Origin of the sequence: Caballeronia sp. ATUFL_M2_KS44 (assembly GCF_023630965.1) — a bacterium.
Lineage (GTDB): Bacteria > Pseudomonadota > Gammaproteobacteria > Burkholderiales > Burkholderiaceae > Caballeronia > Caballeronia concitans.
In genome coordinates, this window is sequence record NZ_JALQEA010000047.1 from 56,424 (window position 1) to 100,045 (window position 43,622).

Genomic DNA, 43,622 nt, shown 5'->3' on the forward strand with positions numbered 1-43,622 from the left:
GAGCAGTGCGCAGTCGATGTCGTATTCGGCCATCGCTTCCATGACCGCCGCGCTTTCATTCACGCCGAGGCCGACCGCTTTCACACCGCGCGATTGCTTCAGTTCGTCGAGCGCGCGAAAGCCGCCTTCATCGGTCAACTGGCGCCAGTAATGCGCGTTCTTTTCGCCGTGCGTGAAGCGGCCGATGTCGTGGATCAGCACGATATCGATGTCGATCATGCCGAGCCGCTGCTGGCTGTCCTCGAAAGAACGGAGGATGCCGTCGTACGTGTAGTCGTAGATCGCCTGAAAGGGCAGCGGATTTGCCCAGCCTTCGCTGCCGTCATCGGGCGTCGTGCGCGGCACGAAGCGTCGACCGACTTTGGTCGAAAGCACGAAGTCGCCGCGCGGATAACGCCGCAACGCATCGCCCAGACGATGTTCGGCCTTCGTGTGGCCGTAGTGCGGCGCGGTATCGAAGAAGCGCATGCCCGCGCGCCACGCGGCATCGACGGTCGCGCGCGCTTCGTCTTCAGTCAGCTCGTGATAGAGCCCGCCGAGCGGCGCGGTGCCGAGCGCCAGCGCCGTCACTTCGAGGGATGTGCGTCCGATCTTGCGTCGACGTAAAACGACCTCCTGCGATCCTGCGCTCATGTGCAAACCCCGGTCGATTGATGCGGTGGCTGTCGGCGAAACCGATGCGGTGACGTCTACTGCGGCGTGACTATCGTGGCAAAGCGTGCGCCATCGTTGGCGCGCGCTACGAGGGAAACCATCGATGCAACGGTTCATCAATGAACGTATTATTCATATTCGCACAAACTGAAGTCAAGAATTGTGGCGGACGCTGTCGTCGGTGATTTCCCTAAAAGCCGTCGGCCGGCGACGTCGCACGTATTCCTCGAACTCCGCGCCTTCATGAATCGACGCACGCTCACCGCCGTTGACGCAGACGACAACGACGCCGAACGCTACCGCGCGCCCGCGCTCGACAAAGGGCTCGACATTCTCGAACTGCTGTCGGAGCAGAAGTCCCCGCTCACGCGCGCCGAAATCACGAAGCGGCTCGGGCGCAATGCGAGCGAGATGTATCGGATGCTGGAGCGGCTCGTCGCGCGGCAGTACGTCGTGCGCTCGCCGGAAGGCGACCGATATTCGCTGAGCCTGAAGCTGTATGCGCTCGCGCACCGGCATCCGCCGACCGATCGGCTAATCGCGGAGGCGCTGCCTGTGATGCAGCGTTTCGCCGATGCCGCCGAGCAATCCGTGCATCTCGCCGTCTACGATCGCGGCAATCTGCTCGTCATCGCGCAAGTGGACGGACCGGGGACGTGGGGCATTTCGGTGCGGCTCGGGTCGCGCGTCGGCTTGATCGACACGGGATCGGGCCGCATCATGCTCGCGTTCCAGACCGACGAGCAGCGCGAACACATGCTCGCGGAGCACACGAAAGTGAAAGGCGAACTCGCGGTCGATCATGCGGTGCTCGAAGCCGAGCATCGGCGCATCCGCGAACTCGGCTACTGGAAGAAGGACAGCCAGCAAACCTTCGGCGTCGTGGATGTCGCGTTTCCGTTGCTCGGGCCGGCCGGCCAGGCCATTGCGGCGCTGACCTGTCCTTATATGCGACGCATCGACGATTACGTGGCGCCTTCCGTGGACGACGTGGCCGCTCTGCTCAAAGATGCCGCCGCTGCACTCTCGATGACGCGCGACTGATCGGCGGACGCGTCGCGTTAGAATGGCGGCCCTCTCAAAAAGGCGGCCTGCGCGATGGCGGGCCGCCGCTACATCTCACGCATTACTCATGGCGAAACTTCTTTCCGATTCCGAATTCCAGCGTTTTTCCGAACTTCAGCAAAAGCAGGCGAGCTTCACGATCACACCCGACGAAGCCGACGAATTGCGCGATATCGTCGCGCGTGCGCAGAAGAAGCGCGACGACCGCGCGGCCGCCATGCAGGCGATCGAAGCGCACATCGCGCAATTCGACATCAGTCCCGACGAGCTTTTTTCGCCCGAGCAGATCGGCGACGCAGCGCGCACCTACGGACTGATTCCCGCTGCGAAGAAGGAGCGCACGCTGCCGCCGCAACTGACGCACAACGGCAAGCCGTACCAGTGGACGTCGCGCGCGCTGCCCGACGAAATCCGCGAGCCGCTGTTCGAGGCGTTCACGGCGGGACAGTCGGTGAAGGCGTTCATCGCGACGCCGAAGGACGCCTCGCGCTGCGCGCTGACCATCGCCCGGCTGGAACGGGAAACGGGAAGTTCGTATGCCGAAGCATTGCTGGAAGAACTGTCGCTGTCGCGCGCACAAGTCGACGACGCGCTCGCCAAGTTGGCCGCCTAACTGCCCGCGTTTTCCGGCGGCTGTGTCGGCGCACCGCACAGCCGCATCCTGAATCCGACGACGCCGGGATCTTCCGTCTTCGTCAATTCGAAGCCGGCCTTGCGCGCCAGTGCGATCATGCCGGCGTTCTCGCGCAACGCCTCGCCGATCATCCATCGCGTTCCGCGTTTTCGTTCGTAATCGATGAGCCGCGAGAGCAGCAGCCATCCCAGTCCTTGCCCCTTCATGTCCGACCGCGCGGCGAGCGCGAATTCGGCAGTCTCGTTGTCCGGATCGGCAATCGCGCGGGCGACTCCGAGCGTCTCGTGCGTTTCGTCGTCCTTCTCGCGCGTGACGATCAGCGCCATTTCGCGGTCGTAGTCGATCTGCGTCATCCGCGCGAGTTGCGAATGATCGAAGCTGCGCACCGCGCCGAAAAAGCGCAAACGCAAATCTTCGGCGGTATTCGCAGCGACGAATGCGCGATGCGCGTCCTCGTCTTCCGGGCGTATCGGCCGGACCGTGATGCGCATGCCGCGCCAGTCGAGTGTCTCTTCCATCGATCGCGGATACGGGACGATCGCGAGCGGCTTGCGATGCGCGCCGAGCGTGAGTTGCGGTTCGTGAACGGCGACGGCATCGCGCGTCACGCGAATCGTCAGCCGCAGCGCGACGATTTCCTCGATATAGCAAACGAGTTGCGATAACGCCGTCAGCGCATTCAGCAACATCTCCGCCGGCAGTTCTCGCGCGCGCGGCGAGCGCGCAATCAGGTCCCGCGCGAGCACGGGATTCAGCGGCGGCAGCGCGAATTCATGAAGCGCATCGGCGAGGCCCAGCGCGCCCGCCGTCTTGAATTCGACCACGGGGCCGAAGACGCGGTGATTCAGAAGACGGGTGTCGACCTGAATGGCATCACTGGAAAGCGAGTCGATCGGTCCCGGTTTCACGGTAAGACCGAAGCGCGATAACACGCGAGCCGCGCGCTCGCCGTTCAGTTCGCCGATGCCGTTTTCTAGCGCGATGCGAATCTCGCTCTGCGCATCGTCGATGTCTTTCGGCACATCGGCGGGAAGACCGTCGGGCGTCTGCATCAGCAACTCGCGTCCCTGGCGGAAATCTACCAGCCGCGCGAAGCCGCGCGCGAGGCGATGCGGCGTCGTGTGGACGGGAATGCCGTTGGCGTGTAACTCGTCGCGGGTGGCCGCATCGACGCAGCCGAAGAAGCACGCGAGCAACCCTCGGTACGCATGCCGCCGCTCGGCAATCAGCGTCCGCGCGACGTCGGCGACGGGCGCGCTGTGCGTCGGCGCATGAACGATGAACACGGTCCCGGTCTCGCGATGCGGCGCGAGCGCTTCCAGCGCGACGCCGAAATCCGCGGGCGATGCGTCATCGCCAAGCAGCAGCGGATTTCCCGCTTCCGCGCGAGGCAGCGCGGCGGCGATCGCGTCGCGCACATCGACGGGCCACGGCGCGAGACCATCGCCGGCGGCACTGAACGCGTCCATCGTCAGGGCACCGACGCCACGGTCGCTCGTGACGACCGTCGCGACATCGCCCGTCGCCACGCGGCCGATGCCGAGCGTTTCGATCTCGTCGAGCAGATCGTCGAGGGAATCGACGCGAACGAGCCCCGCACGGCGGAAAGCGGCGCCGTAAAGGCGGTCGAATGGATCGTCACGGCCCGTGCGCAAGACGAGGACGGGCTTGTTTCTCGCAGCCGCACGCGCTGCGGACATAAACTTGCGCGCGGACGTGATCTCTTCGACCGCAAGCAGAATCGCTCGCGTGGATGCATCGCTCGCCAGGTAGTCGAGGATATCGCCCGAGTCGACATCGGCTTCATCGCCCAGCGCGGCGATTCGCGAAAAACCGAGCCCTCGCGCCCTCGCCCAGCCGAGCACACCGTTGGTCAATGCGTTGGAACCCGAGACCCACGCAACGCGTCCTGACTTGACGTTGCATGCGGGAGCGCCGAGGCATGCGCCAATTGACGGCGACACGACACCCAAGCTTGCCGGGCCGACGACGCGCAACAGGAACGGCCGCGCAGCAGCGAGCGTTCGCGCAGTCCACTCGTCGCTATCGCTGGACGCGGAACGCTTATGCCGGTAATGGCCTTCGCGGGAACGCGATTCGCCCACGATCACCACTGCTTTTGTCCCGCGCCGGCCCAGTTGTTCGACGAGCGATGGCCACGTTTGAGGCCGCGTGCATATCACGGCAACGGCAGGCGCGTCGGGCAACTGACTGATATCGGGGAAGACCGGGTCCGCGCCAAGGAACTCGTATCTCGGGTTCACCGGCCACACGGGGCCGACGAAGCCCGCACAAAGCATGCGTGTCCAGACCATTTCACCGATGGTCCCTGGCCGGGACGATGCGCCGATCACTGCGATCGATTTCGGGGCGAACAGGATGTCGAGGTTGCGTACGGTCATCGGCAGCGCTTCACGAAGTTATGCGTCACCGACAAGGATAGGCGATGTTCCCGCGCGGGCGGATGCGGTGGAGTCGCAGTCATGTGGATTGAGCTACATGGCGGGGACTTTATGCGCATAAAGGTGGCCGCAACGGCGGGTGCGAAGCGACGCAAGCTCACCCGACTTTATGCGCATAAAGCCACTGCTGTCCCTCTGCCGAATGGCTAACGCGCTAAGGTTTCTACAAGAACGACTAGATATATTTTCGTCGCAATGTAGAATTCAAACGCAATCAATTTCGGAGTCTACTGTGGCGGCGGAAATCATAGCGATCACGCAGCAGAAAGGCGGTGTGGGCAAGAGCACCATTGCCATGCATCTTGGCGCGGCCCTTCACGAAAAAAAGAAGCGCGTGCTCGTGGTCGACGCGGATGGCCAAAATACGCTGATTCATTGGTCCAGCGCGGCATCCGACGACAACAACGGTATCCCGTTTCCCGTCGTCAACCTCTCCGAGGCGGGCGGACAAATTCATCGGGAGATCAAGAAGTTCGTCAACGACTATGACGTCATCGTCGTCGATTGCCCGCCGTCCATCACCGAAAAGGTGTCAGGCGTCGTGCTGTTGGCGGCGAGCATCGCGGTGATTCCGACGTCGTCGTCGCCGGCCGATTATTGGTCGAGCGTCGGATTAGTGAAACTCGTGCAGCAGGCTCAAGTCATGAATGAAGACTTGCGCGCCGTCTTCCTGCTCAACAAGACGGAAGAGAAGCGAATGCTGACGCGCGAACTCAAAGTCGCGCTCGAAGAACTCGGCTTTCCGCTGCTCAAGACCCAGATCCCGACACGGGAATGCTACAAGCAGGCGATGGCTCTCGGCCAAACCGTCCTGCAGATGAGCGATCGGGGCGCACGACTGGCTGCGGCAGAGATACGCGCGTGTGCCGACGAAATCCTCGCCATGCTCCCGTGACTTTATGCGCATAAAGGACCCTGAATGAAACCGTCGCAGTTTGCCAAGGGCTTCAAAGCCCGCCCCGATACGACCAGTAGTGAGAAGCGGACCGCGCTGGATCGATTGAATGCGATCGATGGCATCGTCGATATACAGCAGGCTTCCCAGACTGCCGCGAACGGTCGCTCGAGCGCGTTCGCCGCAGATGAGCAGGCCGAAGCGGTTTCGGGATCGGAGTCCGAGGAATATCGCGCATGGCGCCGGGCGAACCGATATACCGCAGGACAGGTCATCGAATTACCGTTGAAGGCCATCAAGCCGAGTCCGTTCAATCCGCGCCATTTCTATCTGAAGGCATCGATTGCCGAGTTGGCGGTCAACCTCGCGAAGCAAGGTCAGCAGCAGGCGATCCACGTCATTCCTGATTACGAGAATCCGGGTACGTTCTTCGTCAGCGACGGCGGCCGCCGTGTGCGCGCATTGAAGGAGGCGAACAAGGAGACGGTCAAGGCTGTGGTGGTCGATCTGCCGGTGGGCATCGAAAGCTACAAGCTGGGCTACGACCTCAACGTTCAGCGCGACTCGCAGACGGTGTTCGACAATGCCGTCGTCTGGCGGCGCTTTCTCGATGAACAGCACTTCCAGAGCCAGCGCGAACTCGCGGATCACCTGGGACTCGATGAATCGACGATCGCGGTCGCTTTGTCTATTGCCAAGTTGCCCGAGAACGTCATGCAGGAGATGGTCGCGCGACCCGATCGGTTCGGCTCGAACATGGCTTATCAAATCTCGCGATACCACACGGCGCGCGGAAGCGATGCCACGCTGCGCCTCATCAACAAAATCACTTCGGACGATCTAAGCACGCGCCAAGTCGCGGACATCGTGAAAGGACGTGCGAGCGCGCAGGAAGCACCGAAACCGGCCGGACGCCAGCGTTATGCGCAGCGCCTGGAGATCAAGTTGGATGGCGTCTCCGTCGGCGATCTCAAGTCTTACGGGGAAGATCGGCTCGAACTGCGGTTGCGTGGACTATCGCGGGAAAGACGCGATGAACTACTGCATCAAATAGAAGCGATGCTTCAGCCGGACGGCTCGAAAAGTTGATTGCCGGAAGCGTGCGGTCGGCGTTAGGCCGCACGCGACTGGCTTAGCGTGAAGGACAGCAAATCGCCATCGGTCGGCTCGCCCCAGGTCTTGCGAGCGAGCCAGTCGAAAAAGGACGTTTCCGCCAATTTCGAATCGAGGCCGCGCTTGCGCCAGTCATCGCGCATGTGAGCGCCCAACTCCGGCAGCACGGTTTCCTCGAAGCTCTGCCGCGCCAGCTCCCGTTCTTCCTCACCTTGCTCGTCGTACAGTGCACGAGCCTCCTTCCGACGATACGCCGAGAATTCGCTCAACAAGCGCGCCTTGAGATCGTCGGCACCCGACGCACCGGCCGATCCGACGCGCGCCGGCGCGCCGTTCGCAGCGGTCGGCAATGCCTCGACGGGCGGAGCGTAACCTTTTTTCAGCGCGTCCTTGAAGAGCGCGGCGGCGCTGCGCACGGGCGGGAGTGTGGTGCTGCGCATCCGCTGCTCCGTCATTTGAAGCGCGGCGCGGATGCGGTTTTCCTCGCTGTCCGCGTAAAGCGTCTGGGCTTCCTTGAGCGGAATGCCTATTTTCACCATTCGGTCGACGAGTGTGCTGTCGAAGACGTTCGGATGCTCGTCGAGCGCAAGCATCGGCTGCTTGCGTTCAGTCACGCGGAACTGGATCTCGGCGACGCGTCGGCCCTCCCGATGCTCCACCAACTCGACGAAGATATTCGTCACCGCGTTGACTTCGGCGATCGCGGGACGCAGGTAATCGCGCTTGAAGTATTTGTACTCGCGCTTGGCTTCGTCGCCGGCTTCCGTATCGGGCGTCCCGGACAGAATCGGCCGCCACCACTCCCACGTCTCGCGCATCGTCAGATGGCTGGGGTTCGTCAGATAACGCACGCAGATTTCGTACAGCGCCAGACCGGCGCTGCTCCGCAACTGGCTTTGAAACTGGAGGCTCAGGCGCGCATACTGCACCGGGTCCAGCAGCTTCTTCTTGATCTTCGGCGCGAAAGAGAATTCGACCCAAACGCGGCGCGTCGTCGGATCTTCGAGGATTTCGGCGTCCGCGATCAGCGTCGAAATGCCCCATTTGCGTCCCGGCTTCTGACTCGATGTGCCGGTGCTCCACTCGACCTGGACGGACACCATCCGTCGCAAATGCTCTTTGACGAGAGCCGTATCGTTGGAATCGAACGCCGAGTTGGCCACGATGTCCGACAGCAGCGCGCGGTAAGTGTCGCCCGACTCATCAGCTTGTTGTGCAACCGCAAGCAAAACGTTGAAAAGCTTGCGAGTTAGCAACGTGATCTTGCCGCTCTTGGGCTGAATGGCAATGGCTTCGACAGCTTTGCGCAATTCGGCCGAGCTAGGGCTGACTACGTCGGTTTTCTTGGCGCGCTTGGTAGCCATGCGTCTAGGGGGAACGAGATTGCGAGAAGCATACCGGGTGTGGTGAAGCGCGTAAACCGCCCGGTATTCACCATTGCACGGTGACGGGCGCGAGTAGAGCGCCGCTCACTGCAGTGCGCTCCTGTAAAGTCTCACCACTCACCGTAACAGCCTGTCTTATGGCGCCAAAGCCCATGCGGGTTAACGGTTTGCCGCGTTTACCGCGCTCGATTCTTGGGCGGGATCATCCTCCCGAAAAGCCTCACCAAGAAAAAATTTCTGAGAGGTTTCTCGTGTGGTGCAGCGGATACATCGTCTTCATAGGACTTTATGGCCGCGCTACGACAGCCGTTCGGCCCACCATCGGGCCTTGTCTCAAAGGTCAATGTCCTAATCATGACCGTGCCCCCTGTAAAACCTCACCCATGGATCAGGACGCCATCTTCGAGGAACCGGGCCGCGGCCTTGAGACAGCTTATTCTCGCAGCGCGAGACTCCTGTAAACCCTCACCTTTGCCTTTCGCGCTGCTGCATATGGATGTCCCGAAGAGACTCACCGCGGCGCTCCCGAAAAGCCTCACCTTCTCCCGACTATCCTGCAAAACGACCCGAAAACAATGGCTTAGCGGTTTGCATCTCGGCGCGGGACCATCAAACGTGCTCCCGAAAAACCTCACCGATGGACCCAAGCAGCGACGAACGTCCTCCCGAACAAGCTCACCTTCACTGCGCTCGTGGACCAAAAGACTCCCGATACCCAGGCTAAATGGCTACCCTAGCGTTGCTTTCAACGCGGCATCGACGTCCGGGACAGTCGGCTCTCGGAAAGACTCACCATTGGCCTGATCACGGCGGCTTTCCGGCCCTTGTTGCCTAATACACGCTCCCGAAACCTCTCACCTATCACCACTGATGCAGCTCGCGAGGTACACGAACGACGAGAGTGCAGGGCAACGTCAACCGAACGGCTCCCGAATAATCTCACCGCAACGCCGAAAAGCCCCGTAGATAAGCGCTATACGTCGTCGGTCTCCTGAAAAATCTCACCGCAGCGCTGCTACTTCACCTGAAAAGGCTCACCGTTGGGAAAAAATGACCCATATGAGGCATGAATTTAGGTCCGATCGACAGTCCCGAACAGTCTCACCTTTGGCTTTCGACGCCATTCATTCGAACTCAAGCGCTACAAGGGCGGCTGCGATTGCGCGTTCCTGCGTTGGCTCACCTCGCTAGCTCCGCGTCGCCCCGAATCCGCTCACCATGTCTCCCGGTTCTTCTCACGCAACGTCCCGAAGGCCGTCACCACACAATCCCGTACCGCCTCACCATCGTTCCCGAAGCGTCTCACCTGATCGCCCGGAGAGCCTTACTGCGCAAGGCTTTCGCGGGGCGTTAACTGTTTTCAACATGGTTCAAAGGTGTTTACTTTTATTACTCTCAAGCCAGTCCGCGAGTATTTGCTACCAAAATAAGAAGCCAGCAAACCGAACTGCAGGGAAGCCGGCTTGCTCGCAAGGCCGTGAAACAGCGGTCAAGAGCCTAAGAATCTAAAAACCCAATCTAAAACAAGTACTTAATCGCTGTTTCTTAACGCGTTCCACGAAAATCAGCTATAACAGCCAATCAGGGACGTTCTAGAGCGCGGGTTTCGCGCTTATGATGCGTCTCGCCTGCACACAGGTGCCGTTTCGTTTTCGTCGTAACGTAAAGCGTTATGATTGATACAAACCACGCTGTTTCGATACTATGGATCCACAACTCCGCGACACCCTGCGTCAAGAACTAGAGACGATGCGAGCCACAGGCGCGCGCCGGCAAGACTTGTCTTACCACGCCTGCAAGCGCCTCTTTTTTGATTTGGGCATCCGCCCTTCGGTCACGACTGTCCGCGAGCTGACGCAAACAGGCAGCGCGAGCGACATTCCGCGCGACATCGAATTTTTCTGGGAGACAGTCCGCTCGACGCTGCGCGTGCGCGTCGAGGCCGGCGCAATCCCCGAAGCGTTACAGCAGCGGGCGGGCGAGCTGCTCGCCGAACTCTTCGCTGAAGCGCGTCAACACGCCGACGCCGCACTCGGGGCCGATCGGGCGCGGGTCGACGCGAGCATCCAGACGGCACAAGCGGCCACTCGCGATGCCGAAGTCCGCTGCCAGGCCATCGAGCAAGCGCATCGCCGTGCCGAGGCCCGCGCAGAAGCGGCCGTCGCGCAGGTTGCATCGCTGGAGGCAGAGCTTCGGACGTTGCAGTCGCGCCAGGCCGATGCGCAAAGCGACTTGCGCGACCTCATCTCGCGGCTCGAGGGGGAAAATAGAGAGCTTTCGGAGCGGCTGACGCGCGAGCAGGCAAATGCGGCGCGGCTTCGCGACCGTATCGACGCATTGCAGAGCGAACTGCGTCACAACACGGAGCATTACGCTCAGCAAATCAAGGACGCGGTGAAGGATGCGGAGCGTCGCGTCAAGCCGATGCTTGTCGAACTCGATGCGCTACGCGGCATGGCGGCGACGTATCAGGCGCACGCTCGCGAGGTCGGACAGAAAGAATTCGATTTTATTCAACAACTTAGCGCAGCCAGAAGTCGCGCCGATCGGCTCGAATCGCAGGTGCGCGAGCAGTCCGACGAGATCGATGCACTCACGCGCGAACGCGATGCGCGCCGGGTCCGCGAAGGCATGAGCGCGGAGGTCGGCGGCCTGATTGCATCGCTTGTGGCGGAAGGGCGCCTTACCGCGAGCGAGATCGCCGCGCTCGGCACGCAAGTCGACGCTTACGTCGCCGCGCCGCTGGACTGCCCGGCATGTGAAAGTGCCGAGCCCGAACTGCAGCGGCACGAGGACGAATACGAACTGTCGTGTCCGAATTGCGAACGAAGTTCGGGCGCGGCGACATCCAAGCTGGCAGCAGTTCAGGCGTTTCTGAAAACGACGGGCGCGCAGGCCTGATCGACGCCGAAAAAGTCGCTTTTTCGCGCCGTACCGCGAAAGGTGAGTGTTTTCAGGAGCCGGCGTCGCCCGCGCCGGCGCGTGCCTGCGCGATATCGCGCTCCCGTATTTGCTCACCCATCCACTCCTGCCATGCTCGATGCAGGCGATGAACGGAGATCGACTGCTGAAAGCCCAGCCATTGACCGACGCGATCCGGGTCCGTGCCGTCGTCGAACAACTCCGCGGCGTAGGTGTTGCGAAGCGTCTGCGGACTCGCCCGTGCGACCCGCGATGCGGCCATGCCCGACGCCGCGACGACAGCGTCGATGGCGCGCAGCATCGTCGCCTTGTGCATCGGACGTCCGGACGGCGCGGCGGGGAATAACAGTTCGCCCGCGAGGCCGACCGCCTTTCGTTCCGCGATCCAGCCGTCGAGCAATTCGACCGCGAACGGCGCAAGCCGCGCCTGGCGAACCATCAGCGGGTTCGATGCATCCACCGTGACATACGGCGCACCGGCCGCGTAACAATCGACGGTGAGTTGCGCCGCCTCGCCGGTTTTCACCCCTGCCCCAAGGAACGCCGCGACGAGCGCGCGGTCGCGCCGCTCGCGCCAGCGCTGACCGGTCGGCAACGCGCCGAGCGGCGAAAACAAATGCGCGATGAGCAACGCGCGCTCATCGTGCGTCAGAAATCCGGTCGGCTCATTGTCGCGGGCCTTGCGCCAAGCGGCATCGCCGTCTTGTGCGATGAAGCGCGCCGGATTCGTCGCCGCCGATTCCACCTCGCGCACGTGATCCAGTACGCGTTCGATCAATCGCAGATACCGCATGCGCTGTGGCCGCCGGATATCGAGCTGGGAGACGAACTGCTCGATCACCGGGCGCTGCACCGTATGCAGCGTCGTGCGCTTCGCGGCCAGCCATTCGAGAAAGTTTCCCCATTGCGCGCGATACACATCGGCCGACGATGCCCGAAACTGCTGCTGCGCGAGCCAGGCGTCGAAGGCGGCGCGCGGATCGGCTTGCCAGTCGGCACGGTGTTGGTCGAAGAGATCGGAAGTGTTCGGCATGGTGTTCGTTAGCGTCTGATTTCGCCGTTTTGCGTTCGGGAAAGAGTCAGGCTTCATGCGGCCCGCGTCAAGAGCACAGGAGCGGTCAAATGTGTTGAAGTGTTCGGACGACTGTCTTGCCGTGTACGCGGTCAGTTCTCTACTGTCTTGAGCGAAGACGATGATCGGCCTCGGCGGAACTGAGACGGTAAGTAATGGATGGACGGCCCGCGACGCATGCGACCGCGAGAGGAACGGCGTACGAAGGGACGCACGGCTCGGGCAGCGCGCGGCGCGCGCTGACGCCGACATGGCTGCGGGCGTCGCGCCCCGACATTGCTGAGAGCGCAACTCGGCGTTACTGAAGCCAATGTCGGCTTCGACACATCAGCGGGCGGCGATCGAAAGCGGCGGCCGGCCTAGTCGTGCGGCGCGTTCGTAGGCATCGACCGCGAACGCAAACACGGCCGGTAATGCGTCGGACGAAGCGATATCGACGACGTCATCGGTTTCCGGGAAACGGAAATTGTCAGGTCGCGCGAAGAGTTCACGCAGCGCGGCCTCGTGGCGGCCAGCGAAACCCAGGTCTGCGACGGCTTCGGCTTCGATCGCGTGCAACAGACGCCAGGTCAGCGGGACGCCTTTCTCGATGTATCGCCCTGCGATTTGCCGAGTGATTCGTTCGAGATCACGAACCGCGCGCTCAAATTGCTTCTTGCTGAGATGCTCGCCATTCGACTCCATGTTCACCCCTTCTCGCGGTCTCTGAATACTGTATAAATATACAGTATCGACTCCGATGAAAATAGCGTCGTCCTGTTCAACCTCGCTGTATGTGCGATTCCGCCTACGCGCGATTCAGACATCCGCCGCTACGCGTAGGCAGTCGGAAAGCGCATTCTGAAGCCATGCTTTAAGTGACACCCCGCGCTCACCGCGCGAGAAATCTCGACGAAGCACTGCGCGAAATTCGAGCGCGAAACCTTAAGGAGATCAAGCATGAACAAGGACCAAGTTGAAGGCGTCGGCAAGCAGGTCAAGGGGAAGATCAACGAAGTGGTCGGCAATGCCACCAACGATCCGGCGCAGGAAGCCAAGGGCGACATGCAACAAGCCGCTGGCAAGATTCAGAAGGGCGCTGGCGATGTTCGCGAAGACGTGAAGGACAGCGTTAAGAAGAACCCGTAACGGGTCAGCGACGCCGCGTACATGCGGCTCTTGAAACGGGACGCCATGGGCGTCCCGTTTTTACTTGGCGGCAGCGGCGGCGCCAACTTGATGCGCATAAAGTTCCGGGCGGTGCCCAGGCTCCCGAAGCCTTTCAGCCGTGAATGACCACGAGCAGCGCCTTGGCTTCAGACCGGCCGGCGTTGCGAATGGCATGGTTTTCATCGGCGGCGTAGCGCGCGGTCTCGCCGGCCTTGAGCCGCCGAGTGGCGCCGGACGCGTCGAGTTCGATGATCCCGTTCAGTACCGTTAGGTGCTCTTTCGTACCCGGTTCGTGCGCATTCGATCGCAGCGCCGACCCTGCCTGTAACGTCAGTTCATACCATTCGAATTTGCCCGCAAGCTCAATCGGCCCCCAGACGCGCAATTGATATCCGCCGTTGTCGCCGCTTAGCGTCGGAATTTCATGCGGCCCGGCAACGCGAATCGCCTCGACCGGCCTCTGCTGCGCAAACAATTGATCGAGGCTGATGCCGAGCGCGTTCGTCAGCCTCCATGCGACCGCTATCGTCGGATTCGCCTTATCGCGCTCGATTTCCGACAGCATCGACTTCGAAACGCCGGCAGCGCGCGACAAGTCGTCGAGCGTCAGCTTTCTCTCGTTGCGCAGCTTCTGAATCTGCTCGCCGACGCGTGGCGGCACCGATGCCGAAAACGGTGATTCCCCTGTCGCTTGTTCCGGGCGCACGCTTGCCATGACTCCCTCAATCCCTTACAGTGTTCGACATATTGGAATGTGGTTCGAAATATCGAACGCATCCACTGCGATGCATGGACTATAACAGGGCTAGAGACCACTTGGCTGGCCGCTTATATGAAAAGGACAGTGCCGATGAACGACCGATACCTGGCCCATTTGCGCGCGACGATCGACGAGATCCGTGCGGCCGGCTTTTACAAGACGGAGCGGGTGATTGCGAGTCCGCAATCGTCGGCCATCCGGCTTGCGAGCGGCGCGGGCGTCCTCAACTTCTGCGCGAACAATTATCTCGGCCTCGCCGATGATCCGCGTCTTATCGAGGCGGCGAAGGCGGGACTCGACGCGGACGGCTTCGGCATGGCGTCGGTGCGTTTCATCTGCGGAACGCAGACCGTGCACAAGTCGCTGGAAAGAGCGATTGCGCAATTCCTTCAGACTGACGACGCGATTCTCTATTCGAGTTGCTTCGATGCAAACGGCGGCTTATTCGAAACACTTTTGACCGAAGAGGACGCCATCATCAGCGACGAGCTGAACCACGCGAGCATCATCGACGGGGTTCGTCTCTCCAAGGCGCGACGTCTGCGCTACAAGAACAACGATCTGGCCGATCTCGAGGCGCGGCTGAAGGACGCCGACGCCGCAGGTGCGCGGTTCAAGCTGATCGCGACGGATGGCGTGTTTTCGATGGACGGCATCATCGCCGATCTCGCCGGCATCTGCGATCTAGCCAACCGTTATGACGCGCTGGTGATGGTCGACGACTCGCACGCCGTCGGATTCATCGGCGAGAACGGACGCGGCACGCCGGAGCATTGCGGCGTGCTGGATCGCGTCGACATCATCACCGGCACACTCGGGAAGGCGCTGGGCGGCGCTTCGGGCGGATACATCGCCGCTAACAAGGAGATTGTCGAACTCTTGCGCCAGCGCAGCCGGCCTTATCTTTTTTCGAATACGCTTGCGCCGAGCATCGCGAGCGCATCGCTAAAAGTGCTTGAGCTTCTTGCCAGCGAGGAAGGCGCCGCCTTGCGGAATCGCGTCCGTGAAAACGGCGCACACTTCCGCGACGCGATGACCTCGCTCGGCTTCGACCTCGTTCCCGGCGAACACCCGATCATTCCGGTCATGCTCGGCGACGCGCAACTTGCGTCGAGAATGGCCGACGCCCTGCTCGACGAAGGCGTGTACGTGATCGGCTTCTCTTATCCGGTCGTGCCAAAGGGACGCGCGCGCATCCGCACTCAGATGAGCGCCGCACACACGCAGGAACAGATCGACCGCGCCGTGGATGCGTTTGCGCGCGTTGGCCGGTCGCTCGGCGTGATCCGGTGAGGCACCTCAGGACTGCGCCGGCTTTATGCGCATAAAGCCGGCCCCGCACCACGAACAGCCCAGCGATAACCCTCAGGATCACATGCAATGAAAGCCCTCGCAAAACTTGAACGCGCCCCCGGTCTCACGTTGACCGATGTAAAGCGTCCGGAAGTCGGCCACAACGACGTTCTCATCCGCATTCGCAAGACCGCGATTTGCGGCACGGACATCCATATCTGGAAATGGGACGATTGGGCCCAAAAGACGATCCCGGTCCCGATGCATGTCGGCCACGAGTATGTCGGTGAGATTGTCGAGATGGGACAGGAAGTGCGCGGCTTCGCGATTGGCGATCGCGTGTCCGGCGAAGGACACATCACGTGCGGGTTCTGCCGTAACTGTCGCGCCGGTCGGCGGCATCTGTGTCGCAACACCGTTGGTGTCGGCGTCAATCGCGAAGGCGCGTTCGCCGAATACCTCGTGATACCCGCGTTCAACGCGTTCAAGATTCCGCCCGACATCTCCGACGACCTCGCCGCCATCTTCGATCCGTTCGGCAACGCGACTCACACCGCGCTGTCGTTCAACCTCGTCGGCGAAGACGTGTTGATTACCGGCGCGGGGCCGATCGGTGTGATGGCGGCGGCCATTGCGCGGCACGTCGGCGCGCGCAACGTCGTGATTACGGACGTCAACGATTATCGGCTCGACCTCGCGCTCAAGATGGGCGCGACGCGCGCAGTCAACGTCACGCAGGAAAACCTGCGCGACGTCATGCATGAACTCGGCATGACAGAGGGCTTCGACGTCGGCCTCGAAATGTCGGGCGTGCCGAGCGCGTTCACGTCGATGCTCGAGTCGATGAACCACGGCGGCAAGGTCGCGCTGCTCGGCATTCCTCCCGCGCAGACCGCGATCGACTGGAATCAGGTCATCTTCAAAGGGCTCGAGATCAAAGGCATTTACGGCCGTGAAATGTTCGAGACCTGGTACAAGATGGTGGCGATGCTACAGAGTGGACTCGATTTGTCGCCGATCCTGACGCATACCTTTCCCGTCGACGATTATCAGCGTGCGTTTGACACGATGCTCTCCGGCAACAGCGGCAAGGTCGTGCTCGACTGGACGGGCGCCTAGTTCGCAAGCTCGGCGTGCGGGCTCGTGGGGACCGATGCGGACAGCGTGCGGCCCACGCGCTGACGACACGCGACGCCCTCATTCCCGCGGTTTCGCGAATTCCGCCTGAATCGCGACATGCACGTCGTCGCCGACGGCCGGGTACCACGTCGTCAAGCCGAACTGCGCGCGGCTGAAGTGGCCATCGGCGGAAAAGCCCAACGTCTCCTGCTTCGTAAGGGGATTCACCGCGTGGCCGTTGAAAGTGACGTCCAGCGTGACCGGACGCGTGCTGCCTCGAATCGTCAGGTCGCCGCTGAGCCTGCCCCGGTCGTCGCCCGTGCGCTCGAAGCCCGTGCTCACGAATTCAATGCTCGGATTGCGCGCGACGTCGAACATATCCGGTCCCTTTAGCATCCGGTCAAGCAGCGGCACGTTTGTGTCGACGCTCGACGCGTCGATCGTCGCGCGCACCGCGCTCCCTTCCATGCCGCGAGCACTCCAGTCGAGTTGCGCCGTCACTTTGTCGAAGCGGATGACGAAGCGCGAATAGTGGAAATGATCGACGTCGAAGCTGACATTCCAGTGATGCGGATCGAGCGTGTAGCGCCCCGCCGGCGCGCTCGACTCGCTCGCGGACACGCGATGCGTTACCACTTGCAGCGGCGTGCATCCCGACAACGCGACACTTAGCAGCGCCGCCGACGCGAGCAAATTCACGGCCAACTTTGGAAACAAGTTCTTCGATTTCATCGCGCTAAACCTCGGATGCAAGATGCGAATTCGCCAAGTTTCGCCGAGAAATCGACGACGAGCAGTAACGATAGTCACGTTCGTTTCGCGAGCTCACACGAAAATGACGCGATCGGTTAGAGTTCGCCTCGACCTTCATCTCAAAAAAGGCGCCATGCCATGCGGGCGATGGCGGACACACTTATGCGCTTTGGGCCGTCTCGTAGTCCATCGAATCGCCTTCGGGCCGTCATGGCCGCGTCAATCACGTTTGCTGTGCTGTCGTGGACGCCATCCGCCGATGCCGCGCTTTGCTCGGACGGACTCTGGGTCGATGCGATGATCGGCTCGCACCATGTGCATCCCGACAAGCACTTCGAGCAGTTCAATCCCGGCATCGGCGTGGAATGCTGGGTTGCGCCGCAGTGGGCCCTGACCGCAGGCTATTTTCGCAATTCGCTTTCGAAGCCGTCCTTCTACGGCGGTGGCGTGTGGGCGCCCGAATTCCTGCATTGGGGATTTATCCGCCTAGCCGCGATGGGCGGACTCATTTCCGGTTACGACTACGGTCGATGGGGCATCGGGCACGATCATATGGTCGGGCCAGTGGCGGCGCCGCTCGTGATGATGTCGTATAAGCGGATCGGGGCAAACATCATTCTGATCCCGCCGATACCTTCGAGTGACCTTCCATTCACCATCGGGTTTCAGATCAAAGTCGGGTTCTAGCAGCGGTTCAAACGCGATAATCTGCCGGTCCCGAAAAGTCTCACCTATAGGGCGGGGCAGCGGTCGCGAGGGGCAGATATGGGCATCGATAACAAGCGCTCCTTCAGTTTCATTGCGCTGGCGCTTACGGCCATCAATCCATCGGACGCCTAAATAATTCGTCATCCTTAACAAAAACCACTCGATCACCACCTAAGCCATGAGCGACACATCAACGAGAACGTCAAAGCTTACGAATCGCCATCGCTGCCGCACCGTCCGAAAAAATCAGAAGATTACAGGGCACGCGGCACGATCGTTGCGACACTGCCGTTAAGCAGGCGGCGAACGCCTGCTGTTCCGGTCAGTTTAAAGGAGGCACGATCATGAGTAAGGCAACAAGCGCGTTGATCGCGGCGGTCGCCGCACTCACGCTGTCGGGCGGTGCTTATGCGCAGGCCGGCGGCGGTGCGAACGGCGGCGGTACGGCAGGTAGTACGGCGAGCCCGTCAAATCAAGTCAACAATCCTTCGGGCGGATACGGCACGCCGGGCATGACCCACTCGGACAGCGGCATGTCGGGTACGGGCAGCAAGTCGGGTTTGCCGAGCAGCAATAGTGGCGATGCTACAACCAGCGCGCCCCCGACGAGTAACAACACGCTGGCAACCCCGAGCGTGAAGTCGCCGGTATCCCAGTAAGGCACTTTTCTAGCCACGCATGTAAGGACCACTGCCTCGCGGTGGTGGTCCGCCGCACGAACGCATATTCGAACTGATATAAGCATTCCGAATCAATTTAGATCAATCACCCATCCTCTCGCTCAGCAACGCAATAAATCGCTCTGCCATCGGCGAAAGCACGCCGCTTCGTCGCGTGACGACGCCGAATGTCTGCGAAGGCGACCGTAAACTCACCGGCAGTATCCTCAGCATCTTGTGCTCTGCAAACATCTCTGCGATATCCGTCGGCAGCACCGAAGCGAGATCCTTACTCTGATTCAATAACGCGACGGTCACGAACGTCGATGCCGTGGAAATCGTATTCGGCGGCATGTTTATGCCCGCCAGATCCATCTCCCGTTCGAGCAGCGCACGCAACGGCATGTGACTCGGATACGTCACCCAGCGGCAATGAGCAAGATCGCCGAACTCGATCGGGCCTCGCGACTTAGTCGAATGCCGATACCCCACGACCACCGATAGCGGTTCATCCGCGAGCTTCACATATCGATACTTCGAAGGCTGTGCGCTCACCGCCGATCTGCCGACCACGAGATCGAGGCGTCCTTCATCGAGTTGCAGAAGCATGCGCGCGCTCGTGTCCTCCACGATTTCAATCGACACGTTCGGCAATTCCGCATGGAGCGCCTCCAATGCAGGGACCACGATTGCCGGTATCGCGCCCATGATGGCGCCGATCGCAAGCCGCCCGCCGCGCCCCGATTGAATCTCGCTGATGTCCTGACAGAGCAGCGTGAGATCCGTCGTCAACAGCCGCGCATATTGAATGACGCGCCGGCCATACTGGTTCGGAATCATGCCGCTTGCAGACCGCTCGAAAAGCTCGGCTTCGAACATCGTTTCCAGTTCATGCAGCGCCTTGCTCGCAGCCGATTGCGTGATCGCCATGACCGCCGCGGCCTTGTGCAGCGACTTGTGCTCGTCGAGTGCGATCAGCAACTGCAGCTGCTTCATTCTGAGCCTCGACAGCAGCGTCTGGACGGTGTTCATCGGCAAGTAGAAAAAGTGATCGGGGGATGGAAACAATTCAATATACAGGCGGAATACTGCAAACGTATAGTCGGCATCGGAGACAACATACGATCGCCCGTACACGGGTAAAACCATGCAGAACGAAAGCCAGATCAAAGACCCGCGCTCAAGCGGCCAGCCCGATCAATCGACCGCAACGCGGCCGCGCCCCTTGGTTATCCGCCTTCACCGCGACGACGATGTCGTTATTGCGCGCGAACAACTCGTAGGCGGGACCACGTTGCCCGATGAGGGCATCACGGTATCCGGACTCATTCCACCGGGCCATAAAGTGGCGACGCGCGCCATCGAAGAAGGACAGGCAGTGCGGCGCTATGGCCAGATCATCGGCTTTGCAAGCAAGCCGATCGCGCCGGGCGAGCACGTCCACATTCATAACATCGCGATGGCCGAGTTCGATCGCGATTACGCCTACTGCGAAAGCTCGCGCGCGACGCAATACGCCGACACGCCCGCCACATTCGATGGCATCGTGCGTGCCGATGGCCGCGTCGCGACGCGCAATTACATCGGCATTCTGACGTCGGTGAATTGCTCCGCGACGGTCGCTCGCGCCATTGCCGATCACTTCCGCCGCGACACGAATCCTGCGAGCCTCGAGGCGTATCCGAACGTCGATGGCGTCGTCGCGTTGACGCATGGCATCGGCTGCGCGGTCGATCCCGAAGGCGAAGGGCTCGCGCTGTTGCAGCGCACGCTCGGCGGTTATGCGGTGCATCCGAACTTCGCGGGCGTGCTCGTCATCGGTCTCGGCTGTGAGACGAATCAGATCGCTCGCATGATGGAGACGCAAGGCCTCACCGAAGCATCGTTCCTGAAGACGTTCAACATTCAGGAGACGGGCGGCACGGCGAAGACCGTGGCGCACGGCATCGAAGTGGTGAAGGGCATGCTCGAAGCGGCGAATCGCGTGGAGCGTCGGCCCGTGCCGGCATCGCATCTTGTGGTCGGCCTGCAATGCGGCGGCTCCGATGGTTACTCCGGCATCTCGGCGAACCCCGCGCTCGGCGCAGCGGTCGATCTGCTCGTTGCGCACGGCGGCTCCGCGGTTCTCTCCGAAACCCCTGAAATTTACGGCGCGGAGCATCTGCTCACGCGACGCGCGGTGAGCCGCGAAGTCGGCGAGAAGCTCGTGGCGCGCATCCACTGGTGGGAAGACTATTGCGCGCGCAACCGCGCCGCGATGAACAACAATCCGTCGGCCGGCAACAAGGCGGGCGGCTTGACGACGGTGCTCGAAAAGTCGTTGGGCGGCATCGCGAAGGCGGGCAACACCGATCTCGTCGAAGTCTACGAATACGCGCAACCGGTCACGGCGAAGGGCCTCGTTTTCATGGACACGCCCGGTTACGACCCGATCTCCGCGACCGGTCAAGTCGCGGGCGGCGCGAATCTCATCTGCTTCACGACGGGACGCGGATCGGCCTACGGCTGCGCGCCGACGCCGTCGCTCAAGATCGCCACCAACGACGCGCTGTGGAATCGCCAGCAGGAAGACATGGACCTCAACTGCGGTCCGATCCTGAGCGGCCAGCGGACCATCGAAGAGATGGGCGCGGAACTGTTCCAGTTGATGCTCGATACGGCGTCCGGCAAGCGCAGCCGCAGCGAAATTCACGGCTACGGGCAGAACGAATTCGTGCCCTGGCAGATCGGCGCGATCACCTGAATCGCTTGCGGTCTTCAACAGCCTCTCAAACTCAACCATTGCGATCATTCACCATGTCAAACAGCGGCCAATATCGCGGCGTGTTTCCCGTCGTGCCGACCATCTTCCATGAAGACGGCAAGCTCGACATCGAAGGACAGAAACGCTGCGTCGATTTCATGATCGATGCGGGCTCCAACGGGCTCTGCATTCTCGCCAACTTTTCCGAGCAGTTCGCGTTGTCCGACGAAGAGCGCGATGACGTCATGCGCGTCGTGCTCGAACACGTCGCGGGCCGCGTGCCCGTCATCGTCACGACGACGCACTTCAGTTCCGACGTCTGCGCGCGCCGCAGCGCGGCAGCAGAAGCCGCGGGCGCCGCGATGGTCATGATCATGCCGCCGTATCACGGCGCGACCATCCGCGTGACGGAAAAGGGCATCTACGAGTTCTACGGCAAGGTGTCGGACGCCATCGGCATTCCGATCATGATTCAGGACGCGCCCGTCGCCGGCACGCCGCTGTCCGCGCCGTTCCTTGCCCGCATGGCGCGCGAGATCGAGAACGTCGCGTACTTCAAGATCGAAACGGCGCAGGCCGCATCGAAGCTGCGTGAGCTGATCGAACTCGGCGGCGATAGCGTCGTGGGTCCGTGGGATGGCGAAGAAGCGATCACGCTGTATCCCGATCTCGAAGCCGGCGCGACCGGCTCGATGACCGGCGGCGGTTATCCCGACGGCATCCGCAAGATCGTCGATGCCTACATGAGCGGCGACAGGGAAAGCGCGGCATCGCTCTATCAGCAATGGCTTCCGCTCATCAACTACGAGAACCGTCAGTGCGGGCTTGCGGCCTGCAAGATCCTGATGAAGGAAGGCGGCGTCATCGGTTCCGATGCGGTGCGTCATCCGTTTGCGCCCGTGCATCCGAAGACGCGCGAAGGCCTGCTCGAAGTCGCGCGCCGTCTCGATCCGCTCGTGCTGCGCTGGGGCCGATAACGCATCGCGCGAGCGCCACGTAACATCGCGGGTGAATGAACACCCGCGCATTCCAAATAAGAGTAATTAGGAGACCGGATCAATGAGCGTGTCCAGCGTGCAGTCCATGAGAATGACCAACGTCCGATGGAAGATCTTTCTTCTGTTGCTGGCGCTGGTGTCGATCAACTATATCGACCGTGCGGCGCTTTCCGTCGCCATGCCGTCGATCGCACAGGAATTCGATCTGACGCCGGAGCGTCAGGGCCTGATTCTGAGTTCCTTTTTCTGGACGTATTTGTTCATGCAGGTGCCGTCCGGCATGCTGGCGGACAAGCTGAAGCCGCGGGCGCTCATCGCGGTGGCGACGATTGGCTGGGGCTTCTTTCAGGCGCTCGGCGCGATCAGCTCGGGCTGGTTCCTGCTGCTGCTCACGCGTCTCGGCCTCGGCGTGACTGAAGCGCCCATCTATCCGGGCGGCGGCAAGCTGAACGCGCTTTGGCTCACGCAAAACGAAAGAACGCGAGGCGCTGCGCTGCTCGATGGCGGCAGCGCACTCGGCTCGGGCGTGGGCGCGGTCGTCGTCGCGACGCTGATGGCGGTGCTCGGTTCGTGGCGCGCGGCGTTCGTCGTGGCGGGCGTCGGCACGATTCTCTGCGGCATCTGGGCGTGGTGGTATATCCGCAATACGCCGCGCGAGCATCCGTCGATCAACGAAGAAGAAGTCGCGTACATCGAACGCGCACACGCCGAAGAAGACGCGAACGAGCCGAATGTCGCGCCGGGCGGCTCGCTCTTTCGCTTCTTTGCGTTCCGTTCGGTGTGGGGCATGTGCCTGAGCCATACCTGCACGAACCTCATCTTCTTCGGTCTGATGACGTGGCTGCCGACGTATCTCTTCAAGGTTCACGGTTTCGATCTCAAGTCGCTTGGCGGCGCAACGTTCTTGATCTTCTTCAGCGGCTTCGTCGGCGAAGTGCTCGGCGGCAATCTGGCTGACAAATGGAAGGCTTCGGGCGCAAGCTCGAATCGCGTGTATCGCACGATGATGGTCGTCGGTGCGCTTGCCGTGTCGCTCGCGATGCTCGGCGTCGCTTATGTCCGCGCCCCGGTCATGGTCGTCGCGCTCTTGTGCGTGGCGCTGTTCTTCCTGCGCTGGTGCGGCGGCTGCAACTGGGCGACGCCCGCCATGCTTGCCACCCGCGCACGCGCCGGCACGCTCAACGGCATCATGAACTTCGTCGGCAATATCGCGGGTATCTTCGTGCCGATTTTCATCGGCTATATCGTGCAGACGACCGGCTCGTACTTCCTCGCGCTGATGTTCTTCGTTGCAGTGGCGATCTTCCAGGTGCTGTGCGTGCTCAACATCAACTATCAACGCAAGCTGCCGGTTTGAACCAGCATGAGACTGGAGCGGACCAGGAAGGCCCGCTCCGGTCGAGAGGAGATGTGAAGTGCAACGTCGTCTTTATACGGGTAACGATCCGCGCCGCGCTCACAGCATCGAAGAGTTGCGGGGCATGGCGCGGCGGCGTGTGCCCAACTTCTGTTTCGAATACGTGGAGGGCGGCTCGGAGGACGAATCCACGTTGCGCCGCAATCGCGATGTGTTCGGCGAGATCGCGTTCTGGCCGCGCTCGCTGGTCGATGTATCGAAGCGCGATATCGGTATCGATTTGTTCGGACGACGAAGCAATGCGCCGTTCATGATCGGACCGACGGGTTTCAGCGGACTGCTTTCGCATGAAGGCGATATCGCGCTCGCGAGCGCCGCCGCTGCCGCCGGCATTCCGTACATCCTGAGCAATGCGTCGACGGTGGCGCTGGAGCGGGTCGTCGAACGCGCGGGCGGCCGCGTGTGGATGCAGGTCTACATGTATCGCACGCGCGATTTCGTTGCGAAGCTGGCCGCGCGCGCGAAGAAGGCCAATGTGGAAGCGCTCGTCGTGACCACGGACAGCGCCATCTACGGCAAGCGCGAGTGGGATCTGCGCAACTATGCGAGGCCGCTCAAGCTCGATGTGCGTAATACGCTCGACGTGCTCGCGCATCCGCGCTGGATGATGGACGTACTCTGGCCGCATGGCATGCCGCGCTTCGCGAATCTCGGTGATCTTCTGCCGCCGGGACAGGACAGCGTGCGCGGCGCCGCATCGGCGTTGGCGAAGGAACTGGACCCGTCGCTTTCGTGGAACGATATCCGCTGGCTGCGCGATCTGTGGCCCGGCAAGCTCATCGTCAAAGGCCTGATTCATCCGGACGATGCGGCGCGCGCTGTTTCGCTCGGCGCGGATGGCATCGTGCTGTCGAATCACGGTGGCCGTCAGCTTGACGGCTCGGTTTCGGCGATGGACGTGCTGCCCGAAGTCGTCGATGAAGTGAAAGGGCGTCTCGCCATCATGCTCGACGGCGGCTTCAGACGCGGCTCCGACATCGTGAAGGCGATGGCGCTCGGCGCGGATGCCGTGCTCGTCGGCCGCGCGACGACATGGGGTCTGGGCGCGGGCGGAAGGGCGGGCGTGGATCGCGCAATCGAGATTCTCAAGACGGAAGTCGATCGCGTGATCGGTCTGCTCGGCGTGAACAGCATCGGCGAACTGGATACGCGGTTCATCGAATGGGCGCGGCTCGGTGCAAGGCAGCCGCGTTACACGAAGCAAGCGAAGGTCGAACTCGAATTGCAATGAACGCAAAGGGCAACATGGCAAATAGCAATGGCATCCGGCTTCCGGCTCGCGTCGAACGCGTCGGCATGATCGGACTCGGATTGATGGGCAGCGCAATCGCGGGACAAGTGCTGCGCAAGGGCTTCGAATTGTCGGTGCTGGGGCACCGCAGCCGCGAAGCGCTGGAAGCGCTCGTGTCGCAAGGCGCGAAAGAAGTGACGAGCGCCGCCGAACTCGCGCGAAACGTGGATGCCGTCATCATCTGCGTGACGGGCACGCCGCAAGTGCGCGACGTCGTGTTCAAAGAGAACGGCTTGCTCGCGGGCGCGCATGAAGGCTTGATCGTGGTCGATAGCACGACCGCCGATCCCGAGTTCGCCGATGAAGCGGCCAGCGCGTTCGCCGCTCAAGGCGCGGCGTTTCTCGATGCGCCCGTGAACCGCACGCCGAAGGAAGCGCGGGAAGGGCGGCTCAACGTGCTTGTCGGCGGCGATGCCGACGTGCTCGATCTGCTGCGTCCCGTGATGGCCGCTTATGCGGAGACGGTGCATCATCTGGGCGCGCACGGCTCGGGGTATCGCGCGAAGCTGATTCATAACTTCATCGCGCAGGCCAACGGCGCGATTCTCGCCGAAGCGTTCGGCACGGCGGCGAAGGCGAAGCTCGACTTGCACGAGTTCGCGGCGGTGTGCCGTCTGAGCGGCGCGCACAGCAAGACGTTCGACCGCATCATGCCGTATCTGCTCGAAGGCGACGACAGCGGCCAGCAGTTCGCCATCCGCAACGCCGCGAAGGACATGCGATCGTATGCGCAACTGGCGTCGGCGCAATCGTCGACGGCGATCATCGCGGAAGCCGTGCGGCAGATCTATGTGCTCGCGACGAACCTCGGTCACGGCGACAAGTACGTTCCGCATATGTTCGACGCGCTCGCGGAACTCAACGGATTGCCGCCGACACGCGGCGCCGATGCGCGATAAATCGAGCGCTTGCCTATAATTCGCCCTTCGCATTTGAACACTCGATGGAATCGCGATGGACGTATTGTTGAAGGGCATCATCGGCGGCTTGGTCACCGCGTTGATCGTCACGGCTTCGAAACGCGGCAGCGTGCTGCCCGGCATCCTGCCTCTCGCGCCCACGTTCGCCATCATCGCGCTGCTTGCAGTGGGCGCGAAGGGCGAGCCGGGCGGCTTCACGACCGCGTGCCTCTCCGGCGCGCGGACCATTCCCGCGTATCTCGTGTTTCTCGGCACGTGCTACGTGCTGATCCATCACGTCGACTATCGGCTCGCCATTCTCGGCGGACTCGCGGCATGGCTCTTCGTGGCGCTGGCCATCTTTCTCGCGCCGCGCTTCATGTAAGCATCGGTCACGCTTTGCGCCGCGTGAACCGCTGTTCGATCACCTTGCTGCCCCATTGACTTCCTTCGGCCTCTTCCGTCAGCGCAAAGCCGAACGATTCATAGAGATGCCGTGCCGCGTCGAGGCTCTTGAACGTCCAGAGATATGTTTCGGCATACTGAGCATCGACGAACGCCATCGCGCGTGACATGAGCTGGCGGCCCATGCCGGTGCCACGCAAGCTATCGTCGATGATGAACCAACGTAAATGCGCCACGCGCTTCTTCGTGTCGCCATCGATTGCAAGCGAGCCGAGCGTGCGTTCGCCTTCCATCACGAGCCAGAGCGCCTTGCCGTCCGCGGGCAGCGCTTCGGCGAACGTTGCCAGTTCCGTCGCGACCTTGCGTTCGAAGAACACGCCGAAGCCCGCATGCTGCGCATAGAAGCGCGCGTGCAGGCTCGCAATGTCGCCGATACATCCGGGCCGATATCCCTCGACGATATGCGCGCTTTCCGTATGCGCGGCGTGCGGCGTCGTGCGCGCGTCGCGATGATCGTGACCGTGCGAGAGCGCATCGGCGTAAAGCGCGAGGGAACGCACGAGGGCTTGCTGATCGGCGGGAACGAGACGCCTGAGCGCATCGGAGACTTGATCGGTCGCGAATTTGTCGATTTTGCGCCGCAGCTTCTGACCGGACGCGGTGAGATACAACTCGGACGAACGCGCATCGTCGCTCGACGTTTGCCGCGCGACGAGCCCTTCCGCTTCGAGCCGCGCAATCTGCCTGCTCGCGTTGGACTTGTCGAGGCGCAGAAGCGTGGCGAGGTCGCGCGCCTGAATGCCGGGCGTCGCGCCGATCTCGATGATCGCGTGCACCGCCGATGGCGCGAGCCCGCTGTCCGCGAGCGTGTTGCGCATGAAGCCGAGTTCGCGCACGAGCTTGCGCGAGAACTCGCGCAGTTCGAGGATGGTTTTATCGCGCGATTGCGGCGGGGTATCGATGATGTCCATGGCGGCTCCCTGAAAGACTATCGAAGTAGCTTGTCTTCCAATTTAGTTGCGATACGCAACTTTCGCAAGCGGAGCACGAATTGCTGTGGTCCCGAAAATCCTCACCTTGAGCACGGCGGGAAGCCTTTCGCGTGGCGGTCGATTTCTGCGAATCCCGAAAACGCTCACCTTTAGCGATGAAAGGCGAAAAAAAAAGCCCGGCCGAAGCCGGGCTTGAACCGGATCGGGCGCGTTCCGAGTCACGCCCATCCGCGTGGACAATCCGTTCAAAAGAGCCGGTTGGCGCCGCCGGGGAGCGGCAGCCACCACAGTCAGGCGGTATAGTGCGGCGTTCATGCTTATGCGATGCTTAAGCGTTTAAGCGACAAGGCGCGAAACAATGCGAGTTCGAAGCAGGAAAACCCTCGGTTAAGGCGCGCTTAAGCGAGCGTCGAGGACAATCGGCGGGGATACTCAAGCCCTGGAGACGTACATGCGCCTGCTATTGGTGGAGGACGACGACATGATCGCGGAAACCGTGCTGGCCGCGTTGCGTCACGCGGGCTATACGGTCGACTGGGCGCAGGACGGCCGGGCCGCCGAACTCTCGCTTGCGAACGGCGTGTACGACCTCGTGCTGCTCGATCTCACGTTGCCGAGGCGCGATGGCCTCGATGTGCTCGGCGTCTATCGCAAGAACGGCGGCGATGCGCCGGTGATGATCCTCACGGCGCGCGATGCCGTCGACGATCGCATTCGCGGTCTCGATGCCGGCGCCGACGATTACCTGATGAAGCCCTTCGATCTCGACGAGCTTGCCGCTCGCGTGCGCGCGCTGCTCCGGCGTCGCACGGGCCACAAGCAGCTCGTGTATGCGCACGGCGAACTCACGCTCGATCCGGCCGCGCACGAAGCCGCGAAAGACGGCGTGCCGCTCAACCTCGTGCCGCGGGAATTCGCCTTGCTGCAGGCGTTGATCGAAGAGCCGTCGCGTGTATTTCGCCGCCGCGAACTCGAAGAGAAACTCTACGGATGGGGCGAGGAAGTGGGCAGCAACGCGATCGAAGTGCACGTGCACAGCTTGCGGCGCAAGATCGGCGCGGAGCAGATCGTGACGGTGCGCGGCGTGGGGTATCGATTAAAGAGGATCGGATGAACTCCATCCGCCGCTGGCTGCTCGGCTGGCTCATCTGCGGACTGGCGCTTGCCTGCGTGATAGCGGGCTACGGTATTTTCCGCTCGGCGCGCGTCGAGGCGGGCGAACTCTTCGATTACGAACTGCGCACGGTCGCGCTCTCGCTGCCTCACAACATCACCGCTGCCGATGCCGCCGAAGGGCGTTCTCACGACCTGCACGGCATTGCGGATGATCGGCTCGTCATCGACATATGGGATGTGTCGGGGCGGCTCATCTATCACTCGCCGCATGAACCCGCGCTGCCGCGCTTCGGCGACGGCTATCGCGATGCCGACCGCGAAGGTTATCGCTGGCGCGCGTTCGGCGTCGCGCTGCCGGATCGCTTCGTGCAGGTCGCGCAGCCGTACTACATTCGCGACGATATGGCGGTCGAACTCGCGCTGCGCATCATCTGGCCGCTCGTGTTGCTCATACCCGCGATCGTCGTGATCGTGCTCTTCGTCGTCGCGCGCGGTCTCGCGCCGGTGCGCCGGCTCTCGGCATCGCTTGCCGCGCGCTCGCCCGAATCGCGCGAACCGGTTGCCGCTTCGACGCCGCTGCCCGATGAACTGCGTCCGCTCGTCGATGAACTGAACGGCCTGCTCGTGCGCCTCAACGATGCATCCGAGGCGCAGCGCATCTTCGTCGCCGATGCCGCGCATGAATTGCGCACGCCGCTCACCGCGCTCAAGCTGCAGATTCAGGGCGCGATTGGCGATGGATCGCTGAAGGTGGATGGCGCGACGCTCGCGAAGATCGAAGGGCGGCTGAATCGGCTGATTCATCTTGCGCAGCAGTTGCTCAGCATGGCACGCGAGGACGCGGCGCGCGAGGCCGCCTTCGCGCCGATGAGTCTGCGCTCGTTATGCGAAACGCGCGTGGCGGACTTCTCGCTGATTGCGGAGGCGAAGGCGATCGACCTCGGCCTCGTGCTCGAAGACACGCGCGACGACCGCGACGCATTCACGATACTCGGCGACGCGCACGCGCTCTCGGTGCTCGTCAACAATCTGCTCGACAACGCGATCCGCTATACGCCGCCCGGCGGATGCGTCGACGTGACCTTGCGGCGCGAGAGCGACGGCATTGCGCTGACCGTGCTCGATACGGGTCCGGGCATTCCGGAAGACGAGATCGATCGCGCGTGCGACCGTTTCTATCGATGCGTCGGCACGCAAGGACAGGGCAGCGGACTCGGACTTGCCATCGCGCTGCGTGTGGCGCAGCGGCATCATGCGCGGCTCAGGGTGATCAATCGCGATGGCGGCGGTCTCGCGGTGTCCGTGCATGGATTGCGCGCGGTGGCACCGCTCGAGATAAGAGCGCAAGAAACGGGAAGCGCGGCTGTCGCGATGCGTTGATGCTCGATGTCATGAAGCTCATCGTTCCGTGCGTTGTCATCGCATTGCTTTCGGCCAACGTCGCCCATGCCGACGATGCCGCGAGTGCGCCTGCCGCGTCGGAAGCGAAGACGCTGAAGGAGCGCCTGGGCGACAAGGCGAGCGATGAACAGCGCGTCGACAATTGCAAGGTGCCGCCGGATAAACGTGGCGCGAAAATCCGGCCCGATGCGTGTGCGCAATAGAGCGCGTGTCAGTCGATGCGCGTGCCGGTGAGCGCAACCACAAAGTCAAGAAAAGCCCTTGTTTTAGCGGGCGGATGATGCCGCGACGGATGAAACGCGTAGAGCGGAAAGCGTTCGTCGGGCCAGTCGGGAAAGAGGTCGATGAGCTTGCCTTCGGCGATCAGATGCTCGTGGCCCAGCTCCAATATCTGCGCGATGCCGTAGCCGGAAAGACACGCGCTCAGCAGCGTGCCGGGATCGTTGAGCGTGAGGTGCCCGCGCGTTTGCACTGTCATGCGCTTCTTCTTGCGATGAAATTCCCACGCGAATGGCCGTCCTGTTTCGGGATCGCGGAATTCGATGCACGTGTGCGCGTCGGTGGCGAGCGCTTGCGGAGTGGCGGGCTGTCCGCATCGCGCGATATAGGACGGCGCGGCGACGGTGCGCACGGGCGTATCGAGCAGCTTGCGTGCGACGAGGCTGGAGTTGCGCGGCTCGCCGAAGCGTATGGCGAGATCGAAGCCATCGGCGATGATGTCGCCGAGGCGGTCGCGTGTGAGCAGTTCGAGATCGAGTTCGGGATGCGCCTTCATGAATGCTTCGAGCAGCGGGCCGAGCACGAGCCGCGAGAAGATGGGATCGACGTTGACGCGCAATCGGCCGCGCACGGCGGTGGTGCTGTTGGATGCGGTGGCGGCGGCTTCTTCGAGTCCCAGCAGATGCGGCATGACTTGCTCGTAGAAGCGACGGCCGTCGTCGGTGAGCGTGACGGTGCGCGTGGTGCGATCGAAGAGGCGGATTTTGAGTCTGGTCTCGAGACGGGCGATCGCGCGGCTGACGCCGGGTGCGGACATGCCGAGCTTGTCGGCAGCGGCGGCGAAGGTGCCGGTGTCGACGATGGCGGTGAAGATGGTGATGCCGGGGAGGATGGGGGTGGGGGCGGGCATCGTGGTCCCTTTGTTATCGAGGGGATGTGGGGATGATAGCGGGGAGGGATGGGGAGAAGCGGCGCCTTTTCGGCCATTGCGGACATTGAGGCACGGTCTGGTCAACGTCAGCAGCCAAGCGGATAGCTGACCTTGACCGCGTTGCGTGCCGGACCGCGACCGACTGCGCCAGCGAACTTACACTTACGACCCTATCCGGCCGTTGGACCTTTGGTACGTCGAGCGTCTCTTGACCAAGTGCAACGGCCACTTGCCGGCAATCGCCGTCGACGTGTCATCGGCCTAGCGGACGTTAGGCCTATGTGTCTGATTGCGTCATCGTGCTCGATAATCGCGTGAGAGATCAGATCACGACCCGCCGATTGTGCGTCGTGGCTCAGGTGTTCGGTATAGCACGGCGAGCAGGTGGAACGGCTCGCATCGAGATGCAAATACGGCCGTGGCACCACAGTGGCAATCTTCTTGCGCCCCACCGGATTGCCAATTGAACCCGTCCTGGAGGTCCGTGCAGATCTCGGCGTACGCGTTCAAGCCAAAGCGCATTCTTGTTGTCGATGACGACGAGGACGTTCGCAACTTCCTCGGCGTTGAATCGCTCCAAATCCTTGGCTATACGGTTGCCTGACGTTGTACTGCTCGATTACGCGATGCCGCACACGACAGGCGGCGAGCTAGCCGTCGCGAGTCGCCATAGATTGCTTAGGCGTCCGATCGTGTTTTGTAACGGGATTTGTCGACAATCTGGCCATGACTGCTATACCGGGCCCCAAGCCCGCGGTGTTGCTGAAGCCTTTCCCGCTGGAGGTTCTGGCAAACACCGTGGCACGCATGTTGGTCTAGGTTTACGGTGTTTTGCTGATCGTTGTTCAAAAAGGCCGTGAACCAGTTCATGATGCGGCCTCTTCAGCCCGGCCGGTGATAAAAAGCACGGGCAAAGAGGCTATCCACGCATGCTGCGCCCCGTGTGCGGCCGTTGAGCCTGGGCAGGCGAAATCTGAGGCCAATAGATCAACTGCCTGCTCAAACCAGGAGACTAACGCGCGAAGAGCGTTTTTCTCGCTCGGTTGAGAAAGCATACCTTGACTACCCGTTCTGGCCCAGGCGCCGCAAGTTCGATTTCGCCGACAACGCTCACAAGTCTGCGACAGAGGAGCCTTCTATCTTTCCATCGACGATGTCTTCACCGCGCTGACGAGCAGCGCGCCGAGCGATTCCGAAGTCCACGAACACATCTAACCGATCGAGCCTGAAGACGCGGCTCGTGCCGGCCTCCCTCAATGCCTCCGGGCGACAGATGCGAATCGCGACATCGTAGCCTTCGTCGTGTCGCGAATGCCTGTCGAAGCGGCTGAATGCGCGGGAGAACACGAGAGGATGAAGTTCGAAGCCCTTGTAAAGAAGAGGCGGGAATGCTGTCATGAACGTCTCCTCGAGATTGAAGATCCACTATACCTGCAATGCCGGCGGGGGTCGCGCGGTAAACAGGTTGTGCTGTTTCATCGGGGGCAAGGAACATGCAGTTAGACGAATCGCGTCCGTGCTCATCCGGTCCATCCGGCAGCCGAAAGACCTTGACGGTTTTCGAGGCGAGGCGTAGTTTTCTTGATGAAGTCTTCAAGAAGCGCGATTGCTGCTCATCATTGACCGCAGCCTGCGATGTTCGTTGTCCTCTCCCTCCTTGATCCTTTATGCCGGGACCTCTCTCCCGGTCCCATTGTTCGTCCATCTTCAGGAGAGTTTCATGGATACCGGCACCGTCAAGTGGTTCAACGACAGTAAGGGTTTCGGGTTTATCACACCCGACAAGGGTGGCGATGACCTGTTCGCGCATTTCTCGGAGATTCGCGCCGAAGGGTTCAAGACGCTCGCAAAAATGAAAAGGTCAGCTATGAGACGAAGAGCGGCCCTAAGGGTCTGCAAGGCGCGAACATCACGCCGATCTAAGTAGGCCTTCCTGCCGGTTTCGCGTGGGGAGCCGGCCGTTTCGTGCTGGGGTAATCACACTTCCTCCGCCTGCTCGATCAGGTATTGCCGTCGGACATTGAATAGCATTCTGAGGATTTCGATATCGAAAAAACTAAGACCCGGAGGGAGTACCTCGGGATCGGCATAGGCCTTTGATAATCGTGCGAAGCCGCGGCGACCAGAGTGCGGGTTGATTCTTCATCGCGTGGTACGCTGGCTCACCACTGCTGAAGTTCTCGATGTCACGCATGTTGAAAGTCGGAAACCATGAATTCCATGTTGTGGTTCAGCTGAGCTTCCCCTGAAACTTCGCCTTCCAACCGGTCGTGTATAAACTCGACGGAAAGGAAGGGAGTCAGGGATGTTTAAAGTACCGAAACAAGCGTACACGACGGAGTTCGAGGTGAACTGCCCATCGGGGGCGTCCAGATCAGGCACCTGCAAGCCGAGGACTGGCGCACGTACAGGATCGCCTTGCGAGCAAGATGTTGCGGCATGATCTTCTCACTCATCATTCGCCTCCACCCAAGACGCGACCGGAGCTCGGCGGCCGTTGACCAAGACGACCAGCAGATTTGCCAGTAACCGTGTCAATTCCTCGCGCACCGGTGCTGGCAACTGCTCCCACGTCAGCGCGTTCGGTTCGGTGAGGGACAACGTCAGCTGGCTGGCGTAGTTCAACGATCGGCGGTTGCTCATCGGTCTCTCCTCGAGAAGAAGACTGAGCTTGCCCGATTTCTTCTGCGCTCTTCGACTGCGAGGCTCGAAGCAAATCCCGAGCGGCTCGCAGCGCTGCCAGATAAACCCACGCGACATCGCCCAATCGCATCGGCGCGCAAGTGGCCAAGTCCAGCATCCATTTCGGAACTTCGATGAACTGGCCTTAGACAGCTCGCTCATCGAGAGCACACCAATAAACGTGTGCCGTGCCCGCTCCAGTTTCCTTACGCACTACTACCGGGTTTTCGTGCCACGGATGCCAAGGATAGAACACCGTTCGAGTCTCAACTACTGTATCGTGGGTTTTATGTCGGCGGCTTGCAGAAGCCGTTGCCGTCCCAGCCGAGCAGCTTGATGCGATTGTGACGCTGGTTACTGAACGCGTATAGCGCTGGCGCGAACGGGTCCAGTCCTGCCTGTTCTACTAGGGCGGCGAGCCCGTTGATCGACTTCCTGACATCGACGGCTTCGCGATGAACATACACCTTGAGTCTAGCGTCGAGTCTGAACATCGCAGCGCCCCAGACTCTCGATCATGGCCGATACCAGCGATGCATCACCGCCTGTGCAGTCCAGCCGCAGCGTCACTCCGTTGGGCATCTCCACAGTCAGTTGCGAGCACAAGGCCGGATTTGTGCCCGCAGGCTCGGACTCGGGCTTCGAGATGCCGGTCCGCTCAACGACCTCACTGCGACCAGCCTCGCGGACCATCACAAATGCCAACGGCACGGCGAGTGTCGTCGCATCATCGACAATATCCGGCGCCCCTGCGGCGCGGCGGCGTTGCTCATGCAGCTGATCCATCGGCGCAGCAGATTCGCGTTCACGCCGGCTTTGAGCGCCAATCCGGCCACCGAAACACCAGGTTGCATGCAGGCCTCGATGAGCCTAAGTTTGTATTGCGAGTCGTAGCGACGCTTGCCGTCGCGCCCGACGAGGGTAACGGCGAGAAGCGCCGTATCTGAACCTGTTTGAGTCATGGCTGTGTCCACAGAATATCAGCGGACGCAGCTTGCCTTGCTCTGAACCCAGACGCTATCTGCGCATAAATTCGCGCTTACGACGTATCTCCGCCGGGAATGCCACGTGCGCTTGAAATAGGACATACCATCGAGAAGACCATGTCCAAACCAACAGCACCCCGGCTTCTGCTGGCTGATGACGACGGCGTAGTGCTTAATGCGAACGCGACTGTTCTCATGCTTCAGGGTTTTGAAGTTCGAACGGCCATCGACGGTTTCGCTGCCTTAACCGCCATCCAGCGCTGGCATCCTGATATTGCCTTGCTCGATATCGAAATGCCAGTGATAGACGGGCGCACGGTCGCGCGGAACGTGAGGGCAATGGCTTCCGAGACGCAACCTTTGCTGATCGCGTTGACGGCCTTAACCTCGCTTGCCGATCGATTGGCGTCCATTCAAGCAGGCTTCAATTATCACTTCAACAAGCCTATGCAACTCGAAGCGCTCCTGCGAACGCTCGACTTTCATCTTGACCCGTCGCGCAGGCAGTATTTGCCAGATGACGGAACAGCTTGATGGCAGAGCAGCAGAATGAGCCTACGCGGTAAAGAGCCTTCAGCTTTTCCGTCCGTTCATCGATAGCGTTCATTGATGGACTCGGCAATGTATAGTAATCACCAAATCCGTGAGGGCCAACGCAATGCGGCCCTTGCAGGCCGTCTTTCTAACTCTTCATGCGCGAAGCCGTGGTCAAGCAGCTTGACCTGCCCCGAACTCAGCGCCTGTGACGGGGTCACTGCCAGCGTCGGAAGCAGTGCGTGCTGCCATGGCTTGCAGTGCTTCCACGTCTGCGCAACACCGTATGCCCTTGAGTATCGACAACGTGGATCTGGAAAACGTGCTTGGCAAGGTCAACGCCGACAGCGGTAATATCCATTTCAGGCACCTCCACTTTTCAGTTGAACGTCGCACTTAAACTTTGGCACACCGATGCCGTTTGGTGGGTGGTGCCCATTCCATCTGAATAATTCGTTTTGGGCGGCGTTAGCGCTCATTCCATGAAGAGGACTGCGGTTGTGCGGTTGAGCAAAGCGAACAGAACAGGCGCGCAAAAAAGCCGCAGCTTCCTGAGGATCATGCGCAGATTGTGACCGGCGCCGCACAGGACGGCGTGAATCGCATCACCGAGTGCGCCTTTGAGCCAGTTCCGATCGAGTTTGCCGTCCGCCTTCGTGTGACCGATGGCAGGCTCGATCGCGCTTCGCCGTCGGATCATCGCCCGTAGCCCGCGCTTGATACCGCGCCGCAATCCCCGGTGGTAGATCTTCACACCCTCAATGGCAACACCCTTGTAGCCGCGATCGACGATGGCGACTTCCGGCTTCACATCGCTCAAGATCGCCGCTTGCTCCAACGCCTCAGGCAGCGTGTGACCGTCGTATGGGTTGCCCGGCATCGAGCGGGCACCTACCACGAGCCCCTCTTTGTGAGTCGTCGTGATCGACACTTTGACACCGAACTCATACGGCGTGCGAACCTTGCCCTTCGCCAGGCACTAGACTTCCGGCGCATGCAGCGCGTACAGCTTGTTCTTGTCCTTCTGCCTTTGCGTCAAGATTCGCTTGGTGCGGCCGATCAACTCGTGCAGTGCGCTGTGCCCAGTGTCGGCGACTGAATCGAGCTGACGCTCGACATCACGCATGACTCAGCCAACGCGAGAGCGCAACGTGCGCAGCGCTTTCCTCATTCGCTTGTATTGTTTGGCGTGCGCGTAGCGGCTGATTTGGCTGGCCAAGCGCAGGGCCTCGCGATTGTAGTTCTGCTGCAATTTCAATCCGTGCCGCGCCGCCGCCTTCACCAGATGTTCGCGACACCGCTCGAGCAAGCGTGAATCAGTGGGATGGGCGATCGCTTTTTGCATGACCGTCGTGTCGACGATCACGTGCTTCACGCTTGAGGCTTTGATCACTCCGGCACGCTTGGCGGCTTCGATCGTCTCGGCCAGTAACTCTTCGACGCCGGCTTCGCCCAGACGCTTACGCCAGCGCGTGAGACTCGACGGATTAATCGGCGCTTCGGTCTGCAAGTACGTCTCGCCAGTGAAAACCTGCCAATACGGATTCTCCACCCATTGCCAGACGACTTCCTCGTCGGACAGGTCGAACGCGTGCTGGAGGTACAGTAAGCCGGCGATTAGCCTTGGGGATGTGGCCGGTCTCCCTTTGCACGATACGAAGCTCTCGCTCATCGACGCGCCCAATCGGTCCCAGTTGATCAGATCGGCCAAACCGACCAACGGATGCTTCAAATTGATCTGTTCACGCAGCGGTTGCCGGAAGAAATCTCCCTCCGTCACAGGCGCCTTCAGACCCATCCGCACCTCGTTAAAAAATGCAGGAATTACGCGTTAATATGCCTGCTTCCTGCAATTCCCTCAACTCCAGTCAGAGCGCGAAGCCTTGCACCATAAGGCTTCGAGGATTGTTCAGGCTCGACTAATTAACAAGAAAGCCACAATCTACGCTAAAAGAACAGCGCTAATCCATTGATACAACAATGTGATATGTCTCTTATGGAAAACAACCGGTAGTTCGCGCAAGTTTATCGCGACTGCTCGCCGAAATCTAATCGGTTTTCGACCCGTCCCATGCGCGTGTCAATGCGATTTAGACGTACGGACTAATGAGCCATATCAGTGTGAACCCGGCTCAAGCGCTGTTCAATGGATAAAAGCCGCGGTTTCATCTGTTCGAGGTCTTCTCGTACAATAGAGATTTGCTGCTGAATCGATTTCACAACCTCATAGATGAGTTCGTTGGAAACCGCGTTGTCGGGCATGGAACGTCAACCTCTCTGATCGAGAGTAGCATAGAATTATAAAAAGCCACGACACTAAATTTCATGACGAACGCGACGGTCATCCCCAGGTCTGCGCTTGAAAGAAGTCCATGAGTTTGGAGGAAATGGGTCTGGTTCAGATTTTCACTTATTTTATACGCAGCCCCAGTTAGTCGGCGTTGGTAGAAATTGGTGTCTATGAATCACAACATTCAAATCAACAGCCCCATAGGCGAGCACGGTCTGTAGACGCCGTCGGGCTTGGACTTGCGCCGGTTCTTGGCATTGGCTGAAAGTGTCATTCCCGCCCGTCGCGCGTCTTGATCGCATAGGCTTCGGCCGCCCCGGCTCCGGTCAGACTGTAGGAGAAGTAGAACGAAGCGCCGCCTTCCACGTTCCTCGCTGACTTGCGGGCGAGCAGTCCGCGTTCACGGAGTTCGACGAGGTCGTCCGCAAGATGCCGCGCCCTTAACCGGCCGTATCGATAAGCACCCGGCATACGCGTGGCAGCGATGTAGTGCTCGATAAGTTCCGGGTTGATGGTATTAACCGCTTGCCCGTATCGGCCGGAATGAATGGCCAGCAGCAGCCAATCGAGTCTGTCGCGAAGCGACAGCTTGCCAAGGGTCGTCGCCATAGCAGCCCGACTACTGAAAAATCGCCGCCAGGCGGTCGATAATTTTATTTGCCCTTACCGATATATCGGCCTCTGTATTTCCCTCGCAAATGCCTTCTTCCCAGTAGGTGGGTCGATTGAGTAAGCAATTGACGGAGTACGCCTTTTGCGATGTTTCCAAAATCGTCAGAACCGTCTCGATGTGAGAAAGGTCTTTCCTTCCAAGCGCATTGACGTTCATATGAGTTTGATAACCGGCTAAGATTACTTGGTTACGGCTTTTGAAACAGCCATTTGTTCTCTAAGGTTCTGCGGAACGCGATCACGTTCGCGCTCGCGAATGTAGTGTTTTAATATTGCAGGGAGTGCAATCAATACGACGGCGCCAGCGACGATGCAGCCAATTAATGTTTCGCTCATGGCGACCTCCTGGGAGCCACGCGCGAATGATCATGGCTAATCAGCTTGTCATCTTAACTGATTATTTTATTTACCACATGAAATAATTAAAAAAAATGCACAAACCTGCATGTTATAAGGGCTACTAGAATTTAAATCCAACCGTTCGTTTTAAAGCGACGTATTCCTGCTTTCCAAGCGGAAAGCTGGCTGATCGGCCCGCTTGTTTGGCGGGAGGATTCCGCCGCCCCGCCGGCTTCTGCGGTGGGCACCGGCGGGGCGTTCGAGGCGAGGCGTTACTTGGCCTGGCCGGAGCCGAGATCCGCGCCAGTGAACGGATCGCTGGCCGGGTCGGATGCGGTCCGTGCGGCCATTGCCTGCAGGGTTTCGACGTCCTGTTGCGTCACCTGGACGGTCGCTGTGCCGTCGCCACCATCGACGGCCGGTTGCGGGTCGGCGACGAACTCCCAGTCGCCGCCTTCGTTCCAGGGGGCGCGCATGTCGTCGCCCTTCGACATGTTGAAGTAGACGCTCGCGAATTCCGGCGTGCCCGGCAGCTTGCCTTGCGGAAAATTCGGCTGGATCGAATGCAGCGCCTTCTCGACCCCCTTTTGATGGGCGATTTCACGGGTCATGAGGAAGCCAAGCGCGTCCTTGATGCCCGGATCGTCGGTCACGTTGATCAACCGCTCATAGACGATCTTGTGCGCGCTTCGGCGGCGATGTTGGAGCGCAGATCGGCGGTCGGCTCGCCGATGGTGTCGATATAGGCTGCTGTCCACGGTACCCCGGCGGAGTTCGTCAGGGGAGCGCCGGCGCCGTAAAGGAGCGACGTAATGTGCGAGTCATTGCCGGCTCCGGTCAGACAACGATACCAACTCTGCTTCTTCCTGCACCGCCTCGGCCAGCTGGCCCTTCGCTCCTTTGTGCAGCATCGCGACAATGTTGCCGATCACTTCAAGGTGACCGAGTTCCTCGGTCGCAATATCGAACAGCATGTCCTTGCGGCCCGGATCGTCTTCGGTGACGGCTTGCGTGAAATAGCGCATCGCGGCGGCCAGCTCGCCCTGGGGACCGCCAAACTGCTTCAGCATCAGATTGGCGAGCCCGGGATTGGGGGCGGCCACGCGGACGGTGTATTGCAGGCGTTTGTTATGCACGAACATATCAACGGCTCCTTGGGGGACGAACGATTTTCTTGCGCTGCGCAGCGCGCTGACGCAAGACTGGTATCAAAATGAGAGGCCTTCGTTTTAGCAACGCTCGTTCCACTTTTGTGAGAGCTGCGGTGCGGGAATGAGGGATGCATTTAGCCGTTGACCTAGGTAAGGCTTTCGCCTGTTGCGCGGCTTCATCATGTATCCGGGATGCGAAAGCAATCCCTTAAATGTGCGATCTGGACGCGCAGGAGGACGGCGGTGGTGGACTGGGCCAGCCGCAAGATCAAAGCGCACCGCGTGGCGATCACGCTGGAGGCAATGCATGCCGTTGAAGCGCTGGAAGAAGCGTTCGCGCGCTATGGGCACCCCGACATCGTGAACACCGATCAGGGCAGCCAGTTCACGGCGGGAGTCTTCACCGAGGCGGTGTTGGGCCGAGGCATTCGGCTCTCGATGGACGGCAAAGGCGCCTGGCGCGACAACGTATTCGTCGAGCGAGTGTGGCGCAGCATCAAGTACGAAGAGATTTATTTGAGAGCCTACGAGTCGGTCAGCGACGCGCGATGCTCCATTGGCCAGTACATTGAGCTGTACAACCGCAAACGTCCTCATTCGAGCCTGGCGGATCAAACGCCCGATGACGCATACTTCGCGACGCTGCCAGCGATCAAATCGGCAGCATGATCGCCCTGGACGTTCCACTTAAGAATCTCGGGACCCTGTCCGAACAGGTGGCACCACCTTTCTCCGCTTCATTGGTGAGCTTGCCTAGGGGCCGGACGCGTCCGAACACCTGCATTCATACCCGCAACTAGCCTGCGCAATACGGGACGGAACGTATCGGGCGATGAGTTTGGCCGAGCAAGACCTGTCCGTGACGTTGTCTCACCCGTTAGAATGCCGAAATGTTCCAGCGCGTGCAATGTTGAGGGCATTCCTGTCTCGTGTCATTCATGTCTCGACCGGCACGACGCCAGGGCGACGATGCTCGTGGCGCCTTTTGACCCGCCGTGACAGGCGTCCTCTCGGACATTACAGCAATAATCACGCGCCCCTCGTACCGCGCGCGCATAATGAGCTATGTGCATGCTCAAGGAAGTTTGATGAACGAGAATGAAAAAGGTGCCGTGCACCGTGGGCTTCGAGGCTTTGCGCACTTGATCGAAGAAATGGGCGCTCATCGCTCGAAGCAAAAACGCGATACGGTGCGGACGCTCCGATCCGTCGCCCGTTTCAAAGGTTGTCGTGAGCGGAGCAAAGTAATAACTACGCTACCACCAAGCGCCTAGGCAATGACCAGCCTTAGCAGGCTGCGGAAGTACCGTTGAAACGCGTCATCGCGCAGGGTTCGTGAAGCGTTGATAGAAGGAGCCCAACTACCTGATGAAGATTATGCGCGGCGCCGACACATTCACCGAGAGTTTGTTTTCCATGCGCAAGCTGGACGACTTCATTCCGCCGTCACATCCGCTGCGTGCGATTCGCGTCATGGCGAACGAAGCACTCGCGAAGATGGATCGGCTGTTCGCCGGCATGTACGAAGCCGACATAAAGGGCGGGCGGCCGAGCATCGCGCCGGAGAAGCTGTTGCGGGCGATGCTGATCCAGGTGCTCTACAGCATCCGCTCGGAGCGGCAATTGATGGAGCAGGTGCAATACAACCTCTTGTTTCGTTGGTTCATCGGCTTGGCAATGGATGACATGGTGTGGGTGCCCACGGTCTTCACGAAGAACCGCGAGCGGTTGATCAAGCACGATGCCGTGATCGAATTCTTCAACGAAGTGGTGGCCATCGCTCGGAAGAAGGATCTGCTTTCGGGCGAGCACTTCAGCGTAGACGGCACGCTGATCCAGGCGTGGGCGGGACACAAGAGTTTCGTTCGCAAGGACGATGACAATCAGGATGACGAAGGCAGCAGCGCGGGCGACTTTAAAGGTAGCAAGCGCAGCAACGAGACGCATCAGTCCAGTACCGATCCTGATGCGCGGCTCTACCGGAAAGGCAAGACGGGCAGCGAACTGCGATACATGGGCCATACGCTGACCGATAACCGGCACGGTCTGGTGGTCAACGCGCGCGTGACACGCGCTGACGGGCATGCTGAGCGTGAAGCGGCCAAGATCATGATCAACGACGCGCGGCAAGCACTACAGGATGCGGGCGCAGAGATCACGTTGGGCGCGGACAAGGGTTACGACGCACGAGAATTCATCGAGGCCTGCCACGAGATGAAGGTCACACCGCACGTAGCGCAAAACACCTCGGGGCGGCGTTCGGCGGTGGCCGATACGATTGCCTCGAGCGCGGGCTACGCCATTTCCCAGCAAAAGCGTAAGCTGATCGAACAAGGCTTTGGATGGGCGAAGACCGTCGGACGTATGCGCCAGGCAATGGTGCGCGGGTTAAAGAAGGTGGATCAGATGTTCGTGTTGAACATGGCCGCATACAACCTCGTGCGCCTGCGATCCTTGGCACAAGTCCGTCCGTAGTGACGGAAAACGCGGAAATGAGGCCAGGAATTGGCCTCAAAACGCTTGAAGGGACGTTGAATTCGCATTGAATCTGCACAATGCGAAAAATCTTGCGACGAGAGTCGCGTAATTGGAGCGGTGCCTCTTTAACTCGGGTGTACTTCCGCAGCCTGTTAGGGGCCTGTGATGTTTCGCAACTACCGCGGCATCGAGCGTGTTCTGTTCCAGCGAGCGACGGCGCGAAGCAATAGGCGCCATCCTAATGTTCGTGTGGGACACGATCGACGTGGACTTGAGTGTCGCAGTCGCATTCGCAGCCCTGGCGCTTGCCCCCTATTGTCCCAATGCCATCCGTCTGCTTGGCTTTGTGGAATGCCACCGAAACAAGCGAGACCAAAGCTGCGGACGGGCATTGGTAGGTGCCTCGCGTCATGTTTTGACTTGGCATTGCTGAGAGGCCTGCCGTCGCCTGGCTCTCAGCGTGTCGGAGTGCGACGCCCGCGCGGCAACACTGAAAGGTGCATCGATGATAGTGATGACGGTGATTGTGTTGGTCCTTGGTGCATGGCTCATCTTGTATCTCGCTAACGAGAACCACAACGACAGCATTCGGCGGGAAACATGGGAACGCGAACTTAGAGATTCGCATGAAGATCGCTAGAAGACGCCTAAACGGCCTAAAGTGTTGAGCGGTCAACTCGTTAACCGCACGAGGTACAACTATCATGCTGTTCGGCAGGACGATTGCCGCGACGGCACGTGCGTCGGCGTTACGGCATGAAGCTGCAACGACTCACGGCCGGCTTCCGCATGTCAAGGGCCGATCGGTAATCGCTTCGTCATTAGGGCGCAATTACCCCGCCACCGTTCCGCTGAGAACCGGCCCGAAAAGCGTTGACAAGGCCACGCCGGCACTATATTGTGAACAACGAAATATTCAAGAAGCTCGATTGCTGATCACCATTATCCGCGTCGTCGGCGCGGTACTCGCTGTCCTCTCTTCTTCCTTGAAGTTTTTGTCGCTCCGCTCGCGAGCTCTTATTTTTTCAAGGAATTCTCATGGATACCGGTACAGTTAAGTGGTTCAACGATAGCAAGGGCTTTGGTTTCATCACCCCTGATGCTGGTGGGGACGATCTCTTTGCTCACTTCTCGGAAGTTCAAGGCGACGGCTTCAAGACGCTCGCAGAAAATCAGAAAGTAAGCTACGAGACAAAGCGCGGCCCGAAAGGCATGCAAGCCGCGAATATCTCGCCGCTGTAACGCAGTTCAAGGGCCGGTTTACCGGCCCTTTTGCTGTCGGTACAGTCGACACCCGCGCTGCGCGACGGGCCGAGATCACATCGGCGCGATCTAACGGCACATCTCTGTCCGATGCATCAGACAATATAGTCAGCTCGTCCTGCCAGTCATTTTTTCCCGAAAACACGGGGTCGACTACCGGTGAATCGAGTGT

At 60.6% G+C, this 43,622-nt stretch carries 38 protein-coding genes and 6 pseudogenes (1 of these 44 only partly in view); 25 read left to right on the top strand and 19 right to left on the bottom strand.

Annotated elements, in window-relative coordinates; translation table 11 throughout:
• Window positions 1-633, bottom strand: partial view of an aldo/keto reductase gene (locus tag NCR39_RS19825; RefSeq protein WP_250453796.1) — the 5' portion only. It extends 417 nt beyond the left edge of the window; only the first 633 of its 1,050 coding nucleotides appear in the window; its start codon is at window positions 631-633; the stop codon falls past the left edge of the window.
• 264 nt (window positions 634-897) lie between these two features.
• Between NCR39_RS19825 and NCR39_RS19830 the strand changes: the two genes are divergently transcribed.
• Window positions 898-1,698: an IclR family transcriptional regulator gene (locus NCR39_RS19830; protein ID WP_250453797.1), complete on the top strand. Its 801-nt coding sequence runs from the start codon at window positions 898-900 to the stop codon at window positions 1,696-1,698.
• 88 nt (window positions 1,699-1,786) lie between these two features.
• Window positions 1,787-2,332, top strand: coding sequence for a hypothetical protein (locus tag NCR39_RS19835; RefSeq protein ID WP_250453798.1), 546 nt, complete (start codon window positions 1,787-1,789; stop codon window positions 2,330-2,332).
• Here the strand turns inward: NCR39_RS19835 and NCR39_RS19840 are convergent.
• Window positions 2,329-4,755 carry a bifunctional acetate--CoA ligase family protein/GNAT family N-acetyltransferase gene (locus NCR39_RS19840; RefSeq protein ID WP_250453799.1) on the bottom strand — a complete coding sequence of 809 codons (2,427 nt, stop codon included), beginning with the start codon at window positions 4,753-4,755 and terminating at the stop codon, window positions 2,329-2,331. The two genes, NCR39_RS19835 and NCR39_RS19840, sit on opposite strands and share 4 nt — an antisense overlap.
• A gap of 292 nt (window positions 4,756-5,047) precedes the next feature.
• Here NCR39_RS19840 and parA point away from each other — a divergent pair, with 292 nt between their 5' ends.
• The 3 genes and pseudogenes from parA to NCR39_RS19850 all read left to right on the top strand — a co-directional run.
• On the top strand, window positions 5,048-5,710 hold the full coding sequence (parA, locus tag NCR39_RS19845) for a ParA family partition ATPase (RefSeq protein WP_250453800.1): 663 nt from the start codon (window positions 5,048-5,050) through the stop codon (window positions 5,708-5,710).
• A 24-nt stretch (window positions 5,711-5,734) separates the two neighbouring features.
• Window positions 5,735-5,840: pseudogene (locus NCR39_RS29920) on the top strand (ParB/RepB/Spo0J family partition protein); the annotation flags it as partial.
• Window positions 5,841-5,926: 86 nt separating this feature from the next.
• Window positions 5,927-6,799 (top strand): annotated as a pseudogene (locus tag NCR39_RS19850) (ParB/RepB/Spo0J family partition protein); the annotation flags it as partial.
• 23 nt (window positions 6,800-6,822) lie between these two features.
• Here the strand turns inward: NCR39_RS19850 and NCR39_RS19855 are convergent.
• Window positions 6,823-8,187, bottom strand: a complete 1,365-nt coding sequence (locus tag NCR39_RS19855) for a replication initiation protein (RefSeq protein WP_250453802.1) — start codon at window positions 8,185-8,187, stop codon at window positions 6,823-6,825.
• A gap of 1,725 nt (window positions 8,188-9,912) precedes the next feature.
• On the opposite strand from NCR39_RS19855, the gene NCR39_RS19860 reads away from it, so the two are divergent.
• On the top strand, window positions 9,913-11,109 hold the full coding sequence (locus tag NCR39_RS19860) for a DNA-binding protein (RefSeq protein WP_250453803.1): 1,197 nt from the start codon (window positions 9,913-9,915) through the stop codon (window positions 11,107-11,109).
• A gap of 52 nt (window positions 11,110-11,161) precedes the next feature.
• Here the strand turns inward: NCR39_RS19860 and NCR39_RS19865 are convergent, their stop codons facing one another.
• Complete coding sequence (locus NCR39_RS19865; RefSeq protein WP_250453804.1) at window positions 11,162-12,163, bottom strand: tyrosine-type recombinase/integrase; 1,002 nt, start codon at window positions 12,161-12,163, stop codon at window positions 11,162-11,164.
• Between the two features lie 366 nt (window positions 12,164-12,529).
• A complete protein-coding gene (locus NCR39_RS19870; RefSeq protein ID WP_250453805.1) occupies window positions 12,530-12,886 on the bottom strand; it encodes a DUF2471 family protein in 357 nt (118 codons plus the stop codon).
• Between the two features lie 255 nt (window positions 12,887-13,141).
• Between NCR39_RS19870 and NCR39_RS19875 the strand changes: the two genes are divergently transcribed.
• Window positions 13,142-13,330 carry a CsbD family protein gene (locus tag NCR39_RS19875; RefSeq protein ID WP_040050585.1) on the top strand — a complete coding sequence of 63 codons (189 nt, stop codon included), beginning with the start codon at window positions 13,142-13,144 and terminating at the stop codon, window positions 13,328-13,330.
• Between the two features lie 133 nt (window positions 13,331-13,463).
• On the opposite strand, the gene NCR39_RS19880 is transcribed toward NCR39_RS19875, so the two are convergent.
• Window positions 13,464-14,066 (bottom strand): helix-turn-helix domain-containing protein, encoded by a 603-nt coding sequence (locus tag NCR39_RS19880; protein ID WP_250453806.1) that lies wholly within the window; start codon window positions 14,064-14,066, stop codon window positions 13,464-13,466.
• A 135-nt stretch (window positions 14,067-14,201) separates the two neighbouring features.
• On the opposite strand from NCR39_RS19880, the gene NCR39_RS19885 reads away from it, so the two are divergent.
• Together NCR39_RS19885 and tdh are read left to right on the top strand one after the other, a co-directional pair.
• Window positions 14,202-15,404 (top strand): glycine C-acetyltransferase, encoded by a 1,203-nt coding sequence (locus NCR39_RS19885; protein ID WP_250453807.1) that lies wholly within the window; start codon window positions 14,202-14,204, stop codon window positions 15,402-15,404.
• A gap of 87 nt (window positions 15,405-15,491) precedes the next feature.
• Complete coding sequence (gene tdh, locus NCR39_RS19890) at window positions 15,492-16,523, top strand: L-threonine 3-dehydrogenase (RefSeq protein ID WP_250453808.1); 1,032 nt, start codon at window positions 15,492-15,494, stop codon at window positions 16,521-16,523.
• Window positions 16,524-16,601: 78 nt separating this feature from the next.
• Here tdh and NCR39_RS19895 read toward each other — a convergent pair whose 3' ends face one another.
• A complete protein-coding gene (locus NCR39_RS19895; RefSeq protein ID WP_250453809.1) occupies window positions 16,602-17,255 on the bottom strand; it encodes a YceI family protein in 654 nt (217 codons plus the stop codon).
• Window positions 17,256-17,486: 231 nt separating this feature from the next.
• Here NCR39_RS19895 and NCR39_RS19900 point away from each other — a divergent pair, with 231 nt between their 5' ends.
• The gene (locus NCR39_RS19900; RefSeq protein ID WP_250453810.1) at window positions 17,487-17,963 is read left to right on the top strand and encodes a hypothetical protein; all 477 of its coding nucleotides are present in this window, start codon (window positions 17,487-17,489) and stop codon (window positions 17,961-17,963) included.
• Window positions 17,964-18,328: 365 nt separating this feature from the next.
• Window positions 18,329-18,643 carry a hypothetical protein gene (locus NCR39_RS19905; protein ID WP_250453811.1) on the top strand — a complete coding sequence of 105 codons (315 nt, stop codon included), beginning with the start codon at window positions 18,329-18,331 and terminating at the stop codon, window positions 18,641-18,643.
• Window positions 18,644-18,745: 102 nt separating this feature from the next.
• Here the strand turns inward: NCR39_RS19905 and NCR39_RS19910 are convergent, their stop codons facing one another.
• The gene (locus NCR39_RS19910; protein WP_250453812.1) at window positions 18,746-19,639 is read right to left on the bottom strand and encodes a LysR family transcriptional regulator; all 894 of its coding nucleotides are present in this window, start codon (window positions 19,637-19,639) and stop codon (window positions 18,746-18,748) included.
• A gap of 151 nt (window positions 19,640-19,790) precedes the next feature.
• On the opposite strand from NCR39_RS19910, the gene NCR39_RS19915 reads away from it, so the two are divergent.
• The 6 genes from NCR39_RS19915 to NCR39_RS19940 all read left to right on the top strand — a co-directional run bounded on the left by NCR39_RS19915 (window position 19,791) and on the right by NCR39_RS19940 (window position 26,376).
• On the top strand, window positions 19,791-21,386 hold the full coding sequence (locus tag NCR39_RS19915) for a UxaA family hydrolase (RefSeq protein ID WP_250453813.1): 1,596 nt from the start codon (window positions 19,791-19,793) through the stop codon (window positions 21,384-21,386).
• Between the two features lie 53 nt (window positions 21,387-21,439).
• Window positions 21,440-22,363, top strand: a complete 924-nt coding sequence (locus NCR39_RS19920; protein WP_250453814.1) for a dihydrodipicolinate synthase family protein — start codon at window positions 21,440-21,442, stop codon at window positions 22,361-22,363.
• A gap of 82 nt (window positions 22,364-22,445) precedes the next feature.
• The gene (locus NCR39_RS19925) at window positions 22,446-23,741 is read left to right on the top strand and encodes an MFS transporter (RefSeq protein WP_250453815.1); all 1,296 of its coding nucleotides are present in this window, start codon (window positions 22,446-22,448) and stop codon (window positions 23,739-23,741) included.
• A 58-nt stretch (window positions 23,742-23,799) separates the two neighbouring features.
• Window positions 23,800-25,032, top strand: a complete 1,233-nt coding sequence (locus tag NCR39_RS19930; RefSeq protein WP_250453816.1) for an alpha-hydroxy acid oxidase — start codon at window positions 23,800-23,802, stop codon at window positions 25,030-25,032.
• Window positions 25,033-25,046: 14 nt separating this feature from the next.
• Window positions 25,047-25,991: an NAD(P)-dependent oxidoreductase gene (locus tag NCR39_RS19935; RefSeq protein ID WP_250453817.1), complete on the top strand. Its 945-nt coding sequence runs from the start codon at window positions 25,047-25,049 to the stop codon at window positions 25,989-25,991.
• Between the two features lie 55 nt (window positions 25,992-26,046).
• On the top strand, window positions 26,047-26,376 hold the full coding sequence (locus NCR39_RS19940; protein WP_250453818.1) for a GlpM family protein: 330 nt from the start codon (window positions 26,047-26,049) through the stop codon (window positions 26,374-26,376).
• Window positions 26,377-26,383: 7 nt separating this feature from the next.
• Here NCR39_RS19940 and NCR39_RS19945 read toward each other — a convergent pair whose 3' ends face one another.
• Window positions 26,384-27,367 carry a bifunctional helix-turn-helix transcriptional regulator/GNAT family N-acetyltransferase gene (locus tag NCR39_RS19945; protein WP_250453819.1) on the bottom strand — a complete coding sequence of 328 codons (984 nt, stop codon included), beginning with the start codon at window positions 27,365-27,367 and terminating at the stop codon, window positions 26,384-26,386.
• Window positions 27,368-27,839: 472 nt separating this feature from the next.
• Between NCR39_RS19945 and NCR39_RS19950 the strand changes: the two genes are divergently transcribed.
• From NCR39_RS19950 to NCR39_RS19960, 3 genes are read left to right on the top strand one after another with little or no spacing between them, the layout of a single operon-like run.
• Window positions 27,840-28,502, top strand: a complete 663-nt coding sequence (locus NCR39_RS19950; RefSeq protein ID WP_250453820.1) for a response regulator — start codon at window positions 27,840-27,842, stop codon at window positions 28,500-28,502.
• Window positions 28,499-29,884, top strand: coding sequence for an ATP-binding protein (locus tag NCR39_RS19955; protein WP_250453821.1), 1,386 nt, complete (start codon window positions 28,499-28,501; stop codon window positions 29,882-29,884). Before NCR39_RS19950 ends, NCR39_RS19955 begins: the two co-directional genes overlap by 4 nt.
• Window positions 29,885-29,895: 11 nt before the next feature.
• Window positions 29,896-30,108, top strand: coding sequence for a hypothetical protein (locus NCR39_RS19960; RefSeq protein ID WP_040050628.1), 213 nt, complete (start codon window positions 29,896-29,898; stop codon window positions 30,106-30,108).
• An 8-nt stretch (window positions 30,109-30,116) separates the two neighbouring features.
• On the opposite strand, the gene NCR39_RS19965 is transcribed toward NCR39_RS19960, so the two are convergent.
• Together NCR39_RS19965 and NCR39_RS19970 are read right to left on the bottom strand one after the other, a co-directional pair.
• Window positions 30,117-31,034: a LysR family transcriptional regulator gene (locus NCR39_RS19965; protein ID WP_250453822.1), complete on the bottom strand. Its 918-nt coding sequence runs from the start codon at window positions 31,032-31,034 to the stop codon at window positions 30,117-30,119.
• Window positions 31,035-32,165: 1,131 nt separating this feature from the next.
• The gene (locus tag NCR39_RS19970; protein ID WP_250453823.1) at window positions 32,166-32,453 is read right to left on the bottom strand and encodes a hypothetical protein; all 288 of its coding nucleotides are present in this window, start codon (window positions 32,451-32,453) and stop codon (window positions 32,166-32,168) included.
• A 322-nt stretch (window positions 32,454-32,775) separates the two neighbouring features.
• On the opposite strand from NCR39_RS19970, the pseudogene NCR39_RS19975 reads away from it, so the two are divergent.
• Window positions 32,776-32,978 (top strand): annotated as a pseudogene (locus NCR39_RS19975) (cold-shock protein).
• Between the two features lie 525 nt (window positions 32,979-33,503).
• Here the strand turns inward: NCR39_RS19975 and NCR39_RS19980 are convergent.
• From NCR39_RS19980 to NCR39_RS19990, 3 genes are all read right to left on the bottom strand, one after another.
• Window positions 33,504-33,698 (bottom strand): hypothetical protein, encoded by a 195-nt coding sequence (locus NCR39_RS19980; protein ID WP_250453824.1) that lies wholly within the window; start codon window positions 33,696-33,698, stop codon window positions 33,504-33,506.
• A gap of 326 nt (window positions 33,699-34,024) precedes the next feature.
• Entirely contained in the window at window positions 34,025-34,231 is a 207-nt protein-coding gene (tnpB, locus tag NCR39_RS19985; protein ID WP_250453825.1) for an IS66 family insertion sequence element accessory protein TnpB, read from the bottom strand.
• 198 nt (window positions 34,232-34,429) lie between these two features.
• Window positions 34,430-34,699: a transposase gene (locus tag NCR39_RS19990; RefSeq protein WP_250453826.1), complete on the bottom strand. Its 270-nt coding sequence runs from the start codon at window positions 34,697-34,699 to the stop codon at window positions 34,430-34,432.
• Between the two features lie 141 nt (window positions 34,700-34,840).
• Here NCR39_RS19990 and NCR39_RS19995 point away from each other — a divergent pair, with 141 nt between their 5' ends.
• A complete protein-coding gene (locus NCR39_RS19995) occupies window positions 34,841-35,257 on the top strand; it encodes a response regulator (protein ID WP_250453827.1) in 417 nt (138 codons plus the stop codon).
• Window positions 35,258-35,732: 475 nt separating this feature from the next.
• Here the strand turns inward: NCR39_RS19995 and NCR39_RS20005 are convergent.
• The 5 genes and pseudogenes from NCR39_RS20005 to NCR39_RS20025 form a co-directional block, all read right to left on the bottom strand.
• A pseudogene (locus NCR39_RS20005) lies at window positions 35,733-37,055 on the bottom strand (IS5 family transposase).
• Window positions 37,056-37,817: 762 nt separating this feature from the next.
• Complete coding sequence (locus tag NCR39_RS20010) at window positions 37,818-38,156, bottom strand: hypothetical protein (RefSeq protein ID WP_250453828.1); 339 nt, start codon at window positions 38,154-38,156, stop codon at window positions 37,818-37,820.
• 10 nt (window positions 38,157-38,166) lie between these two features.
• Window positions 38,167-38,376 (bottom strand): hypothetical protein, encoded by a 210-nt coding sequence (locus NCR39_RS20015; protein WP_250453829.1) that lies wholly within the window; start codon window positions 38,374-38,376, stop codon window positions 38,167-38,169.
• A 23-nt stretch (window positions 38,377-38,399) separates the two neighbouring features.
• Window positions 38,400-38,555, bottom strand: a complete 156-nt coding sequence (locus tag NCR39_RS20020; RefSeq protein ID WP_250453830.1) for a hypothetical protein — start codon at window positions 38,553-38,555, stop codon at window positions 38,400-38,402.
• A gap of 275 nt (window positions 38,556-38,830) precedes the next feature.
• A pseudogene (locus NCR39_RS20025) lies at window positions 38,831-39,700 on the bottom strand (manganese catalase family protein).
• A gap of 249 nt (window positions 39,701-39,949) precedes the next feature.
• Here NCR39_RS20025 and NCR39_RS20030 point away from each other — a divergent pair.
• The 3 genes and pseudogenes from NCR39_RS20030 to NCR39_RS20040 form a co-directional block, all read left to right on the top strand.
• Window positions 39,950-40,378, top strand: a pseudogene (locus tag NCR39_RS20030) (transposase); the annotation flags it as partial.
• Between the two features lie 708 nt (window positions 40,379-41,086).
• On the top strand, window positions 41,087-42,184 hold the full coding sequence (locus NCR39_RS20035) for an IS5 family transposase (RefSeq protein WP_250453832.1): 1,098 nt from the start codon (window positions 41,087-41,089) through the stop codon (window positions 42,182-42,184).
• Window positions 42,185-43,225: 1,041 nt separating this feature from the next.
• The gene (locus NCR39_RS20040) at window positions 43,226-43,429 is read left to right on the top strand and encodes a cold-shock protein (protein WP_008345092.1); all 204 of its coding nucleotides are present in this window, start codon (window positions 43,226-43,228) and stop codon (window positions 43,427-43,429) included.
• The last annotated feature ends 193 nt before the right edge of the window (window positions 43,430-43,622 follow it).

Excerpts from the sequence above, each read along its gene's own strand:
- NCR39_RS19830 (WP_250453797.1), top strand. The coding sequence starts at position 898 with ATGAATCGACGCACGCTCACCGCCGTTGACGCAGACGACAACGACGCC.
- NCR39_RS19835 (WP_250453798.1), top strand. The coding sequence starts at position 1,787 with ATGGCGAAACTTCTTTCCGATTCCGAATTCCAGCGTTTTTCCGAACTT.
- NCR39_RS19840 (WP_250453799.1), bottom strand. The coding sequence starts at position 4,755 with ATGACCGTACGCAACCTCGACATCCTGTTCGCCCCGAAATCGATCGCA.
- NCR39_RS19855 (WP_250453802.1), bottom strand. The coding sequence starts at position 8,187 with ATGGCTACCAAGCGCGCCAAGAAAACCGACGTAGTCAGCCCTAGCTCG.
- NCR39_RS19860 (WP_250453803.1), top strand. The coding sequence starts at position 9,913 with ATGGATCCACAACTCCGCGACACCCTGCGTCAAGAACTAGAGACGATG.
- NCR39_RS19865 (WP_250453804.1), bottom strand. The coding sequence starts at position 12,163 with ATGCCGAACACTTCCGATCTCTTCGACCAACACCGTGCCGACTGGCAA.
- NCR39_RS19870 (WP_250453805.1), bottom strand. The coding sequence starts at position 12,886 with ATGGAGTCGAATGGCGAGCATCTCAGCAAGAAGCAATTTGAGCGCGCG.
- NCR39_RS19875 (WP_040050585.1), top strand. The coding sequence starts at position 13,142 with ATGAACAAGGACCAAGTTGAAGGCGTCGGCAAGCAGGTCAAGGGGAAG.
- NCR39_RS19880 (WP_250453806.1), bottom strand. The coding sequence starts at position 14,066 with ATGGCAAGCGTGCGCCCGGAACAAGCGACAGGGGAATCACCGTTTTCG.
- NCR39_RS19885 (WP_250453807.1), top strand. The coding sequence starts at position 14,202 with ATGAACGACCGATACCTGGCCCATTTGCGCGCGACGATCGACGAGATC.
- tdh (WP_250453808.1), top strand. The coding sequence starts at position 15,492 with ATGAAAGCCCTCGCAAAACTTGAACGCGCCCCCGGTCTCACGTTGACC.
- NCR39_RS19895 (WP_250453809.1), bottom strand. The coding sequence starts at position 17,255 with ATGAAATCGAAGAACTTGTTTCCAAAGTTGGCCGTGAATTTGCTCGCG.
- NCR39_RS19900 (WP_250453810.1), top strand. The coding sequence starts at position 17,487 with ATGGCCGCGTCAATCACGTTTGCTGTGCTGTCGTGGACGCCATCCGCC.
- NCR39_RS19905 (WP_250453811.1), top strand. The coding sequence starts at position 18,329 with ATGAGTAAGGCAACAAGCGCGTTGATCGCGGCGGTCGCCGCACTCACG.
- NCR39_RS19910 (WP_250453812.1), bottom strand. The coding sequence starts at position 19,639 with ATGAAGCAGCTGCAGTTGCTGATCGCACTCGACGAGCACAAGTCGCTG.
- NCR39_RS19915 (WP_250453813.1), top strand. The coding sequence starts at position 19,791 with ATGCAGAACGAAAGCCAGATCAAAGACCCGCGCTCAAGCGGCCAGCCC.
- NCR39_RS19920 (WP_250453814.1), top strand. The coding sequence starts at position 21,440 with ATGTCAAACAGCGGCCAATATCGCGGCGTGTTTCCCGTCGTGCCGACC.
- NCR39_RS19925 (WP_250453815.1), top strand. The coding sequence starts at position 22,446 with ATGAGCGTGTCCAGCGTGCAGTCCATGAGAATGACCAACGTCCGATGG.
- NCR39_RS19935 (WP_250453817.1), top strand. The coding sequence starts at position 25,047 with ATGGCAAATAGCAATGGCATCCGGCTTCCGGCTCGCGTCGAACGCGTC.
- NCR39_RS19940 (WP_250453818.1), top strand. The coding sequence starts at position 26,047 with ATGGACGTATTGTTGAAGGGCATCATCGGCGGCTTGGTCACCGCGTTG.
- NCR39_RS19945 (WP_250453819.1), bottom strand. The coding sequence starts at position 27,367 with ATGGACATCATCGATACCCCGCCGCAATCGCGCGATAAAACCATCCTC.
- NCR39_RS19950 (WP_250453820.1), top strand. The coding sequence starts at position 27,840 with ATGCGCCTGCTATTGGTGGAGGACGACGACATGATCGCGGAAACCGTG.
- NCR39_RS19955 (WP_250453821.1), top strand. The coding sequence starts at position 28,499 with ATGAACTCCATCCGCCGCTGGCTGCTCGGCTGGCTCATCTGCGGACTG.
- NCR39_RS19960 (WP_040050628.1), top strand. The coding sequence starts at position 29,896 with ATGAAGCTCATCGTTCCGTGCGTTGTCATCGCATTGCTTTCGGCCAAC.
- NCR39_RS19965 (WP_250453822.1), bottom strand. The coding sequence starts at position 31,034 with ATGCCCGCCCCCACCCCCATCCTCCCCGGCATCACCATCTTCACCGCC.
- NCR39_RS19970 (WP_250453823.1), bottom strand. The coding sequence starts at position 32,453 with ATGACAGCATTCCCGCCTCTTCTTTACAAGGGCTTCGAACTTCATCCT.
- NCR39_RS19980 (WP_250453824.1), bottom strand. The coding sequence starts at position 33,698 with ATGAGCAACCGCCGATCGTTGAACTACGCCAGCCAGCTGACGTTGTCC.
- tnpB (WP_250453825.1), bottom strand. The coding sequence starts at position 34,231 with ATGTTCAGACTCGACGCTAGACTCAAGGTGTATGTTCATCGCGAAGCC.
- NCR39_RS19990 (WP_250453826.1), bottom strand. The coding sequence starts at position 34,699 with ATGACTCAAACAGGTTCAGATACGGCGCTTCTCGCCGTTACCCTCGTC.
- NCR39_RS19995 (WP_250453827.1), top strand. The coding sequence starts at position 34,841 with ATGTCCAAACCAACAGCACCCCGGCTTCTGCTGGCTGATGACGACGGC.
- NCR39_RS20010 (WP_250453828.1), bottom strand. The coding sequence starts at position 38,156 with ATGGCGACGACCCTTGGCAAGCTGTCGCTTCGCGACAGACTCGATTGG.
- NCR39_RS20015 (WP_250453829.1), bottom strand. The coding sequence starts at position 38,376 with ATGAACGTCAATGCGCTTGGAAGGAAAGACCTTTCTCACATCGAGACG.
- NCR39_RS20020 (WP_250453830.1), bottom strand. The coding sequence starts at position 38,555 with ATGAGCGAAACATTAATTGGCTGCATCGTCGCTGGCGCCGTCGTATTG.
- NCR39_RS20035 (WP_250453832.1), top strand. The coding sequence starts at position 41,087 with ATGCGCGGCGCCGACACATTCACCGAGAGTTTGTTTTCCATGCGCAAG.
- NCR39_RS20040 (WP_008345092.1), top strand. The coding sequence starts at position 43,226 with ATGGATACCGGTACAGTTAAGTGGTTCAACGATAGCAAGGGCTTTGGT.